52 protein-coding genes (1 of these 52 cut by a window edge) are annotated in these 56,497 nt (G+C 71.4%); 19 read left to right on the top strand and 33 right to left on the bottom strand.

The window, feature by feature from the left end; all coding sequences use genetic code 11:
- Positions 1 to 759 carry the 5' portion of a sporulation protein gene (locus VFZ92_RS09570; protein WP_330875473.1) on the bottom strand. It extends 42 nt beyond the left edge of the window, so the window shows 759 of its 801 coding nt (coding positions 1-759); it begins with the start codon at positions 757 to 759; the stop codon falls past the left edge of the window.
- 157 nt (positions 760 to 916) lie between these two features.
- Between VFZ92_RS09570 and VFZ92_RS09565 the strand changes: the two genes are divergently transcribed.
- Positions 917 to 3,925 carry a carboxyl transferase domain-containing protein gene (locus VFZ92_RS09565; RefSeq protein WP_330875472.1) on the top strand — a complete coding sequence of 1,003 codons (3,009 nt, stop codon included), beginning with the start codon at positions 917 to 919 and terminating at the stop codon, positions 3,923 to 3,925.
- Between the two features lie 186 nt (positions 3,926 to 4,111).
- Positions 4,112 to 6,433, top strand: coding sequence for an accessory Sec system translocase SecA2 (secA2, locus tag VFZ92_RS09560; protein WP_330875471.1), 2,322 nt, complete (start codon positions 4,112 to 4,114; stop codon positions 6,431 to 6,433).
- A 231-nt stretch (positions 6,434 to 6,664) separates the two neighbouring features.
- Here the strand turns inward: secA2 and VFZ92_RS09555 are convergent, their stop codons facing one another.
- The 5 genes from VFZ92_RS09555 to VFZ92_RS09535 all read right to left on the bottom strand — a co-directional run bounded on the left by VFZ92_RS09555 (position 6,665) and on the right by VFZ92_RS09535 (position 12,662).
- On the bottom strand, positions 6,665 to 6,865 hold the full coding sequence (locus VFZ92_RS09555) for a hypothetical protein (protein ID WP_330875470.1): 201 nt from the start codon (positions 6,863 to 6,865) through the stop codon (positions 6,665 to 6,667).
- A gap of 132 nt (positions 6,866 to 6,997) precedes the next feature.
- On the bottom strand, positions 6,998 to 8,116 hold the full coding sequence (locus VFZ92_RS09550; protein ID WP_330875469.1) for an aromatic ring-hydroxylating dioxygenase subunit alpha: 1,119 nt from the start codon (positions 8,114 to 8,116) through the stop codon (positions 6,998 to 7,000).
- Positions 8,113 to 9,276 (bottom strand): N-methyl-L-tryptophan oxidase, encoded by a 1,164-nt coding sequence (gene solA / locus VFZ92_RS09545; RefSeq protein ID WP_330875468.1) that lies wholly within the window; start codon positions 9,274 to 9,276, stop codon positions 8,113 to 8,115. Before solA ends, VFZ92_RS09550 begins: the two co-directional genes overlap by 4 nt.
- Positions 9,277 to 9,280: 4 nt before the next feature.
- Positions 9,281 to 11,674 (bottom strand): FAD-dependent oxidoreductase, encoded by a 2,394-nt coding sequence (locus VFZ92_RS09540; RefSeq protein WP_330875467.1) that lies wholly within the window; start codon positions 11,672 to 11,674, stop codon positions 9,281 to 9,283.
- A gap of 205 nt (positions 11,675 to 11,879) precedes the next feature.
- Positions 11,880 to 12,662, bottom strand: coding sequence for an IclR family transcriptional regulator (locus VFZ92_RS09535; RefSeq protein ID WP_330875466.1), 783 nt, complete (start codon positions 12,660 to 12,662; stop codon positions 11,880 to 11,882).
- Positions 12,663 to 12,792: 130 nt separating this feature from the next.
- Here VFZ92_RS09535 and VFZ92_RS09530 point away from each other — a divergent pair, with 130 nt between their 5' ends.
- From VFZ92_RS09530 to VFZ92_RS09515, 4 genes are all read left to right on the top strand, one after another.
- Positions 12,793 to 13,110, top strand: a complete 318-nt coding sequence (locus VFZ92_RS09530; protein WP_330875465.1) for a bifunctional 3-phenylpropionate/cinnamic acid dioxygenase ferredoxin subunit — start codon at positions 12,793 to 12,795, stop codon at positions 13,108 to 13,110.
- Positions 13,107 to 14,243: an NAD(P)/FAD-dependent oxidoreductase gene (locus VFZ92_RS09525; protein ID WP_330875464.1), complete on the top strand. Its 1,137-nt coding sequence runs from the start codon at positions 13,107 to 13,109 to the stop codon at positions 14,241 to 14,243. The genes VFZ92_RS09530 and VFZ92_RS09525 overlap by 4 nt, the downstream gene beginning before the upstream one ends.
- 73 nt (positions 14,244 to 14,316) lie before the next feature.
- On the top strand, positions 14,317 to 15,798 hold the full coding sequence (locus VFZ92_RS09520; RefSeq protein WP_330875463.1) for an aldehyde dehydrogenase family protein: 1,482 nt from the start codon (positions 14,317 to 14,319) through the stop codon (positions 15,796 to 15,798).
- Positions 15,791 to 17,257 carry a GMC family oxidoreductase gene (locus VFZ92_RS09515; protein WP_330875462.1) on the top strand — a complete coding sequence of 489 codons (1,467 nt, stop codon included), beginning with the start codon at positions 15,791 to 15,793 and terminating at the stop codon, positions 17,255 to 17,257. The genes VFZ92_RS09520 and VFZ92_RS09515 overlap by 8 nt, the downstream gene beginning before the upstream one ends.
- Before the next feature lie 264 nt (positions 17,258 to 17,521).
- Here the strand turns inward: VFZ92_RS09515 and VFZ92_RS09510 are convergent, their stop codons facing one another.
- Positions 17,522 to 18,448, bottom strand: coding sequence for a PHB depolymerase family esterase (locus tag VFZ92_RS09510; protein ID WP_330875461.1), 927 nt, complete (start codon positions 18,446 to 18,448; stop codon positions 17,522 to 17,524).
- 137 nt (positions 18,449 to 18,585) lie between these two features.
- Between VFZ92_RS09510 and VFZ92_RS09505 the strand changes: the two genes are divergently transcribed.
- Entirely contained in the window at positions 18,586 to 19,800 is a 1,215-nt protein-coding gene (locus VFZ92_RS09505; protein WP_414719849.1) for an alpha/beta hydrolase family protein, read from the top strand.
- On the opposite strand, the gene VFZ92_RS09500 is transcribed toward VFZ92_RS09505, so the two are convergent.
- From VFZ92_RS09500 to VFZ92_RS09490, 3 genes are read right to left on the bottom strand one after another with little or no spacing between them, the layout of a single operon-like run.
- A complete protein-coding gene (locus VFZ92_RS09500) occupies positions 19,797 to 21,665 on the bottom strand; it encodes a helix-turn-helix domain-containing protein (protein WP_330875460.1) in 1,869 nt (622 codons plus the stop codon). The two genes, VFZ92_RS09505 and VFZ92_RS09500, sit on opposite strands and share 4 nt — an antisense overlap.
- 4 nt (positions 21,666 to 21,669) lie before the next feature.
- A complete protein-coding gene (locus VFZ92_RS09495) occupies positions 21,670 to 23,004 on the bottom strand; it encodes an MFS transporter (RefSeq protein WP_330875459.1) in 1,335 nt (444 codons plus the stop codon).
- Between the two features lie 37 nt (positions 23,005 to 23,041).
- Positions 23,042 to 23,812, bottom strand: coding sequence for a 3-hydroxybutyrate dehydrogenase (locus tag VFZ92_RS09490; protein ID WP_330875458.1), 771 nt, complete (start codon positions 23,810 to 23,812; stop codon positions 23,042 to 23,044).
- A gap of 195 nt (positions 23,813 to 24,007) precedes the next feature.
- On the opposite strand from VFZ92_RS09490, the gene VFZ92_RS09485 reads away from it, so the two are divergent.
- Entirely contained in the window at positions 24,008 to 24,142 is a 135-nt protein-coding gene (locus tag VFZ92_RS09485; protein WP_330875457.1) for a hypothetical protein, read from the top strand.
- A 7-nt stretch (positions 24,143 to 24,149) separates the two neighbouring features.
- On the opposite strand, the gene VFZ92_RS09480 is transcribed toward VFZ92_RS09485, so the two are convergent.
- The 6 genes from VFZ92_RS09480 to VFZ92_RS09455 form a co-directional block, all read right to left on the bottom strand.
- Positions 24,150 to 25,163, bottom strand: a complete 1,014-nt coding sequence (locus VFZ92_RS09480; RefSeq protein ID WP_330875456.1) for an LCP family protein — start codon at positions 25,161 to 25,163, stop codon at positions 24,150 to 24,152.
- An 84-nt stretch (positions 25,164 to 25,247) separates the two neighbouring features.
- Positions 25,248 to 25,637, bottom strand: coding sequence for a DUF3037 domain-containing protein (locus VFZ92_RS09475; RefSeq protein WP_330875455.1), 390 nt, complete (start codon positions 25,635 to 25,637; stop codon positions 25,248 to 25,250).
- Positions 25,621 to 26,370 carry a HipA family kinase gene (locus tag VFZ92_RS09470; protein ID WP_330875454.1) on the bottom strand — a complete coding sequence of 250 codons (750 nt, stop codon included), beginning with the start codon at positions 26,368 to 26,370 and terminating at the stop codon, positions 25,621 to 25,623. Before VFZ92_RS09470 ends, VFZ92_RS09475 begins: the two co-directional genes overlap by 17 nt.
- A 171-nt stretch (positions 26,371 to 26,541) precedes the next feature.
- Complete coding sequence (locus VFZ92_RS09465) at positions 26,542 to 27,282, bottom strand: SGNH/GDSL hydrolase family protein (RefSeq protein WP_330875453.1); 741 nt, start codon at positions 27,280 to 27,282, stop codon at positions 26,542 to 26,544.
- Between the two features lie 41 nt (positions 27,283 to 27,323).
- The gene (locus tag VFZ92_RS09460) at positions 27,324 to 28,367 is read right to left on the bottom strand and encodes a lactonase family protein (protein ID WP_330875452.1); all 1,044 of its coding nucleotides are present in this window, start codon (positions 28,365 to 28,367) and stop codon (positions 27,324 to 27,326) included.
- Positions 28,368 to 28,553: 186 nt separating this feature from the next.
- Positions 28,554 to 29,423 carry a PPK2 family polyphosphate kinase gene (locus tag VFZ92_RS09455; protein ID WP_330875451.1) on the bottom strand — a complete coding sequence of 290 codons (870 nt, stop codon included), beginning with the start codon at positions 29,421 to 29,423 and terminating at the stop codon, positions 28,554 to 28,556.
- 141 nt (positions 29,424 to 29,564) lie between these two features.
- Between VFZ92_RS09455 and rocD the strand changes: the two genes are divergently transcribed.
- Positions 29,565 to 30,800 carry an ornithine--oxo-acid transaminase gene (rocD, locus tag VFZ92_RS09450; protein ID WP_330875450.1) on the top strand — a complete coding sequence of 412 codons (1,236 nt, stop codon included), beginning with the start codon at positions 29,565 to 29,567 and terminating at the stop codon, positions 30,798 to 30,800.
- A gap of 77 nt (positions 30,801 to 30,877) precedes the next feature.
- Positions 30,878 to 32,260: a DUF2252 domain-containing protein gene (locus VFZ92_RS09445; RefSeq protein ID WP_330875449.1), complete on the top strand. Its 1,383-nt coding sequence runs from the start codon at positions 30,878 to 30,880 to the stop codon at positions 32,258 to 32,260.
- Here VFZ92_RS09445 and VFZ92_RS09440 read toward each other — a convergent pair.
- Entirely contained in the window at positions 32,244 to 32,891 is a 648-nt protein-coding gene (locus tag VFZ92_RS09440) for a ceramidase domain-containing protein (RefSeq protein WP_330875448.1), read from the bottom strand. The two genes, VFZ92_RS09445 and VFZ92_RS09440, sit on opposite strands and share 17 nt — an antisense overlap.
- 357 nt (positions 32,892 to 33,248) lie before the next feature.
- On the bottom strand, positions 33,249 to 33,857 hold the full coding sequence (locus VFZ92_RS09435) for a TetR/AcrR family transcriptional regulator (RefSeq protein ID WP_330875447.1): 609 nt from the start codon (positions 33,855 to 33,857) through the stop codon (positions 33,249 to 33,251).
- A gap of 78 nt (positions 33,858 to 33,935) precedes the next feature.
- On the opposite strand from VFZ92_RS09435, the gene VFZ92_RS09430 reads away from it, so the two are divergent.
- Both VFZ92_RS09430 and VFZ92_RS09425 read left to right on the top strand, forming a co-directional pair.
- Positions 33,936 to 34,343 (top strand): RidA family protein, encoded by a 408-nt coding sequence (locus tag VFZ92_RS09430; RefSeq protein WP_330875446.1) that lies wholly within the window; start codon positions 33,936 to 33,938, stop codon positions 34,341 to 34,343.
- A 79-nt stretch (positions 34,344 to 34,422) separates the two neighbouring features.
- Positions 34,423 to 34,704, top strand: a complete 282-nt coding sequence (locus VFZ92_RS09425) for a TetR family transcriptional regulator (RefSeq protein ID WP_330875494.1) — start codon at positions 34,423 to 34,425, stop codon at positions 34,702 to 34,704.
- Here the strand turns inward: VFZ92_RS09425 and VFZ92_RS09420 are convergent, their stop codons facing one another.
- Positions 34,705 to 36,324 (bottom strand): ABC-F family ATP-binding cassette domain-containing protein, encoded by a 1,620-nt coding sequence (locus VFZ92_RS09420; protein WP_330875445.1) that lies wholly within the window; start codon positions 36,322 to 36,324, stop codon positions 34,705 to 34,707.
- Positions 36,325 to 36,431: 107 nt separating this feature from the next.
- Here VFZ92_RS09420 and VFZ92_RS09415 point away from each other — a divergent pair, with 107 nt between their 5' ends.
- The gene (locus VFZ92_RS09415) at positions 36,432 to 37,568 is read left to right on the top strand and encodes a C39 family peptidase (protein ID WP_330875444.1); all 1,137 of its coding nucleotides are present in this window, start codon (positions 36,432 to 36,434) and stop codon (positions 37,566 to 37,568) included.
- Between the two features lie 53 nt (positions 37,569 to 37,621).
- On the opposite strand, the gene VFZ92_RS09410 is transcribed toward VFZ92_RS09415, so the two are convergent.
- Together VFZ92_RS09410 and zapE are read right to left on the bottom strand one after the other, a co-directional pair.
- Positions 37,622 to 37,864, bottom strand: coding sequence for a DUF3040 domain-containing protein (locus tag VFZ92_RS09410; protein ID WP_330875443.1), 243 nt, complete (start codon positions 37,862 to 37,864; stop codon positions 37,622 to 37,624).
- A gap of 63 nt (positions 37,865 to 37,927) precedes the next feature.
- Positions 37,928 to 38,938, bottom strand: a complete 1,011-nt coding sequence (gene zapE, locus VFZ92_RS09405; RefSeq protein WP_330875442.1) for a cell division protein ZapE — start codon at positions 38,936 to 38,938, stop codon at positions 37,928 to 37,930.
- A 59-nt stretch (positions 38,939 to 38,997) separates the two neighbouring features.
- Between zapE and VFZ92_RS09400 the strand changes: the two genes are divergently transcribed.
- Complete coding sequence (locus VFZ92_RS09400; protein ID WP_414719850.1) at positions 38,998 to 39,741, top strand: pyrimidine reductase family protein; 744 nt, start codon at positions 38,998 to 39,000, stop codon at positions 39,739 to 39,741.
- A gap of 26 nt (positions 39,742 to 39,767) precedes the next feature.
- Positions 39,768 to 40,847: an ATP-dependent DNA ligase gene (locus VFZ92_RS09395; RefSeq protein ID WP_330875440.1), complete on the top strand. Its 1,080-nt coding sequence runs from the start codon at positions 39,768 to 39,770 to the stop codon at positions 40,845 to 40,847.
- Here VFZ92_RS09395 and VFZ92_RS09390 read toward each other — a convergent pair.
- The gene (locus VFZ92_RS09390; protein ID WP_414719848.1) at positions 40,834 to 41,742 is read right to left on the bottom strand and encodes an EamA family transporter; all 909 of its coding nucleotides are present in this window, start codon (positions 41,740 to 41,742) and stop codon (positions 40,834 to 40,836) included. The genes VFZ92_RS09395 and VFZ92_RS09390 overlap by 14 nt on opposite strands.
- Positions 41,743 to 41,933: 191 nt before the next feature.
- On the opposite strand from VFZ92_RS09390, the gene VFZ92_RS09385 reads away from it, so the two are divergent.
- A complete protein-coding gene (locus tag VFZ92_RS09385) occupies positions 41,934 to 43,436 on the top strand; it encodes an alpha/beta hydrolase (protein WP_330875438.1) in 1,503 nt (500 codons plus the stop codon).
- Between the two features lie 927 nt (positions 43,437 to 44,363).
- On the opposite strand, the gene VFZ92_RS09380 is transcribed toward VFZ92_RS09385, so the two are convergent.
- Together VFZ92_RS09380 and VFZ92_RS09375 are read right to left on the bottom strand one after the other, a co-directional pair.
- Positions 44,364 to 45,029, bottom strand: a complete 666-nt coding sequence (locus VFZ92_RS09380) for a DUF6319 family protein (RefSeq protein ID WP_330875437.1) — start codon at positions 45,027 to 45,029, stop codon at positions 44,364 to 44,366.
- Positions 45,030 to 45,078: 49 nt separating this feature from the next.
- The gene (locus tag VFZ92_RS09375; protein ID WP_330875436.1) at positions 45,079 to 45,702 is read right to left on the bottom strand and encodes a DUF2238 domain-containing protein; all 624 of its coding nucleotides are present in this window, start codon (positions 45,700 to 45,702) and stop codon (positions 45,079 to 45,081) included.
- A gap of 36 nt (positions 45,703 to 45,738) precedes the next feature.
- On the opposite strand from VFZ92_RS09375, the gene VFZ92_RS09370 reads away from it, so the two are divergent.
- Positions 45,739 to 46,527: an endonuclease/exonuclease/phosphatase family protein gene (locus VFZ92_RS09370; RefSeq protein WP_330875435.1), complete on the top strand. Its 789-nt coding sequence runs from the start codon at positions 45,739 to 45,741 to the stop codon at positions 46,525 to 46,527.
- Between the two features lie 60 nt (positions 46,528 to 46,587).
- Here the strand turns inward: VFZ92_RS09370 and VFZ92_RS09365 are convergent, their stop codons facing one another.
- From VFZ92_RS09365 to VFZ92_RS09345, 5 genes are all read right to left on the bottom strand, one after another.
- Positions 46,588 to 47,517, bottom strand: coding sequence for a DUF1996 domain-containing protein (locus tag VFZ92_RS09365; RefSeq protein WP_330875434.1), 930 nt, complete (start codon positions 47,515 to 47,517; stop codon positions 46,588 to 46,590).
- 38 nt (positions 47,518 to 47,555) lie between these two features.
- Positions 47,556 to 50,315, bottom strand: coding sequence for a glycosyl hydrolase (locus tag VFZ92_RS09360; protein ID WP_330875433.1), 2,760 nt, complete (start codon positions 50,313 to 50,315; stop codon positions 47,556 to 47,558).
- A 129-nt stretch (positions 50,316 to 50,444) separates the two neighbouring features.
- On the bottom strand, positions 50,445 to 50,657 hold the full coding sequence (locus tag VFZ92_RS09355) for a hypothetical protein (RefSeq protein ID WP_330875432.1): 213 nt from the start codon (positions 50,655 to 50,657) through the stop codon (positions 50,445 to 50,447).
- Between the two features lie 95 nt (positions 50,658 to 50,752).
- Positions 50,753 to 50,968, bottom strand: a complete 216-nt coding sequence (locus VFZ92_RS09350; RefSeq protein ID WP_330875431.1) for a hypothetical protein — start codon at positions 50,966 to 50,968, stop codon at positions 50,753 to 50,755.
- Complete coding sequence (locus tag VFZ92_RS09345) at positions 50,959 to 51,504, bottom strand: aminoglycoside 3'-phosphotransferase/choline kinase family protein (protein ID WP_330875430.1); 546 nt, start codon at positions 51,502 to 51,504, stop codon at positions 50,959 to 50,961. The genes VFZ92_RS09350 and VFZ92_RS09345 overlap by 10 nt, the downstream gene beginning before the upstream one ends.
- A 296-nt stretch (positions 51,505 to 51,800) precedes the next feature.
- Between VFZ92_RS09345 and VFZ92_RS09340 the strand changes: the two genes are divergently transcribed.
- Positions 51,801 to 52,667, top strand: coding sequence for a hypothetical protein (locus VFZ92_RS09340; RefSeq protein WP_330875429.1), 867 nt, complete (start codon positions 51,801 to 51,803; stop codon positions 52,665 to 52,667).
- Here the strand turns inward: VFZ92_RS09340 and VFZ92_RS09335 are convergent.
- Together VFZ92_RS09335 and metG are read right to left on the bottom strand one after the other, a co-directional pair.
- On the bottom strand, positions 52,664 to 53,146 hold the full coding sequence (locus tag VFZ92_RS09335) for a MarR family transcriptional regulator (RefSeq protein ID WP_330875428.1): 483 nt from the start codon (positions 53,144 to 53,146) through the stop codon (positions 52,664 to 52,666). The two genes, VFZ92_RS09340 and VFZ92_RS09335, sit on opposite strands and share 4 nt — an antisense overlap.
- Positions 53,146 to 54,615: a methionine--tRNA ligase gene (gene metG, locus VFZ92_RS09330; protein WP_330875427.1), complete on the bottom strand. Its 1,470-nt coding sequence runs from the start codon at positions 54,613 to 54,615 to the stop codon at positions 53,146 to 53,148. The genes VFZ92_RS09335 and metG overlap by 1 nt, the downstream gene beginning before the upstream one ends.
- A 206-nt stretch (positions 54,616 to 54,821) precedes the next feature.
- Here metG and VFZ92_RS09325 point away from each other — a divergent pair, with 206 nt between their 5' ends.
- Positions 54,822 to 55,280: a hypothetical protein gene (locus VFZ92_RS09325; RefSeq protein ID WP_330875426.1), complete on the top strand. Its 459-nt coding sequence runs from the start codon at positions 54,822 to 54,824 to the stop codon at positions 55,278 to 55,280.
- A gap of 234 nt (positions 55,281 to 55,514) precedes the next feature.
- On the opposite strand, the gene VFZ92_RS09320 is transcribed toward VFZ92_RS09325, so the two are convergent.
- Positions 55,515 to 56,006 carry a hypothetical protein gene (locus VFZ92_RS09320; protein WP_330875425.1) on the bottom strand — a complete coding sequence of 164 codons (492 nt, stop codon included), beginning with the start codon at positions 56,004 to 56,006 and terminating at the stop codon, positions 55,515 to 55,517.
- Between the two features lie 119 nt (positions 56,007 to 56,125).
- Entirely contained in the window at positions 56,126 to 56,326 is a 201-nt protein-coding gene (locus tag VFZ92_RS09315; RefSeq protein ID WP_330875424.1) for a DUF397 domain-containing protein, read from the bottom strand.
- Between the last annotated feature and the right edge of the window lie 171 nt (positions 56,327 to 56,497).

The raw sequence follows: 56,497 nt of genomic DNA, 5'->3' as shown, positions 1-56,497 counted from the left end.
CTGGTCCATCCAGTTGTGGATGATGCCCGCCCAGTCGGCGCCCACGGCCTCCTGGTGGCTGAGGTGGAAGTGGCCGAAGCTGTCGCCGCCCGAGCGGAACACGCCACCGCGGCGGTCGGCTTCGAGGATCACCCACAGGCTGTGGGGGTCGGCCACGAACGTCAGCTCGACCTGGCTGATCTTGGCCAGGAACTGCTGCGGCGGCACGAACTCGATCTCCTGGTAGAACTGGAGCTGCTGCGGCACGCCGTGCAGGCGCCCCGCCTCGTTGTCCGCGCGGGTGAAGCGGAAGCCGAGCTGCACGAAGGCGTTGAGCACGCGCTCCTGCGACTGGAGCGGGTGGACCGCGACCGGGTCGAGGTCGCCGGGGTCGACGGCGCCGCGGACGGCGAGTTCCGTGCGCAGGCCGAGGGTCATGCCGTGGAGCTGCTGGCCGCCCACGACGTTGATCGGCGACTCCAGCGGCACCTGGTACTGGAACGGGATGACCATGTTCTGGCCGGGTGCGACGGTGATGCGCTGGGCGACGAACACCTTGCCGTAGTCGACGTTGCGGACCGTCTCGCTGTCGCTGCCCTCGAACTCGACCCTGGTGACCAGGGAGAGCGCCACGTGGTCGATGTCGGCGGGGTGGTCGCCCCCGGCGATGCGCACCTCCCCCGTCAGCAGTTCGCCGGGACGCGTGTTGGGGTTGGTGAGCACGGTGTCGACCGTGGGACCGCCCACTCCGAACGCGCGCAACATCCTCTTGAACACCACGGGGGACCTCCTGGGGCGGCTGGCGGCTTCACAGTTGCGGTGAAGTGTGTCCCATGGACGCCCGGCGAGGGCGTCCGGTTCCACCTGGACGGGGACGTGTCGCGCTGCCACGATGAGAGCCCGACAACATACTAAGCGGTCGCTCAGGAGGTCCCCCGTGTCAGGACTGCTCGTCGCCAACCGGGGTGAGATCGCGGTCCGCGTCCTCCGCACCGCCGCTGACCTGGGGCGTCGCACCGTGGCGGTGCACTCCGCCGACGACGCGGACGCGCTGCACGTCCGGCTCGCCGACACGGCGGTCGCGCTGGACGGCGTCGGACCGGCGCCCTACCTCGACGTCGACCGGCTCGTGCGCGCGGCGCTGGAGCACGGCTGCGACACCGTCCACCCCGGCTACGGCTTCCTGTCGGAGAACGCCGGGTTCGCGCGGGCGTGCGCCGACGCCGGCCTGGTGTTCGTCGGGCCGAGCCCGGACGTCCTCGCGCTGCTGGGCGACAAGAGCCGGGCCCGCGCGCTGGCCGTCGACCTCGGCGTCCCGGTGCTCGCGGGCACGGGTCCGGTCGACGTCGAGGCCGCGCGCGAGTTCTTCGCCGAGCACGGCCCGGTGATGGTCAAGGCCGTCGCGGGCGGCGGCGGGAAGGGGATGCGGCAGGTCCACGACCTCGCGGACCTGCCCGCCGCGCTCGACCGCTGCCGCGCCGAGGCGCTGGCCGCGTTCGGCGACGGAGCCGTCTACCTCGAACGCCTCCTGCCGCGGGCCCGGCACGTCGAGGTGCAGCTCGTCGGCACGACCGTGCTCGGCGACCGCGACTGCAGCCTCCAGCGGGACCACCAGAAGGTCGTCGAGATCGCGCCCGCACCGCGCCTGGACCCGGCCCTGCGCAAGGCGCTGCACGACGCCGCGACCCGGATCGCGGAGGCCGTGGCGCACCGGGGGGTCGGCACGGTCGAGTTCCTGGTGGCGCCCGACGGCGGTTTCGTGTTCCTGGAGGCGAATCCGCGGCTCCAGGTCGAGCACACCGTGACCGAGGAGGTCACCGGCGTCGACCTCGTGCGCGCCCAGCTCCTGATCGCCGCGGGCGACGAGCCGGACCTCGCGCACCGGGAACGCGGCTGCGCCGTCCAGCTCCGGATCACGCTGGCCTCCGCGGGCACGGTCACCGCGTTCCAGCCCGCGACCGGGCCCGGCGTCCGCGTGGACACCCACGCCCACCCCGGCCACCGGGCGAGCGACCGGTTCGACGCCCTGCTCGCCAAGCTGGTCGTGCACGCCGACGACCTGGACACCGCGCTGCGCAAGGCCCGCCGCGCGCTGGCCGAGTTCCGGGTGGACGGTGTGCCGACGAACCTCGCGTTCCTGCGCGACCTGCTGGAGCGCGACCTGTCCGACGCGCACACCGGTTTCCTCGACGACCTCCCCGCGCCCGCGGCCCAGGACGGCCCCCGCTCCCCCGTGGCGGGCACGGTGGTCGCGGTCGAGCCCGGCACCGTCGTCGTGGAGGCGATGAAGATGCAGCACGTCATCCCCACCGGTTCCGGCCGCGTGCTGGTGGCGGTCGGCGACGCGGTCGCCGAGGGCGCGCCGGTGGCCGAGTCCGGCGACCTCGCCGAGGCCGAGGAAGCCGCGGCGGTCGACCTGGGCGCCATCCGCCCGGACCTCGCGGAAGTACTGGCACGACACGACTTCCGCCGTCCCGACGCCGAAGCGCGACGGCACCGGAGCGGCCACCGCACGGCCAGGGAGAACGTCGCGGACCTCTGCGACGACGGCAGCTTCGTGGAGTACGGCGGCCTGGCCATCGCCGCGCAGCGGCAGCGCCGGTCGCTGGACGACCTGGTCGACCGCACCCCGGCGGACGGCCTGGTGGCCGGGATCGGCACCGTCGGCGGCAGCCGGTCCGTCGTCCTGGCCTACGACTACACGGTCATGGCGGGCACGCAGGGCGTCCGCAACCACGCCAAGCTCGACCGGATGCTGGCGCTCGCCGACCAGCGCCGCCTGCCCGTCGTCCTGTTCGCCGAGGGCGGCGGCGGACGGCCGGGCGACACCGACCACGGTCTGGTCAGCGGTCTGGACACCGGCTCGTTCCACGCGATGGCGAAGCTCAGCGGCGCCGTGCCGCTGGTGGGCGTCGTCTCGGGCCGCTGCTTCGCGGGCAACGCCGTGCTGCTGGGCACGTGCGACGTGATCATCGCGACCGCCGACGCGACCATCGGCATGGGTGGTCCGGCCATGGTCGAGGGCGGCGGCCTCGGCGTGTTCCGCCCCGAGGAGATCGGCCCGGTGGACGTCCAGGTCCCCAACGGGGTCGTCGACGTCGCCGTGGCCGACGAGGCGGAAGCCGTGGCGGTGGCGAAGAGGTACCTCTCGTACTTCACCGGGCCGGTGGCGGACTGGACGGCCCCGGACCAGCGCGCGCTGCGGCACGCCGTCCCGGAGAACCGGCTGCGCGCCTACGACGTGCGCGCGGTCGTCGACACCCTCGCCGACACCGGCTCGGTGCTGGAGCTGCGCCGGGCGTTCGGCCGGGGGATCGTCACCGCGCTGGTCCGGGTCGAGGGCAGGCCGATCGGGCTGATCGCCAACGACCCCGCCCACCTCGGCGGCGCGATCGACTCCGACACGGCCGACAAGGCGGCCCGGTTCCTCCAGCTGTGCGACGCGTTCGACCTGCCGGTCCTGTCGCTGTGCGACACGCCGGGCTTCATGGTCGGCCCGGACGCGGAGCGCACGGCGACCGTGCGGCACCTGAGCCGGATGCTGGTCGTGGCGGCGAACCTCGACGTGCCCTTCGGGCTGGTGGTGCTGCGCAAGGCCTACGGGCTGGGCGCGCAGGCCATGGCGGGCGGCAGCCTCGCGGTGCCGGGGTTCACCGTGTCGTGGCCGAGCGGCGAGTTCGGCCCGATGGGCCTGGAGGGCGCCGTGCGGCTGGGCTTCCGCCGGGAACTGGAGGCCATCGCCGACCCGGTGGAGCGGCAGGCCGCGTTCGACGGGATGGTCGCCGCCTCCTACGAGCACGGCAAGGCCCTCAACCTGGCCGCCGCGTTCGAGGTCGACGACGTCATCGACCCGGCGGACACCCGCCGCTGGATCGCCACGGGCTTCGCGGGCTGGGACGGACGGCGCGCGGCGGGCAAGAAGCGCCCGTACGTCGACACCTGGTAGCGGCCGGAACCGGGCGTCCCCCGGTGGTGAGGACCTCCCGACGCCGCGGCCGGGGTCGGGCAGTTCCCGTCGGCCGCGGCCCGAACGGGTGACGGCTGCGCCGAACAGCCCAGCGACCTGCGTCAACCGTGGAGGACGCACCCACCACACCGGGAACGCAACCGCCGTGCCGTACGTTTCGGCACCGTGACCACACTCATGGCACGGCTGAAGCAGCGGATGCGTCGGTTCGCACAACGCCCCGGCTCGGCCGACCTCACGCCCTACCGGACCCTGCTGACCGCCGTGAACACCCACGAGGAGCGCGTCGGCGCGCTCTCCGACGAGGAGCTCACCGCAGCGGCCCAGGAGCTGCGCGAACGCGAGGAGTTCGGCAAGGACGAACTGGTGGAGGTGTGCGCGCTGGCCAGGGAGGCCGCCGACCGCGCACTCGGCCTGCGCCCGTTCGACGTGCAGATCCTCGGCGCCCTCGGGCTCCTGGAGGGTCACGTCGTCGAGATGGCCACCGGTGAGGGCAAGACGCTGTCGGGCGCCATCGCGGCGGCCGGGTTCGCCCTTCGCGGCGACCAGGTGCACGTGGCGTCGGTCAACGACTACCTCGCCCAGCGCGACGCCGAGTGGATGGGTCCGCTCTACCGGCTGCTCGGCGTGTCCGTCGGCTGGCTGAGCCAGAGCTCGAAGCCGGAGGAGCGCCGGGCCGCGTACGAGGCCGAGGTCACCTACGCCGCGGTCAGCGAGATCGGCTTCGACGTGCTGCGCGACCGGCTCGCCGTCGACGAGGCCGACCGGATCGTGCCGCAGCCGAGGGTCGTGCTGGTCGACGAGGCCGACTCCGTGCTCGTGGACGAGGCCCGCGTGCCGCTGGTGCTGGCCGGGTCGACCGCGAACGAGGCCGCCGACCCCGTCATCGCCGACCTGGTCCGCAGGCTCCGCAAGGACCTGCACTTCGAGGTCGACGACGAGGAGCGCAACGTCTACCTGACCGGTGCGGGCTCCGAGGCGGTCGAGCGGACGCTCGGCGGCATCGACCTGTACTCCGACGAGCACGTCCAGACGACGCTGAGCAAGGTCAACGTGGCCCTGCACGCGCACGTCCTGCTGCACCGCGACATCGACTACATCGTGCGCGACGGCAAGGTCCACCTGATCAACGACACCCGCGGTCGCATCGCGCGGCTCCAGCGCTGGCCGGACGGCCTCCAGGCCGCCGTCGAGGCCAAGGAGTCCGTCGCGGCGACCGACTCGGGCGAGGTGCTGGACTCGATCACCGTCCAGGCGCTGCTGAACCGCTACCCGACGGTGTGCGGCATGACCGGCACGGCCGTGGCCGTCGCCGAGCAGCTCCGCACGTTCTACGACCTCGAGGTCCTGGTCATCCCGTCGAACCAGGAGTGCGTCCGCGAGGACGAGGCCCCCCGCCTCTACACGACGCTGGAGCTGAAGGAAGCGGCGCTGGTCAAGGAGATCGCGTCGGTCCACGAGACCGGCCGCCCGATCCTGGTCGGCACGCTCGACGTGGCCGAGTCCGAGCGCCTGTCGACCAAGCTGCGCGCGGCGGGCCTGGAGCCGGTGGTGCTGAACGCGAAGAACGACGCCGAGGAGGCGACGATCATCGCGGACGCGGGCTCGTTCGACCGCATCACGGTGTCCACCCAGATGGCCGGCCGGGGCACGGACATCCGGTTGGGCGGCCACGACGGCGAGGACCACGAGCGCATCGTGGGCCTCGGCGGGCTGTACGTGGTGGGTTCCGGCCGCCACACCTCCAGCAGGCTGGACGACCAGCTGCGCGGTCGCGCGGGCCGCCAGGGCGACCCCGGCGGCTCGGTCTTCTTCAGCTCGTTGCAGGACGAGCTGATCACCCAGTTCACCCCGGACCACGACGAACCGTCCGAGGTCGACGACGACGGCCGGATCACCGACTCGGGGACGCTGCACACGGTCGAGCACGCCCAGCGCGTGGCCGAGGGCGTGCACCTGGAGATCCACCGCAACACCTGGCGCTACAACAAGCTCGTGGAGCACCAGCGCGAACTCCTGATGGCCCACCGGAACAAGGTCCTCACGACCGACGCGGCCTGGGAGGAACTCGCGAAGCGCGCACCGGAGCGCGCGGCGGAGCTGAAGGACACCGTCGAGGAGGACGTCCTCGTCTCGGCGGCGAGGCTCATCACGCTGTACCACCTGGACCAGCGCTGGAGCGAGCACCTGACGTTCCTGACCGACCTGCGCGAAGGCATCCACCTCCGAGCACTGGCCCGCCAGAACCCGCTGGACGAGTTCCACCGCGAGGCCATCCCGACGTTCAACCGCATCGTCCCGGACTCCTGGGAAGCGGCCGCGGAAACGTTCACGGAAGCCAAGATCGGCCCAGAAGGAGCCGAACTAGCCGCAGCGGGGGTCAAGCGCCCGAACACGACCTGGACCTACCTGGTCCACGACAACCCGTTCTCCTCAGGCCTGGAAGAAACCTTCAAGGGCCTGGTCAAGATGGTCAAACGCCGCTGAGAAGCCCGACGAGAAGCCTGCCTCCCACCACCGGGGACGGCAGGCTTCTCGTTTCCACGACACCGGCAGGCACCGCCCTGACACCGTCCACACCACGCTGGGACCGGCACCCGAACGACACCGACCCCGAGCGGCACCCGAACACGACCCCCACAACCCCCCTCACCCGAACGCCACCCCACGTCACCCGTTCCGATCCCCCGGCGGTATCACCGCCGGGGCGACCGGATCTCAGGGGAACCGAACCACCGACGAGCCGATCCGCTTCTCCCCGGCAGGCTCGGCCTGCACGGGCATCATCGACCTCGACGTCACCGACAGGTGGGACTCGGTGAGCGCGCGGATCTCCGCCAGCAGGTCCAGGTGTTCCTGGGAGGGTGGGGGCCCGACGAAGTTCGAGTGGTCGTGGGCTGTTCGCTCAGCACGTCGCACGAGGTGCTGAATCCGTCGAATGAGTACCAGGTCTTCGTCCGAGACCTGCGAGCGCCGTTGCTCCATCACCAGAGCAGCGTTCACCCCCACCAGGGGGACGGTCCATCCCCTAGCCGAGCGAACCTCGGACCGTCACCCGAGTACCCGTTCGACCCAATCGTGAAACTGCCCGATGTGGTGTTCCGAGGGCACAAGTACACCGCCGTTGGCATAGGCGCGTGACGACATGGCGGGCTGGCATCGCTCACAGGCGTCGAAGTCCTGTTCGTTCACCCGGTGGAACAACTCGACCGAGCGGGAGACGTCGCGGCCTTCCGCCACCACCTGTGTGGCATACAGCCAATCGCACTCCACGATCGTGAGATCCGGCGCCATCGGGTACATCCGGTGGATGATCACGTGATCGGGCACGAGGTTGATGAAGACCTGCGGGCGGATGGTGATGGCGTAGTAGCGCCGGTCCTGGTCGTCGCTGACGCCCGCCAGCTTGTCGAACCCCTCACTGCCGTCCACGGTGAAGCCGCTGATCTCCGACCCGAACTCGGCGCCATGTCCCACGTAGTACTGAGCGGCGTACCCATCCGCGAATTCGGGCAGCACCTCGGTCAGTTCGGGATGGATCGTGGCGCAGTGGTAGCACTCCATGAAGTTCTCGATGATGAGCTTCCAATTCGCCTTCACCTCGTATCTGATGCGGCGGCCGACCTCTAGTTCGTCGATCTCGTAGCCGTCGATGGCGCTGAGCTCGCCAAGGCGCTCGGTGACGGCGTGCTGCACGGTGTCGGCGAAGGAGGGCGGGTCCTCCGCGAGGGTGATCCAGGCGTAGCCGAGCCATTCTCGCAGGTGCACCGCGGTGAGACCGTACTCGACGCGGTCGACGTCCGGCATGGACGTGAGGTTGGGCGCGGCGATCAGCTTGCCGTCCAGCCCGTAGGTCCAGGCGTGGTACGAGCACTGGAAGGCGCGCTTCACGGAGCCGGACTCGGTGGTGCACAGCCGGGCGCCGCGGTGGCGGCAGACGTTGAGGAACGCCTTGAGCGAGCCGTCGCGCGCGCGGGACACGATGACGCTCTCGCGGCCGACCACGACCGTGCGGAAGTCGCCGGGGTTCGGCACGTCCGAGCCGCGGACGGCGCAGAACCACATCCGCTCGAAGATGCGGGCCTGCTCGGCGGCGAAGACGGCCGGGTCGGTGTAGTAGTGGCCGGCCAGGGTGGAGATCAGGCTGCTCGGCTGCTCGGTCGCGGTCATCTCGTGGCCACCTTCTCGGCCGGGCCGGTCAGCCGGGCGGGGTCGAACAGGGCGATGGGGTGGTCGGTCGTGCCGTCCACGACGAGGTCGGCGACGATCTCGCCGACGACGGGCACGAACTTGAAGCCGTGGCCCGAGAAGCCGCACGCGACGACGACCGCCTCGTGGGCCGGGTGGCGGGCGATGACGAAGTGCTCGTCGGCGGTGTTGGTGTACATGCAGGTCGCGGCGCGCAGGAAGGTGCCGGGCAGGGTGGGCATCGCCCGGCCCACGAAGTCGGCCATCGCGGCGACCTCGTGGTCGTGCACGACGCGGTCGACGGTGTCCGGGCCGCACGGGTCGCCGCCGCGGAAGAACGCGACCTTCACGCCGCCGTCGACCCCGTTGTGCGCGGGGAAGCCGTAGAACTGGCGGCCCCCGTGGTTCTCCCAGATGTAGACGGGGTGCCGGTCGGGCAGGAACGGCTCGGCACCGCCCGCCGGTTCGAACCAGTACTGGACCTGGCGCTCGATCACGAACGGGACGCCGAGGTCGGCGAGCAGGACGGGTGCCCACGCGCCGGGGCAGATCACCAGCTGCCCGGCGCGGTGGGTGCCCTTCGACGTCACCACCTCGACCCCGCCGTCAGCGGTCCAGGACAGCACCTCCTCCTCGAAGCGCAGGTCGGCACCCGCCCTGGTCGCGAGGTCGAGGTGCGCGCCGACGCTGGTCTCCGGGACCACGAGCCCGGCGCCCGCCTCGTAGAGGGCGACGTCCTCGTCGGTGGGTCGCATGGTCGGGAAGCGGCGGCGGATCTCGGCCGCGTCGAGCAGCTCGTGCGGCAGGTCCCACTCGCGCGCGGACCGCAGGCTGCCGGAGACCGTGCGCGACTCCGGCCGTCCGACCATGATCCCGCCGACCCGGTGGAAGACCTCCCGCCCGGAGTCGGCCTCGACCTGGTCCCACATCTCGTGCGCGCGCAGCAGCAGCGGCACGTACGCGGGGTCCTCGAAGTAGGCCTGGCGGGTGATGCGCGACCCGCCGTGGCTGGAGCCCCGCGTGTGCACGGGCGCGAACCTCTCCAGGCCGAGCACGCGCAGGCCGCGTTCGGCGAGGCGGTACGCCGCGGCGCTGCCCATCCCGCCGAGGCCGATCACGATGACGTCATGGGTGTCCGGCACGGCGTCAGCTCCTCAACCGGGTCATCTTCGGGTCGAACAGGGGTTCCTCGGCGACGACGGCGGGCACGCGCTCGCCGAAGTACTCGACCTCCACCGCCCGGCCGGGCTCCGCGTGCTCGGCGGGCAGCCACGCGTAGGCGATGTTCACGCCGGTCGTGTAGCCGTAGGCTGCGCTGGTCACGTACCCGGCGGGAGCGCCGTCGACGTGCACCGGCTCGTTGCCGAGCACCACGGCGTGCGGGTCGGCGATGGTCAGGCAGGTCAGCTTGCGGGTCTGGGTCCTGGCGGCGAGGGCGTCGCGGCCGACGAAGTAGCCCTTGTCCATCCGCACCGCGAACCCGACGCCCGCCTCGTAGGGGTCGTGCTCTGTGGTCATGTCCGTGCCCCAGGCCCGGTAGCCCTTCTCCAGCCGCAGGCTGGCGAACGCGCCGCGCCCCGCCGCGATCACGCCGTGGGCCCGCCCCGCCTCCCACAGCGTGTCCCACAGCTCCCGGCCCAGGTCGGCCGTCGTGTACAGCTCCCAGCCCAGCTCGCCCACGTAGGACAGCCGCAGCGCGGTCACCGGCACGTTGCCGACGAACGCCCGCTGCGCCTTGAAGTAGCCGAGCCGGGTGTCCAGTGTGGAGACCGGCTCGACCAGGTCGCGGGCCAGCGGGCCCCAGAGGCCGACGCAGCAGGTGCCCGCGGTGGTGTCGCGGACCTGGACGCTGCCGCTGCCCGGCAGGTGCCGGGTCAGCCAGTCCAGGTCGAGGTTGCCGTTCGCGCCGACCTGGAACCGGTTCTCCCCCAACCGCGCCACGGTGAGGTCGCTGCGGACACCGCCGTCCTCGCCGAGCAGCAGCGTGTAGGTGACCGCACCGGGTTTGCGGGCGAGGTTGTTGGTGGTCATGGTCTGGAGGAAGTCGAGCGCACCCGGTCCCGTGACCTCCAGGCGCTTCAACGGGGTCATGTCGAACATCGCCACGCGGCTGCGGGTGACCAGCGCCTCGGCGCCCGCGATCGGCGACCAGAAGCGGGACGCCCACTCGTTGCGCGCGGGGACGTCCGCGACCTCGGGCAGGTCTGCGTTGGCCTCGTACCAGTGCGCCCGCTCCCAGCCCGCGCCCTCGAGGAACACCGCGCCGAGCGCCTGCTGCCGTTCGTGGAACGGGGTGGTGCGCAGCGGACGCGGGTCCTCCAGGGGCTGCAACGGGTGCAGGACGTCGTAGACCTCCACGAAGTTCTGGCAGCTGCGCTTGCGCACGTAGTCGGGCGCGAGCTGCACGTCCTCGAACCGGTTGAGGTCGGCGGAGTGCAGGTCCTGCTTCGGCTGGCCGTCGACCAGCCACTCCGCGACGGCCCGCGCGACGCCCGCGGAGTGCGTGATCCACACGGCTTCGGCGACCCAGAACCCGTCCAGGTCGGGGTGTTCGCCGAGCAGCGGCATCCCGTCGGTGGTGAACGAGAACAGGCCGTTGATGCCGTCGTCCACCTTGGACTCCGCCAGCACGGGCAGCAGGTCGACCGCGGCGGCCCACGAGTCCTCGAAGTCCTCCGGCGTGAACAGCCGCTCGGACGCCATCGACCTGGTGAACCGCGGGTCGCCGATCTCGCGCGGGTCGATCGGCATCGGCCGGTGCCCGTAGGCGCCGATGCCGAGCCGGTCGCCGTGGCCGCGGAAGTACAGGTCGGCGTCCTGGTGGCGCAGGATCGGGCCGCCGACCTCGCCGGTCGGCAGCGCCGTGGTCCTCGCGTACTGGTGCGCCATCGGCACGAGCGGGACGACCAGGTCGACCATGTCCCCGAGCAGCGGCCCCCACATCCCGGCGCACGACACCACGACGTCGGCCTTGACCGTGCCGGTCTCGGTGGTCACGCCGGTGACCCGCCCCGCGGCGCGCTCGACGGCGGTGACCCTCTGGTGCGGCACGAACCGCGCTCCGCGCGCGATGGCCCGTTCCGCCTGGGCCCGGGCCGCCGCAACGGGTTTCGCGAGCCCGTCGGTGGGGATGTGGAACCCGCCGAGCACCTTGGTCGCGTCGAGCAGCGGGTGCAGCGCGACGCACTCCTCCGGCGAGACCAGCGACGTCCGAACGCCCCACGAGGTGGCCCAGCCGTGCCGCCGCTTCAGCTCGGTCAGCCGCTCCGGCGTGGTCGCGACCTCCAGACCGCCCACGGCGTCGAAGCAGCCGAGTTCGCCGTACTTGCGCGCGGTGTAGCTCGCGAACTCGGTCATGGTCTTGTTGCCCGTGGTCTGGAAGACCAGCCCCGGCGCGTGCGAGCTGGACCCGCCCGTGGCGAACAGCGGCCCCTGCTCCAGGACCGTGACGTCGGTCCAGCCCCGCTCGGTCAGCTCGTCGGCCAGCGCGCACCCCACGATGCCCGCGCCGACGATGACCACCCGTGGACGACCCGCCATCTGTGCCCTCCCACCGGAGTTGCGTAAGGCGCTGGGTGTTCCGCCTTCTGCAACAAGCTGCGCCCAGCGCTCCCCGATGTCAATCCCTCCATCCGAGTAGTTCCAGGCCCGGACCGTGGCGTTCGGCCGCTACTCGCAAGTAATGGGACAAAACGACAAGAACCCCGTCTCACCACGTGAAACGGGGTTCAAGATCGTCGCGGGACTAGTCGGCGAAGTACCCGAGCTGCGCGGACAGCTCCGAGGCGCAGTCCGCCATGGGGGCCACGATCTGCCTCACCCGCTGCCGCGACAGCCGGTAGGACGGGCCGGAGGCGCTCATCGCGGCGATCACCTCGCCACGCTGCCCCCTGATCGGCACGGCCACCGCGTGCAGGCCGAGTTCCAGCTCCTCGTAGCAGGCCGCGAAGCCGTCGACCGCGATCCGGTCCAGCTCCCCGGCCAGCTCCTCCGGCTCCACGACCGTGCGCGGCGTGTACCGGTCCAGCGGCAGGCCGAGGAGGCGGTTGCGCTCCTCGGGCGGCATGAACGCGAGCAGCACCTTGCCGCTGGACGTGGCGTGCAGCGGCGTGCGCTGGCCGATCCAGTTCTGCGCGCTGATCGCGGCCGACCCCCGCGCCTGGGTGATGTTGATGGCGACGCCCTGGTCCGCCACGGCGATGTTCACCGTCTCGCCGAACTCGTCCGCGAGCGTTTGGCACGTCGGCTGCCCCAACTTGGTGAGGTCCATGCGTCCGGTCGCCGCGCCCGCGAGCCGGACGATCCCGAAGCCGATCGCGTACTTGCCCCGTTCGCCGAGCTGCTCGACGAGACCGCGGGACTCCAGCACGCTCACGAGTCTGGACGCCGTGGACTTGTGCACACCCAGCTCACCAGCGATTTCGGTGATGCCCGCTTCGCCGTGCGCCAGCATCTCCAGCACGCTGATGGCGCGGTCCACGGACTGGACCTGAGCCACCGTTCCCCGATCTGCGTCCGAGTTGCTCATGGCGCAACAGTAACCACTGGGTAAACCGGGCCTGGGCCAACCAGGCGAACCTCTTGACGGCGGACCCCGCCAGCCTCACATTTGTTGCGTTATCCAGGTCGTGTTCTGCATCGCGCAACGGAGGCGCCCCATGATCCGCGTCTGCACCGTCATCGACCTCCCTCCCGGCGAGGCGGTCCGCGTCGTGGCGCACGTGCCCATCGCGGTGTTCAACGCCGAGGGCGAGCTGTACGCCGTCGACGACACCTGCACCCACCAGGACGCCTCCCTCGCGGACGGCTGGCTGGAGGACTGCCGGGTGGAGTGCCCGCTGCACGCCTCCTCGTTCGACCTGCGCACCGGTCTGCCCAGCGGGCCGCCCGCGAAGAGGCCGGTCCGCACCTACCCGGTCGTCGTGCTCGACGGCGTCGTGTACGTCAACACCGAGGCCCAGCAGGACGTGGCGTGAGGACCATCGCGGTCATCGGTGCCTCGCTCGCCGGACTCCGGTCCGCGGAAGCGTTGCGCGCACAGGGTTTCGACGGCCGACTGGTCGTCATCGGCGACGAGCCGCACGAGCCGTACGACCGGCCTCCGCTGTCGAAGGACTTCCTGCTCGGCACGGCTGACCGCGCGTCGCTGGCGCTCGCCGCCCCCGACGCGCTGGCCGCCCTCGACGCCGACTGGCGGCTGGGCGTGCGCGCGGACCGGCTCGACGCCGCCACCCGCGAGGTCCACCTGTCCGACGGCTCGACCCTCACCGCCGACGGCGTGGTGGTCGCGACCGGCGGCGAGCCCAGGACGCTGCCCGGCACCCTCGCGCTGCGGACGCTCGACGACGCCGAGCGGCTGCGGGCCGCGCTGACCGGCGGCGCGCGCCGGCTCGTGGTGATCGGCGCGGGCTTCATCGGCGCCGAGGTGGCGTCCACGGCCCGCAGGCTCGGCCTCGACGTGACCGTGGTGGAGGTGCTGCCGATCCCGCTGGGGCGGGTGCTCGGGCCGGAGATCGGCGCGGTGTGCGGCGAACTGCACCTCGACCACGGCGTGCGGCTGCGCTGCGGCGTCGGCGTGGACCACGTGTCCCCGTCCGGTGTCGTGCTGACCGACGGGGAGGTGCTGCCCGCCGACCTGGTCGTCGCGGGCGTCGGCGCGCACCCCGCGACCGGGTGGCTCGCGGGCTCGGGCGTGGCGATCGGCAACGGCGTCCTGTGCGACCAGGGCGGTGTCACGAGCGTGCCCGGCGTGGTCGCGGTCGGCGACGTGGCCCGGTGGAGCGGCCAGCGGCACGAGCACTGGACCAGCGCCGCCGAGCAGGCGTCGGTGGCCGTGCGGAACCTGCTCGCGGGCACGACCGTGGAACTGCACGACCGGCCGGGCTACTTCTGGTCCGACCAGTACGGCGTGCGCATCCAGTTCATCGGCGAGACGCACCTCTACGACGAGGTCCGCTACGTCGACGGCACTCCGGCTGACCGCAAGTTCGCCGCCGTGTACGTGCGCGACGACGTGGTCGTCGGGGTGGTGGCGATGAACGACGCCCGGCACTTCACGCGGCTGCGCAGGCGGCTCGGGACGGCCCCACTGTCCACACCGGCCCCCTGAGGCCGGCTTGACAGGACCCTCCGCCTGCGGGAACGGTGAAACGATCAGTCCATCTCCCGAGGAGGCGACGCTCGTGTCGAAGCTGTACATCGACGGCCGGTGGGTCGGGTCGAGCAGCGGCGCCGAACGCGAGGTGATCAACCCCTTCGACCGGAGCGTGGTCGCCACCGTGGCGGAGGGCACGGCGGCGGACGCCAGGGCCGCCGTCGCCGCGGCCCGGCGCGCGTTCGACGACGGCGGCTGGTCGTCGACCAGTCCCGAGCACCGCGCCGCCGTGCTGAACCACGTGGCGGACCTGCTCGACCGGGCTAAGGAGGACATCGCCCGCACCGAGACCCTCGACACCGGCAAGACGCTGGTGGAGAGCAGGATCGACGTCGACGACGTGGCGGCGGTGTTCCGCTACTACGGCAACCTGGCGGGCGCGATCCACCCGCGCGTCGTGACCGGCGCGGGCCCGGACGTGATCAGCCGCGTCGACCACGACCCCGTCGGCGTGTGCGCGATGATCGCGCCGTGGAACTACCCGCTGCTCCAGGTGTCGTGGAAGATCGCGCCCGCGTTGTTGGCGGGCAACACGTTCGTCGCCAAGCCGAGTGAGATCACGCCGCTGTCGACCATCAAGCTGTTCGAGCTCCTGGCCGAGGCCGGGGTGCCCGCGGGCGTCGCGAACCTCGTGCTGGGCACCGGTCCCGAGGTCGGCTCGGTGCTCGTGGAGAGCGACGACGTCGACCTGGTCTCGTTCACCGGCAGCCTCGCCGTCGGGCAGTACATCGCGCGGGCGGCGGCGACGTCGTTGAAGAAGGTCGCGCTGGAGCTGGGCGGCAAGAACCCGAACATCGTGTTCGCCGACGCCGACCTGGACACCGCCGTCGACCACGCCCTCACGGCCGCGTTCTTCCACGCGGGCCAGGTGTGCTCGTCGGGCACGAGGCTCATCGTGCAGGACCCGGTGTACGACGACTTCGTCGCCGAGGTCGCGCGCCGCGCCGACCTGGTCCGGCTGGGCAACGGGTTCGACGAGGCCTCGGAGAGCGGCCCGCTGGTGTCGGCCGAGCACCGGGCCAAGGTCGAGGGGTACGTGGCGGTCGGCCTCGCCGAGGGCGCGCGGCTCCTCGCGGGTGGCGAGCGGCCCTCCGAACCGGAGTTGCGGGACGGCTTCTTCTTCCGCCCCACCGTGTTCGCGGACTGCACCCGTGAGATGAGGGTGGTGCGGGAGGAGACCTTCGGCCCCATCATCACCGCCGAGCGCTTCAGCACGCGGGAGGAGGCGGTGTTCCTGGGCAACGACACCGAGTACGGCCTCGCTGGCGGTGTCTGGACGCAGGACCTGGAGAAGGCCCAGTGGGTCGCGCGCAAGCTGCGCCACGGCACCGTGTGGATCAACGACTTCGGCCCGTACCTGCCGCAGGCGGAGTGGGGCGGCTTCAAGCGGTCCGGCATCGGCCGCGAACTCGGGCCCAGCGGCCTGCACGAGTACTGCGAACCGAAGCACGTCTACCAGAACCTCAAGCCCACGGCCCAGAACTGGTTCGCGAGGAGCTCCGATGCCTGAGTACGACTACGTCATCGTCGGCGGTGGCACGGCGGGCTCGGTCCTCGCGGCCAGGCTGTCGGAGGACCCGTCGGTGACGGTGTGCGTCGTCGAGGGCGGCCCGAGCGACGTGGACGACCCGCGGGTGCTCGAACTGCGCAACTGGATCAACCTGCTCGGCTCGGAACTGGACTACGACTACCCCACCGTCGAGCAGCCGCGCGGCAACTCCCACATCCGCCACTCGCGCGCCCGCGTGCTCGGCGGCTGCTCCTCGCACAACACGCTGATCAGCTTCGTGCCGTTCCCGCAGGACGTGGCCTCCTGGGGGCCCGGCTGGGACTGGGACACGTTCGGCCCGTACTACGACAGGCTGCTCAACAACATCATCCCGGTGGCCGAGGCCGACCGGAACCCGATCGCGCTGGACTTCATCGCGGCGGCCAAGGCGGCGCTGGGCGTTCCGGAGGTCGAGGACTTCAACGCCAAGCCGTTCGCCGACGGCACCGGGTTCTTCTCGGTCGCCTACCACCCGGATACCGGCCACCGCTCCTCCGCGTCCACGGCGTACCTGCACCCGATCCTCACCCGGCCCAACCTGACCCTGATGCTGGAGACGTGGGTCTCGCGGGTGTCCTTCGTGGACGGACGGGCCGTCGGCGTCGACACGTCGGCGGGTGCCGTCTCCGCCCGCCGCGAGGTGCTGCTGTGCGCGGGCGCGATCGACACGCCCCGGCTGCTGATGCTGTCCGGCGTCGGCCCCGCCGCGGACCTGTCCGCCCTGGGCATCGACGTCGTGCACGACCTGCCGGGTGTCGGCGAGAACCTGCTGGACCACCCGGAGTCGGTGATCGTCTGGGAGACCGACGGCCCGATCCCGCTCAACTCGGTGATGGACTCCGACGCGGGCCTGTTCGTCCGCCGCGACGAGTCCGACCCCCGCCCGGACCTCATGTTCCACTTCTACCAAATCCCGTTCACCGCCAACACCGAACGCCTCGGCTACCCGGTCGTCGAGCACGGCGTGTGCATGACCCCGAACATCCCCCGACCGCACAGCGCAGGCCGGATGTGGCTCACCAGCGCGGACCCCACCGTGAAGCCGGCGCTGGACTTCGGCTACTTCACCCACCCGGACGGGTACGACGAGCAGACGCTGGTCGACGGGTTCCGCATCGCCCGCGAGATCGCCGCCCAGGAGCCGTTGAGGTCGTGGCTCAAGCGCGAGGTCGCACCCGGTCCGTCGGTGACGTCCGACGAGGACCTGTCGGAGTACGGCCGTCGTGCCGCGCACACCGTGTACCACCCGGCGGGGACGTGCGCGATCGGTTCCGTGGTGGACCCGTCGTTGAAGGTGATCGGGTTGGAGGGGTTGAGGGTGGTGGACGCTTCGGTGTTCCCGACGATGCCGACCGTGAACCCGATGGTGACGGTGCTGATGATCGGCGAACGAGCGGCGGACCTGATCCGCGGCGACTGATCCACCGGTGGAGCCTCCCCGCGCCGGGGGAGCTCCACGCGGCCGTCAGTCGAGGACGCGGTCGTGCCGGCGCGGTCCGCCTTCACCGCGCTCTGGTCGGCCGCCAAACCGGTCTGAGCCGTCCTCGCACCACCCGACGCCACGCACAACCTCGTGCAGCGTGATCTCTGCCGCCGCCGAACGCGGCTCGGCAGTCCGCGGACGCGGTGAGCACCCGCCCTCAGCGGTGCGGAGCCCCGGCACAGGGGCCCCGCACCGACCGGGCTAGCCGGCCAGACCCCACCCGTGCGCCAGGTGCCAGGCGGCGCAGGCGTTGACGTCCAGCACGTAGGCGCCCGCGGTTCCGCACTGCTGGGTGCCGGTGCCGGGGTCGACCGGCTGGCCGTGGCCCATCCCGGTGACGGTGTGCGTCTCCACGACGGCGGCCCCGGAGGCGTCGCGGTACACGGCGTGGGGGTGGCCTGCGACGGTGTCGGTCGTGTCGGCGACGGCGTCGGTGCCGAGGGCGTTGGTCCACTGCTCGACGAGTTCCCGCTGGTTGGCGACGGCGACGGTGTAGTCGGCCGTGCCGTGCCAGATGGTCACGGGCGGGCGGGTGCCGGAGAACGGGGTCGCGGCGCGGACCCTGTCGCCCCACTGCGCCGGGGTGAGGTTCTTGCCGGGGTTCATGCAGGTGTAGGCGTCGAGGACGGACGTGGCGCAGCCGAACGGGACACCGGCGACGACACCGCCGCCGCGGAAGGTCTCCGGGTAGGCGGCGAGCAGGACCGACGTCATGGCGCCGCCCGCCGACAGGCCGCTGACGTAGGCGGGACCGGCGGCCATCTTCGTGACCATCTGGGCGATGGACGCCACCTCACCCTGACCGCGGGTGGTGTCCGCCGCCTGGAACCAGGTGAAGCACCTGTTGAGGTTGTTGGCGGTCTGCTGCTGCGGCAGCAGCACGGAGAACCGGTAGCGGTCGGCCAGCGACACCCAGCCGGACGCGGTGCCGTAGCCCGCGGCGTCCTGGGTGCAGCCGTGCAGGGCGACCACCAGCGGACGGCCCGCGGGCAGGCCGTCGGGGACGTAGCGGAACATCCTGAGGTTGCCGGGGTTGGTGCCGAACCCGGTCACCTCGGTGACGGTCGCGGCGTGTGCGGACGGCGTCGTGGTCGTGAGCAGGATCAGGACCAGAGCGATGATGCGCATGCGGACCTCCTTGTCCGCACCTCACGGTAGGGAAGCGCCGTCGACGGGCGCGATGGAACTGGCCGCCACATCCCGCGCCGTCGATGTGGTGGCCGGAACCATTACCCGCCAACGGTCCCGGCTCTACGGTCGGCGACGTGAACATCGTCGTTCCGCTCGCCGCAGCCCTGCTCCTCACCACCGCCGCTCCCGCCACCGCCGACCAGGCGAGCCGGTGCGGACCGCTCCGCGTGCCCGGCGCGGAGCACCAGCAAACCCGGAAGACCGACGACCTGACCACGGCCGGTGGGCTGACGGACCCGGCCGACTGGGCCGGGTTGACGCCCGCCGGGCTGCCCGCGCCCGCACCGGTGCCGGGGACGCAGGTCGACGGGTACTTCCCCGACGGCTCCACGTCCAACACCAACAACGGCTGGAACCACGACTCGCAGTTCGTGATCCGGCTGCCGAAGCGGTGGAACGGCGGACTGGTGGTCTCCGGGTCGCCGGGGGTGCGGGAGCAGTACGCGAACGACCGGGCGATCAGCGACTGGGTGCTGGAGCGCGGGTACGCGTTCGCGGCGACCGACAAGGGCAACACCGGCGTGGAGTTCTACCGCGGCGGGGACGCGATCGTGGAGTGGAACCACCGGGTCGCGCAGCTGACGCGCGCGACGAAGGCGCTGGTGCGGCAGCACTACTGCCGCGCGGCGAACCGCACGATCGCGACCGGGCTGTCCAACGGCGGGTACCTGGTGCGGTGGCAGCTGGAGAACCACCCCGAGCTGTACGACGGCGGTGTCGACTGGGAGGGCGTGCTGTGGCGGGAGGAGGGGCCGAACCTGCTGACGTTCCTGCCGCCCGCGCTGCGCGGTGAACCGGTGTTCCCGGCCGCGTCGGAGTTCCTGTGGCCGTTCTACCGCCAGCACTACTGGGAGCTGACGCAGCGGATCTACCGCGAGGCGCTCGACCCCGACTACGGGGGCGCGGAGGCGGACTACGCCTACGCGGACCGGCCGCGGGCGCAGCGCGCCGTGCGGAAGATCGCGCTGACCGGCCGGATCGGCAAGCCCCTGCTGACGCTGCACGGCACGCTGGACGGGCTGCTGCCGATCGACCAGGACTCCGACGTGTACGCCGGGATGGTCGAGGACGCGGGACGCGGCAGGCTGTTCCGCTACTACCGGATCGAGGGCGGCACGCACGTCGACTCGCTCTACGACGCCTTCCCCGACCGGCTCCGCCCCCTGACCCCGTGCCACCGCACGGCTTTCACCGCGCTGGAGCGCTGGCTCGGCGGTGGCCGCCCACCCGCGTCGGCCACGATCGCCCGCCCGGCGACCGTCTCCCCCGTCGACTGCGCGTTGGGCTAGTGCCGCGACCGGGTGAGCAGCAGCAGGCGCAGCGCGAGCTGGATCTCCAGCACGCGTTCGGGTGACTGCCAGTCGTCGCCGAGCAGCGTCGCGACGCGGTCGAGCCGCTGCACCACCGTGTTGACGTGCACGTGCAGCTCCTCCTTGGCGCGGCTGAGGTTCGCGCCGCAGGAGAAGTAGGCGGCGAGGGTCCGCACGAGTTCGGTGCCGCGCACGGCGTCGTAGTCCAGCAGCGGACCCAGTGTCGTGCGCACGTACCCGGCCACGTCCGCGCGTTCGCCCAGCAGCACGCCGACGAACCCGAGGTCGGCGGGTGTGCCGCCCTGGCCGCGCCGGTCGAGCACCAGCAGCGCGGACAGGCAGCGGGCGGCTTCCGCGTGCGCGGCGACGACCTGCTCGGGGCCTGCGGCAGGGCCGCCCGCGCCGACCGTCACGGGGACGCCCGTCGCCTTGCCGAGCACCCGTGCGGTCTCGGTGGCGGCGGCGCCCGCGGTCGTTCCGGGCAGCAGCAGCACGACGTGGTCGCCGTGCACGCCCGCGAGCCCGCGGCCGGTCGACGCGAGGTGCGCGGCGGCGGCGAGGAGCCGGTCGCGGGGAGCACCGTCGGCGACCAGGACCACGTGCGGCACGCCCAGCTCGACGCCGACCCGCCGAGCCCGCGCGACGAGCCCCGCCGGGTCGCGGGCAGGCACGGTCAGCAGGTCGGTGATCAGCTCGCCGCGGACCTTGTTCTCCGCCTCGGCCACGCTGCGGCGCAACAGCAGCAGCAGCGCCGTCACGACGCTGGCGCGTTCGAACAGCCTCCGGTCGGCGTCTTCCAGGTCGGGTCTGCCGGTCAGCGTGATGCTCCCCAGCAGCTCGCGCCCGGCCAGCACCGCGCACACCCACGTGCCGTCCTGGGCGACCGCCCGTCCGGTCGCTCGGGAGGCGTTCACCGCCGACCGGGGCGGGGTCCTCTTCGTGACGCCGATCCTGGCCAGCTCGCCCATCTCGCCGTCGTGCACCGCGATCGAGCCGCCGAGCACCTTCGCCACGGCCGCCGCCACCTCGGGCAGGTCGGCGCCGCGCAGCACCAGGTCCGCGAGCCGGTCGTGGGCCTCCTCGGCGCGGCGCATGTCCTCGCTCTGCGCGCGGATCACCTCGTTGGCCTCGTTGCGCTCCCGCAGCGCGACCCGCGTCTCCTCCAGCAGGTGGGCGGTGTCGAGCGCGATGGCCGCGTGGTCGGCGAGCGACGACAGCAGCGCCACCTCGTCGGGCGGGAACCGCCGCGGCGTGCGGTTGGCCGCGTACAGGACGCCGATCACCCGGCTGCCCAGCGTCAGCGGCACGCCGAGGATCGCGACCAGCCCCTCGTCCCGCACGGCGGTGTCGATCGGCGAGGTGTGGTTGAAGCGCAGGTCGGCGAAGTAGTCGGCGGTGGCGTAGGGCCGGGCGGTCTGCGCGACGAGCCCGCCGAGCCCCTCGCCCATGCCCAGCCGGACCTCCTGGAACAGCGCGGACACCGACCCGTCGGTGACCCGCATGTACGTGCCGTGCGCGGCGGGTTCGTTCATGCTCAGGTACGCGACGTCCGTGCCGAGCAGCAGCCGGGCCCGGCGGACGATCGACCGCAGCACCGCGTCCGGGTCGCGCGCGCCCGCGAGGTCGCTGGCGGTGTCGAACAGCGCCTCCAGCTCGGCCTCGCGGCGCCGGTGCTCGGTGAGCGTGCGGCGGATCTCCAACGCCCACTCCGCGGCGCGCTCGACCCGGTCCAGTTCCTCGTCGCTCGCCCCCGCGGCCCGCGCCGCGGGGAGCACCTGCGCGAGCCGCTCGCTGCCCGCGTCCTGGGCGAGCAGTTCGAGCAGGTGCTCCACCGGGTCGGTCATGGCGTCATGCTGACACTTCGGCGGCCTCGTCGGCGGACTTCTCCAGCGACACGCCCCTGGTCTCCTTCGCGACCACGACGGCGATGACGCTGAGCAGGCACGCGAACCCGACGTACAGCGCGACCGGCACGGTGCTGCCGTACGACTTGAGCAGCGCCGTGGCGATGAGCGGCGCGAGCGCGCCCGCCACGATGGACGCGAGCTGGTAGCCGACCGACGCGCCGGAGTAGCGGACCCTCGTGCCGAACAGCTCGGAGAAGAACGCGGCCTGCGGGCCGTACATCGCGCCGTGCAGCAGCAGGCCGACGGACGTGGCCAGCACGATCGCGCCGAACGACCTCGTGTCCAGCAGCGCGAAGAACAGGAAGATCCACACGCCGACGCCGACCGCGCCGAACAGGTACACCGAGCGGCGGCCGACGCGGTCGGACAGCGCTCCCCACAGCGGGATCGAGACGAAGTGGACAACCGAGGCGATCAGCACCGCGTTGAGGCCGTAGGACTTCGACAGGCCGAGCGGACCGGTGAGGTAGACGAGGATGAACGCCGTGATCACGTAGTACGACACGTTCTCGCCCATCCGGGCGCCCATCGCGATCAGCACCTCGCGCCAGTGCAGCCGCAGCAGCGTGACGATCGGCGCCTTCTCCACGACCGGGGACTTCCGCAGCTCCGCCTTGCGCTGCGCCTCCAGGAAGATCGGCGACTCGCTGACGGTCAGCCGGATCCACAGCCCGATCACGACCAGCAGACCGGACAGCAGGAACGGCACGCGCCAGCCCCACGCCAGGAACGTCTCATCGCTCTGCACGGCGGCCAGCACGGCGAGCACCGCCGTGGCGAGCAGGTTGCCCAGCGGCACCCCGGCCTGCGGCCAGGACGCCCAGAAGCCGCGCCGCCCGGCGTCGCCGTGCTCGGACACGATCAGCACCGCGCCGCCCCACTCGCCACCGAGCGCGAAGCCCTGCACCAGGCGGAGCAGCGTCAGCAGCAGCGGTGCGGCGACGCCGATGGTGGCGTAGGTCGGCAGCAGGCCCATCGCGAACGTGGCCCCGCCCATGAGGACCAGGGCCACCACGAGCAGCTTCTTGCGACCGACCTTGTCGCCGAAGTGCCCGAACACCACCCCGCCCAGCGGCCTCGCGAGGAAGCCGATGGCGTAGGTGGTGAACGCCAGCAGGGTGCCGGTCAGCGGGTCCACGCTGGGGAAGAACAGCTTGTTGAACACCAGCGCGGCGGCGGAGCCGTAGAGGAAGAAGTCGTACCACTCGATCGTGGTTCCGATCAGGCTGGCCGCCACCACCTTGATGATGGGTTTTCTGGGAGCTGCGGTAGTCATGGGGTCACCACTTCGTCGGGGCGGACTTGCGGGGCGTCTACTGGGCGGTCCAGCCGCCGTCGATCGTGAACGTGGAGCCGGTGACGTGCCCGGAGTGCCTGCCGCACAACCACAGCACGGTCGCGGCGACGTCCTCGGGTTCGATGAGCCGCTTGACGGCCGTGCGCTGGAGCATGACCTCGGCGAGCACCCGGTCCTCCCCGATGCCGTGCGCGCGGGCCTGGTCGGCGACCTGCCCCTCCACCAGCGGGGTGCGCACGTAGCCGGGGCTCACGCAGTTGCTGGTCACGCCGTGCTCGGCGCCCTCCAGCGCGGCGACCTTGCTCAGGCCCTCCAGGCCGTGCTTCGCGGCCACGTAGGCGGCTTTGAACGGGCTGGCGCGCAGGCCGTGGACGCTGGTGAGGTTGACGATCCGGCCCCAGCCCCGTGCCCGCATGTGCGGCAGGCAGTGCCGCATCAGCAGGAACGGGGCGGTGAGCATGACCCGCTGGATCAGCTCGAACCGCTCGGGCGGGAACTCGTGGATCGGCGCGACGTGCTGGAGCCCGGCGTTGTTGACCAGGATGTCGACCTCGCGGGGCAGGTCACGGGCCGGGTCGGCGTCGGACAGGTCGACCACGTGCTCCGTGCCGCCCGTCTCGACGGCCACCGCGCGCACCGCGTCGGCGTCCCGGTCGACGAGGTGGACCTTCGCGCCCGCCTCGCTCAGCACGAGGGCGCAGGCGCGGCCGATGCCGCCGCCCGCGCCCGTGACGAGTGCCGTGCGGCCCGCGAGGTCGTCGCTGGTGTGACGGAGCCCACTGTTCATGCGAATGACGCTAGTGAGGGGCCGCCGGGTCAGCACATGTGTGACCAGCACATAACGGCGTATTGCTTCATGTGTTTAGCCAACAGTTAGCGGTGTGACGATCGGCTTAGTCAATACGTGGTGATGTCAGCCCGCTTCCATGAGTACAGTTCATTGATCCGTTCGGGGGACGACCACGTACTTGGGGGTAACTCAATGTCATTGACACCGATCTACGACGACCTCATGCGCGAACTGGACGGCATCATGGCGGCCAGCAAGGCGAAGAGGGCGGCCGAGGAAGACGACAAGGCCGCCGAGCAGGAGCTCGACGGCCCGATCGCCAGCTGATCAGCGACTAGCCGGGCTGCTGGAGCAGGTCCGCGGGGACCGGCTCGTCCTTCTCCAACGCGCCGAACAGGCGCAGTGCGTTCTCCCGGTCCCACTGCACGACCGACCCGACGCCGTCGAGCGTCGGCGTGCCGCCGATGGGCACGGTCGCCGTGTCGACGCCGCCGCCCATGCCGAACGCGAGCCCGCCCAGGTTGAACAGGCTGTCGTCGTCGTCCACCGAGATGGAGTCGGTGCTCGCGAACAGCAGCGGGAACGCGCGGAACGGGTTCAGCAGCGTGCCGGGGCTCGTCGCCCGGTCCGACAGCGCGGACAGGAACTCGCGCTGGTTCTGCACCCGCTGGAGGTCGGCGGTGGCGAACGCCCGCGTGCGCACGAACCCGAGCGCCTGCGTGCCGTTCAGCTCCTGGCAGCCGGGCTGGAGGTCCAGACCCGCCAGCGGGTCCTGCATCGGCTCGTCGATGCACATGTCGACGCCGCCGACGGCGTCCACGATGCCCGCGAACCCGCCGAAGCCGATCTCCATGTAGTGGTCGAGGTGGATCCCGGTCACGCCCTCGACGGTCTGCGCCAGCAGCGGCGCGCCACCGAGCGAGAACGCGGCGTTGATCTTGTTCTTCCCGTTGCCCGGAATGTCCACATAGGAGTCGCGCGGCAGGCTCACCAGCGTCGACTTCCCGGAACCGGAAGGGATGTGCAGGAGCATGATGGTGTCGGTCCGCTTGCCGCCCGCGTCACCGGTCGACAGCTCGTCCTTCTGCTCCTGGGTCAGGTCGTCGCGCGCGTCCGACCCCACCAGCAACCAGTTGGTGCCGGGTGTGTCGGCGGGGCGCCCCTCGTAGTCCGGCAGCGCGTTCGACCGCCGCAGCGACGAGTCGACGTAGAAGTACAGACCGACCAGTACCAGCAACAACACGAAGACCACGGCCAGGAACACCCGGCCCTTCTTCACCTTGCGCCGCTGCGGCATCGGCCTGCGCGCGGGCGGTTGCTGGTACCCCTGCTGGTATCCAGCGCTCATGTTCGCCAACCCCGATCTGGATGGATGCTCCGGTCAACCGCTCTTGCCCCTAAGAGACGCGGGGCGGGCGGAGAGGTTGCCACCTTAGCCACTCAGGGGCAGTACGAGCGCCGTGAGCAACCGGTTCACCTCGCCCAGGGGATCGGTGGTGAACCCGGTGTGCGTCGGCGACGTCTGGATCACCGTGCTCCGCGGGGCCGTCAACCACCGGAACCGCTGCCCGCGGGAAGTCCCGGACACCGGTCCGGCCACCTCGGCCCCGTCGCACGACTCCCCGAGGTGCCGCAGGGCCGCCTCCAGCACCTCGACGTCAGCGGTCGGGTCGAGCGCCCGCACCCGGTCGACGTCCACAAAGGTCTCCGCGCGCAGGAAGTCCAAGTCGGGGCAGTAGAGCAGCACCCCGACGTTCACGAACTCACCGCGCTCGACACGGGGCACGGCCCGCAGCACGGCGTACTCAAACACGTGCGGCACGCGCCACCTCCAACGCCTCGACCCACGCACGGGGCCCGGCGAGACGAGCGGCGAAGTACGCCAGGTAGGCCTCGCGAACGGCGGCGGCACCGGAGAACACCTGGTCCCGCGCCAACCACTCGTCGGGAACCAGCGCCAGGACCTCCCGCAGCAGCCCCGGCGTCACCAGGGCGGCCAACTCACCGTCGACGCCGGCCAACGGCCCGGCGAACGGCAGCATCAGGTGGTCGCCGGCGTCGAACCGGTACGCCTCGGCGGGGAACCGATCCGCACGCCACCCGTGGTGGAAGTACAACGCGGCACCGTGGTCGATCAACCACAACTGCCGGTGCCACAACAACGTGTTCGGATTCCGCCAACTGCGGTCGACGTTCAACACCAGCGCGTCGAGCCACAGCAGCCGCGTGGCCAGCTCGACGTCGGGCTCCCGCACAACGGGGTTGTAGTCGAAGGAACCGGGCAGGTAGTCCAGCCCGAGGTTCACCCCACCACTGGCCCGGAGGAGGTCCTGGACCTCCTCATCGGGCTCGGACCGCGCCAACTCGGGGTCGAGGTCGACCAGGACGATCTCAGGAACCCGAAACCCGAGCCGCCGAGCCAACTCGCCGACGACGACCTCGGCAACGAGCGCCTTGATCCCCTGGCCCGCCCCGCGAAACTTGAGCACGTACATCCCGAGGTCATCAGCCTCGACCAGCCCTGGCAGCGACCCACCTTCACGGAAGGGCGTCACGTACCGAGTGGCCGACACCTTCCGCAACCCACCCGCAGATTCCACATCGCCATCATCACAACAAAGCACCGCACAGGCCAAACGCTCAAGGCGGGCCACGGGCTTCCGCGGACCAAGACCGGTCGACCACCTGGTCCGACGGGACCGAGAACACCAGGGGGACCAGCGCCCCTAGACCGCCCCCTCCAAGGCCCGGAAGTACCCACCCTGCCCCAACCGGTTCGGGTGGTAGGAATCCCCGACGGGCAACGTGACCGCGTGCACCCAGGGCTCCACCCCGCACACCCCGTGCCCGGCGAACACCCCCCGCACGTCCACGAACTCCACCCCTGCCGCGGCGGCGGCCTCGGCGGTCACCTCGGCCAGCAGATCCGCCCCGGAGTTCACCGCGGCCCGCTTCGCCTCGGACAACCCGCCCACGCACACCCCGGTCTCGAACAACCGCGGGTACCCCAGCACCACGACATCGGCAGCGGGAGCCCGGTCCACGACCGCCCCCAGCAACCGCCCCAACCGCCCCGGCATCTCGCCGCGGATCACCTCGCCCGCCCGTCCGGCGGCCTGCTCGCACGCCCGGTCCGAACTCAGCGTGCACGTGGTCATCACGTCCACGAACCCGACGTCGTTCCCCCCGACGGTCACCGTCACCAGCGTCGTCTCCGACGACAGGGACGCCATCTGACCGTCCAGCACGTCCTGCACGACGGCCCCGGAGCACGCGGCGAACACGAAGTCAGCGGGCGCGTGCGCCTTCTCCCACAGCCTGGGGTACGCGGCGTCGCTGCGCCCGCACTCCCCCGTTCCCCCGGTCCCGACACCGGCGGCGTAGGAGTCGCCCAGCGCGACGTACTCCTGCGCCACCGGAGCGGGGACCATGACCAAGCTCAACACCAACGCCGCGGCGATACCCATGCCCTAGCGGTACCACTGTGGACAGTCGCTCCGGAAGCCCGTTAACCCAGCCGGGTGGGCACCACGCACACCGGGATCGGCGACGACAGCGGTGTGCCCGCCGCCGTCAACCGGCCGGTGGCCTGGTCGACGGCGAACGAGGTCACGGTGCTGGAGTTCTGGTTGGCGGCGAACAGGAATCGCCCGGTCGGGTCGAACGTGATGTGCCGCGGGTACTCGCCGCCGGTGGGCACGGTCTCGACGAGCCGCAGCCGCGCGCCGCCGTCCTCGACGGCGAACAGCGCCACGCTGTCGTGGCCGCGGTTGGACAGGTACGCGAACCGACCGTCCTGCGACACGACGACCTCGGCCGGGTAGTTGCGCGGCGTCGCGGGCGTCCCCTCGGGCACGGTCCGCACCGCCTCGCCGGGCGTCAGCACGCCGCTCTCCGGGTCGTAGGCCGCGGCCACGACGGTCGAGTCCAGCTCGTTCGCGATGTAGGCGAACGTCCCGGTCGGGTGGAACGCGAGGTGCCGGGGCCCGGCGCCCGGCCGCACCGTCGCGGTGCTGACCAGCTGGAGCTTCCCGGTGCCGGTGTCGAGGCGGTAGCTGTAGACGGAGTCGGTGCCGAGGTCCACGGCGAGCAGGTGCTCGCCCGCGGGGTCGGGCAGCACCTGGTGGGCGTGCGGGCCTTCCTGGCGCTCGCGGTCCGGTCCGGACCCCTGGTGGGTCACCAGGTCCGTGCGCGCGCCCAGCCCGCCGTCGGCCTTCACCGGGTGCACCGAGACGCTGCCGGACGAGTAGTTCGCGGAGAGCAGGTACCTGCCGGAGGGGTCGAGCGCCAGGTGGCACGGGTCGGCTCCGCCGGTGCTCTGCGCGTTGATGATCCGCAGCCCGCCGCCCGCGCCGACGGCGACGGCCGTGACGGACCCGTTGCCCTGCTCGTTCACCGCGTAGAGGGTGCGGCCGGACTCGATGACGAACGAGGGGTTGGCCACGCCGGGGAAGACGCCGGTCGAGCGGAGCTGCCCGGTGGTCTGGTCGTAGGCGGCCAGCCCGATCCCGGTGCCCCCGCCCGGCCACGTCGTGTAGGTCCCGAGGTACACGCGGGACTCCGCACGTGGTTGCGCCGCAGCGGCTTCGCCGGTCACCAGCATCCCTGCCCCCACACCCATGGCTCCGAGGAACCGTCGCCTGTCGATCACCACTGGCACACCTCCGTTGATCCTGGCGGCAGGACCACAGTGGCCTAGACCACTGCGCCCCGACAAGGGATGCAACGAAGATTGCGCCTACCGCAACGGATCCGCCTCGGTCAGACGGGCCAGCTCGACCGCCGGGTCGTACGCCGGCTCAGGATACGTGGGCGCCAGGTCGCGCATCGTCCGCAGGAGCAGTTGGGCCACGGCCCAGTTGCGGTACCACTTGCGGTCGGACGGCACGGCGAACCAGGGGGCGACGTCGGTGGAGCACGTGACCAGGAGGTCCGCGTACGCCTGCTGGTAGAGCGACCACTTGGCCCGCACCGCGAGGTCGGACGGGTTGTACTTCCAGAGCTTCTCCGGCGTCCGGAGCCGGGCGACGAGCCGCTCCTTCTGCCGCTCCGGCGAGATGTGCAGGAAGCACTTCAGGATCGTCACGCCCGACTCGGCCAGCTCGGCCTCGAAGTCGTTGATCTGCCTGTACCTGGCCCGCCACGTCGACGGCGGCACGAGCTTGTCGACCCTGGGCACCAGCACGTCCTCGTAGTGCGACCGGTCGAAGAAGCCGATCAGCCCAGGACCGGGGACCTGGCGGCGGATCCGCCACAGGAAGTCGTGCGACAGCTCGGCGCGGGTCGGCTTCTTGAACGACACGACGCGCAGGCCCTGCGGGTTCATCAGCCCCGCGACGTGGCTGATCGTGCCGCCCTTGCCGGAGGTGTCCATGCCCTGGAGCACGACCAGCACCCGCCGACGCCCGCCGCCGACGCCCTCGGCGTAGAGGTTCTCCTGGAGCCGGTCCAGCTCGACCCCGATCGCCTCCAGGTCCTTCGCGGCCTCGGCCTTGGTGGTGGGGCCGACCGGTGCGGCGGCCGGGTCGACCTTCGCGAGGTCGACCCCTTCCGGGTGAATCCTGAGCACGTCGCGAATCGAGCGGACGTGCGCCGACTTCTTCGCCATCGTCGCAGGGTAGCCAGGACGTGATCACTTCGCTCGGTACGCAACGGATCTCCGCCGATCATTCCATTTGCGCAAGAAACCTGACATCTGCGCAACGCCTGACGGATGAAATCGCCGCCATCGCACCCTTAGCCTTGTCCTATGACCGCCATCGCCGCTCCCACCACAGAGGCCCCGACCAGCGGGGCCGACCTCATCGCGCTGGACGAGCACTGGAGCACGCACAACTACCACCCGCTGCCGGTCGTGATCTCCCACGGCGAGGGCGCGTGGGTGACGGACGTGGACGGTCGTCGCTACCTGGACTTCCTCTCCGGCTACTCGTCCCTCAACTTCGGCCACCGCCACCCCGCGCTGATCGCCGCGGCCGTGGAGCAGCTCGGCCGCGTCACGCTCACCAGCCGCGCGTTCCACCACGACCAGTTCGGCCTGTTCTGCCGCGAGCTGGCCGAGCTGACGGGCACCGAGATGGTGCTGGCGATGAACTCCGGCGCCGAGGCCGTCGAGTCCGCGATCAAGGTGGCCCGCAAGTGGGCCTACCAGGTCAAGGGCGTCCCGGCGGGCACGGCGGAGATCGTCGTCGCGGGGGCGAACTTCCACGGCCGCACGACGACCATCGTCTCGTTCTCGACCGACGAGGTGGCGCGCGCCGACTTCGGCCCGTTCACCCCCGGCTTCTCGGTCGTCCCCTACGGCGACGAGCGGGCGCTGCGCGACGCCGTCACCGAGCGGACCGCCGCCGTGCTGATCGAACCCGTCCAGGGCGAGGCGGGGATCGTCGTGCCGCCCGAGGGCTACCTGGCGGCCGTGCGGCGGATCTGCGACGAGAACTCCGTGCTGATGATCGCCGACGAGATCCAGTCCGGTCTCGGCCGGACCGGCGAGCTGCTGGCGCTGGACCACGCGGGCGTGCGCGCCGACCTGTACACGCTGGGCAAGGCGCTCGGCGGCGGGATCGTGCCGGTGTCGGCCGTGGTCGGCGACCGGTCGGTGCTGGGCGTGCTCAAGCCGGGCGAGCACGGCTCGACCTTCGGCGGCAACCCGCTGGCCTGCGCCGTCGGGCGCGCGGTCGTGAAGCTGCTGGCCACCGGCGAGTACCAGGAGCGCTCCCGCGAGCTGGGCGGCTACCTGCACTCCCGGCTGGGCGACCTCGTCGGCCGCGGCGTGGCCGAGGTCCGCGGTCGCGGCCTGTGGGCGGGCGTGGAGATCGCGCCGGGCGGTCCGAAGGGCCGGGAGGCGTCCGAGGCGCTGGCCGCGCGGGGCGTGCTGTGCAAGGAGACGCACGACTCGACGCTGCGCGTCGCCCCTCCCCTGGTGATCACCGCGGAGGAGATCGACCGGGGCGTGGACGCCATCGCCGAGGTCGTCGGGCGGTAGTCACGATCGGCACGCGGGCACCTCACGATGCGTCATACACCTCGTGAGGTGCCCGTTCGCGTTGCATGATGCCGTTCATGGGTGAACGGGTTCGTGCGGAGGCGGCGGCGGCGCTGGGCCGGTGGACCGAACCGGAGGAGGTCTACGCGGCCGGTCGCGCGCTGCGGGCGGCCGTCGGGCACCGGGCGCACCGCGAGGTGCTGCTCGCGGTCGACCGGCCGTCCATCCCGGACTACGTGCGCGCGAGCAACGAGGGCAGGCTGGAGACGCTGGTCCCGCTGCGCATCGGGCGGATGATCGCGTCGCCGTTCTCGTTCTTCCGCGGCAGCGCGGGCCTGATGGCGGGCGACCTGGCGGTGAGCCCGCGCAGCGGGGTGGACGTCCAGCTGTGCGGCGACGCGCACGCGGCGAACTTCGGCCTGTACGGGACGCCCGAGGGCCAGATCGTCATGGACGTCAACGACTTCGACGAGACCCTGCCGGGGCCGTGGGAGTGGGACCTGAAGAGGCTCACGACCAGCCTCGTGCTGGCGGGCCGCGAGGGCGGGGTGTCGGAGAAGGGCTGCCGCGACGCCGTCGAGGACGCCGTGCGGGCCTACCGGGGCGCGATGAGGCACATGGCGGAGCTGCCGTTCCTGGACTCGTGGAGCGCGCTCGGCGACGAGTCGGTGCTGACCAAGGCCAAGGCGAAGGACCTGGTCGACGAGTTCAGCAGGGCCGCGTCCAAGGCGCGCAAGAACACCAGCGCGAGGGTCGCCGCGAAGTGGACCCGCAAGGAGGGCGAGCACTGGCGGTTCATCGCCGACCCGCCGGTGCTGACCAGGGTCACCGAGAAGACCGCGGACGAGGTGGTCGCCGCGCTGCCGTCCTACGTGGACACGCTGCGCGAGTCCCGCCGCAACCTGATCATGCGCTACGGCGTGTCGGACGTGGCCTTCCGCGTCGTCGGCACGGGCAGCGTCGGCCTGCGCAACTACCTGGTCCTGCTGCACGGCAACGGCGACGAGGCGCTCGTCCTCCAGGTGAAGGAGGCGAGGCCGTCGGCGCTGGAGCCGTTCCTGGACGTGCCGCCGAGCAAGCACCAGGGCAAGCGGATCGTCCACGGCGCCAGGATGGTGCAGGCGGAGACGGACATCCTGCTCGGCTGGACCACCATCGACGGCCGCGACTACATCGTCCGCCAGTTCCGCAACCGCAAGGGCGAGATCGACGCGACCACGCTCAAGCGCGACGACCTGGACGACTACGGGCGCTTCGCGGGCGCGCTGCTGGCCCGCGCGCACACCCGGTCCGTCGACCCGCGGCTGCTCGCGGGCTACTGCGAGCGCGACGGCGAGGAACTGGACGAGGCGTTCGCGAAGTACGCGTTCGGCTACGCCGACCAGACCGAGGCCGACCACGCCGAACTGGTGGCCGAGGTGAGGGCGGGCCGCCTGCCCGCCCTCATCGAGGAGGACTGACCCGCACCAGCGCCTCGCGCGCGACCAGGTAGAGGACGACGGCGTTCAGCAGGTGCCACAGGTAGTGCGTTCCCGAGGGCAGACCGGGGCACGCGCTGAGGTCGACGGTCCGCAGCGTCAGCGACACCGCGAACACCACGGCGGCGAGCGCGAACGCCCGCCAGTGGTGCCGCGCGCCCTCCGGTCCGGAGAAGCGCAGCGCCACGGCCAACCCGGCCAGCGCGACCCCGGCGGCCAGGTAGGAGCCGGACCCGGCGGGCACGAGCAGCGACACCGGGAGCAGCACCGCGCCCAGCAGGGCGAGGCCGGGCGCGAACAGCCACGCCTTCGGCCACGACAGGCCCCAGAACCAGCGGCCGAAGCAGACGACGTAGAAGAACACGAACAGCGCGATGAACAGCACGTCGAACACGCGCGTCAGCTCGGTGGCCGCCGTGTGGAACGACAGGCTGCCCACCCCGATCAGCGCGAGCAGCACCACCAGCGCCCGCATGCTCCGCTCCACGGGCCGGTAGCGGAACCACAGGACCGCCGCGGCGAGCAGGAACGCGAGGTTGCTGAACGCGTTGAGCGGCTCGCCCCACAGTCCGGGGGCCAGCCGTTCGCAGTAGGTGTCGACGTAGTCGTTCATGGTGTGGGTTCTAGCGCACCGGATCCGGGTGGGTACTGCCGTGTGACGGATCCGGGCCGGATCGCGTGGTCAGGCCCGGTGAGAGCACCGGGCCTGACCACGCGAGGGCCCGCGCCGAGGCCACCGGGCTCGACGTCGTCGACGTCCCCGAGCGGGACGCGGACGTGCGGCTGCCGCCGCGCGGCGAGGAGCAGGCCCGCGCCGTCGGTCGGTGGCTCGCCGCGGTGCCCGTCGCCCAGCGGCCGGACGTGGTCGTGTGCTCGCCCCCCGGCGCTGGGCACGGCGTGGTTCGCCACCCGGGAGCTGGACCACCAGCCGGTGCGGGTCGGCACGATGCGCTCCTGGGCCTGACGCGCCCTACCCGACCCGCCAGCCCCGCTCCACCGAGGCGCGGCACCGGTCCGGCCGGTCGCCCGCGCCGGTGAACAGCGCGGTCAGCAGGACGGGACCGTGGTCGAGCGCCTCCCTGGGCAGCGGACCGGTCGCGACCAGCGACACCAGCCCGTGGCCGACGACCCAGCTCTGGGTGGCCAGGTCGAGCGGGACGACGTCGGCGCGGAAGCGCTCGGCCGCCCTGCCCCGGACGACGGCCTGGACCATGTGCTCCAGGGTCGCGTCCGCCGCGCCGAGGTCTTCGAGGTCGAAGTCCGCGTCGAACATGACCCGGTACAGGTCGGGGTGGTCCAGCGCGTTCGCGAGGTAGGCGGCCACCAGCGCGGTCAGGTCCAGCACGGCGTCCGAGGACGGCTCCACCAGCGCGAACCTGGCCGCCAGCCGGGTGAAGCCCTCCTGCCGCAGCGCCCTCCACATGCCGTCCATGCCGTCGAAGTGGGTGTAGACGGCCATCGTCGACACGCCCGTCCCGGCGACCAGCGACCGCAGGGTGATCGGTTCGCGGGTGCGGAGCATGTGCGCGGCCCGTTCGAGCAGTCGGGTGCGGACCGCCGGATCCTTGGGCCTGACCATGTGCTGAGATTACATAGCATTGCACTGCTATGTTTACGGGGTCCCGGATCCACGGGACTCCCACGATGAGGAGACAGCATGGCCATCACCCTGGTGAACCCCGAAGGACTGCCGAAGGTCGACCTGTACCGGCAGGTGTCGGTCGCCACCGGGTCGAAGCTGGTGTTCATCGCGGGCCAGGTCGCCCGCGACGCCGACGGCGGCAGGGTCGGCGAGGGCGACCTCGCGGCCCAGGTCGAGCAGTGCTACCTCAACGTGGGCACGGCGCTGGCCGCGGCGGGCGCCACCTTCGACGACGTGGCGAAGCTGACCGTCTACCTCGTCGACTGGACCCCGGACAAGATGGCGCTGGCCGTGGAGGGCATCTCCAGGGCCGCCGCGAAGCTGGGCACCACGCCGGGCGCGCCGCTCACCGGCATCGGCGTCGCCGCGCTGGCCGAGCCCGACATGCTGGTGGAGGTCGAGGCCATCGCGGTCGTCGACTGAACCGGCGGCCACCCCGACCAGGGCGAACGGGCGGACGCCCTGGTCGGCCCACCCAGCAGCGAGCCCGTGGCGTGCACGACTGGCCGCCGCGCGGGAGCTGTTCGTGGCCCGCGGCTACCCGAGTGCGGCGGTGGGCGACATCGCCGCGCTCGCCGGGGTCTCGGTCGACACGGTCCACAGCTCGGTGGGCCGCAAGCCGGTGCTGCCGCGGGAGCTGGTGGAGACGTCGCTGTCCGGCCGGGACCACGCGGTCCCGGCCGGACAGCGCGACCACGTGCTCCTGGTCCACGAGCGCGGCTGGACCCCCGAGCAGTTCCGGGAGTGGATCACCGACTCGTGGACCAGGGCCCTGCCTGCCTGATCAGCGGGCCCGCCGCACCCGCGCCTCGTCCCAGACGGGCTCGGACACCTCGGACACCACGCCGTCGGACCGGAACAGCAGGAACCGGTCGAACGAGCGCGCGAACCAGCGGTCGTGCGTCACCGCGACGACGGTCCCGGTGAACTCCTCCAACGCCCGTTGCAGGGCCTCGGCCGAGTTCAGGTCGAGGTTGTCCGTCGGCTCGTCGAGCAGCAGCAGCGTCGAGCCCGCCAGTTCCAGCAGCAGCACCTGGAACCGGGCCTGCTGGCCACCGGACAGCGACTCGAACCGCTGGTCGCCGCTCTGCCCGAGCCCGTAGCGGGTCAGGATCGCCATGGCCGCGCCGCGGTCCTTGCCGGTCCGCGAGCCCTCGCCGTGCCAGAGGATGTCGACCAGCGTCCTGCCGACCCACTCGGGGTGCTGGTGGGTCTGCGCGAACAGCCCCGGCAGCACCCGCGACCCGGTCTTGCAGACGCCGGTGTGCGCCACGTCGCCGCCGCCGAGCAGCCGCAGGAAGTGGCTCTTGCCCGACCCGTTCGACCCCAGCACCGCCACCCGGTCGCCGAAGAAGATCTCCGCGTCGAACGGCTTCATCAACCCGGTGAGTTCGAGGTTCTCGCACGTCACCGCACGCACGGCCGTCCGACCGCCCCGCAGTCGCGGGGTCACCTTCTCGTCGGTCGGCAGCTCCGGCGGGGGCCCGGCCTCCTCGTACTTCTTCAGCTTCGCCGACATCACCCGGTACTTGGCCGCCATGACCTCGGAGATCGTCGCCTGGATCTGGAGGGTCCGCACCAGCTCCTTGAGCCGGTCGTGCTCCTCGTTCCAGCGCTTGTGCAGCTCCTTGAGCCGGTCGATCCGCGTGGTCCTGGCCTCGTGCCAGGTGCCGAACGAGCCCGCGTGCGTCCACGCGCTGTGCGCCTCGACCGTCACGACCTGCGTGGCGGCGATCGACAGCAGCTCCCGGTCGTGGCTGACCAGCAGCACGCCCTTGTCCGTCTCGGACAGCCGCTGCTCCAGCCACCGCTTGCCGGGCACGTCGAGGTAGTTGTCCGGCTCGTCGAGCAGCAGCACCTGCTCCTGGCCGCGCAGCAGCGCCTCCAGCACGAGCCGCTTCTGCTCGCCGCCGGACAGGGTCTTCACGTCGCGGAACCGGGCCCGGTCGTACGGGACGCCGAGCGCGGCGACCGTCACCGTGTCCCACAGGACCTCGACGTCGTAGCCGCCCTCCTCGCCCCAGGCGGTGATGGCGTTCGCGTACTTCATCTGGGTCGGCTCGTCGTCGGTCTCCATCAGCGCCAGCTCGGCGCGGTCCAGCTCGACGGCCGCCTTGCGCAGACCCGGTGGGGCGACGGCGAGCAGCAGGTCGCGGACGCTGCTGTCGTCGCGCACCGAACCGACGAACTGGGGCATCACCCCGAGCCCGCCCTGCACCCGCACGCTGCCCGCCGCCGGGGTCAGCTCACCCGACAGGATCCGCAGCAACGTGGTCTTGCCGACGCCGTTGGCGCCGACCAGCGCCACCACCGACCCGGCACCGACCTTGAACGACACATCGCGAAACAGCTCGCGTCCGTCGGCGAGACGGAAGGCAAGTCCATTCGCATCGAGGAAACCCACAGTGGGTCATCGTCGTCTGATGGGTGCCACAAGACCAAATCATTTGGTGTATCACGGTGGCTCGTCGCGCCTCCGAACACAGAGGTGCATCTCAGGGAAGGAGCTCGATGACCAGCATCGAGTCGGCTCGGCTGGTGGCGGCGCAGCTCGGTGTGCTGGTGACGCTGGGCGCGTTGCCCGCCCTGCCGGACGGCTCGCGGCTCGACCGCTCGCCGACGCCGGTGCACGACGTGAACGGCGAGCTGCTCCTGTGGCGGATCGGGTCGACCACCGGGCGCGGGTACGTCGACGTCGCCGCCCACCCGAGGCTCGGAGCGCCGCTGGTGGCGGTCGCCCCGGAGGCCGCGTGGGAGCCGGAGATGCTCCTCGGCGAGGCCAGGAGCCTCGACGTCGAGCACGACGAGCTGCAGTTCGTGGCCTACAGCTTCCCCAAGCTGGCCGTCCGGTTCCTGCTCGACGGCGTCGAGGTCGCGCTGCGCGAGCTGCACACGTGGGAGGAGGTGCCCGAGGTGCGCGAGGACCTGGGCGAGCCGCCCGGCGAGTTCGAGCGCTGGTCGTTCCTGGACGAGCAGGACGCCGAGACGAGACTCGTGCGCGAGGAGCGCTACCAGCAGCGGATCGAGGCCCTGACCCACCTGGCGAACGTGCTGCACGTGGACGAGCCGGTCGTGCGCCGGTTCGACCGCAAGATCGTCGAGCAGGTGCTGCGCCCCCGCGTGGACGCGCTGGAGCTGCACTACTCGCACAGCTTCGCCGACCAGTCGAGCTGCCTCGGCCTGGTCGGGCAGGAGACGAACCGGTGGAGCGCGGCGGCGAGCACCCAGATGATCCTGGACTTCTACCGCTACCGCTACGACCAGGAGCGGCTCGCCGACGAGCTGGGCCTGGGCACGGAGGAGCACCCGGTGGGGCTGCCGCCGAGCAGGGACTTCGACGTCGTGGTGGCGCTGGAGAACCTGACCGGCAAGTCGCTGTCGGCGGCGCTGTCGACCACGCCGACGTTCGCGGAGTGCCGTTCGGAGATCCGCGCGAACCGGCCGGTGATCAGCTTCATCCCCGGCCACTCGCGGGTCGTGGCCGGGTACACGCGGACGAGTTCGCTGCTGCTGATCGGCGCGAGCTTCGCCGCGTTGCAGGTCAACGACCCGTGGCCGCCGAGGGCGGGTGTGGTGACGCGGTGGGAGAACGTCGACACCATCGTGTGCCGGAGCACCGTGACGGCGCGGGTGACGCTGGTCCCCTAGCGGTGGAGGAGGAACGCGGTGCCGGGCGTCACGGCACGGTGCTCATCCGCCGCTCAGCGCCACGTGGTCCCGCGCAGGAGCAGCACGACCGACACCATGCCGAAGCAGCCGATCGCGGCACCGAGCACCCCCATCGCCAGGAGGAACGTGCCGATGGCCGCGAAGAGGACCGCCAGCACGGTGGTCGGCTTGGGACCGGCCCGTCCCGTCGCCAGCCGTCCGTCCAACAGGGGGTCGTCGAGGCGGAACTGGTGCTCGATCTCGGCCAGCGACCGGCGCTCGGATTCACTCAGCATCGGGACTCCTCCACATGCTCCAGGCAGGGTCGGAGTACCCCGATTCCGGGGTTTCAACCCGAACTACCTCCGGGAAAGCGCGACGAGCCTGGACACGGCCCTCAGGTACTTCTTCCGGTAGCCGCCGCGCAGCATCTCGTCGGTGAACAGCTCCGACAGCGGACGCCCCGAGACGGCCACCGGGACGTCCCGGTCGTAGAGCCGGTCACCCAGCGCCACCAGGCGCAACGCGACGGACTGGTCGGCCGCCGGGCGCACGCCGCGCAGGTGCACCGCCGCCACCCCGTCGACCAGCCTGCCGTAGCGCGACGGGTGGATCCGGGCCAGCCGGGCGCACAGGGCGTCGAAGTCGTCCAGCGTCGCGCCGGGGGTGGCCTCCGCGCTGGCGGCCAGCTCGTCGTCGGTCATCGGGTCGGGCGCGTCCGGCAGGCCGCGGTGCCGGTAGTCGGGGCCGTCGACGCGCACGACGTCGAACCGCGCCGACATGGCCCGGATCTCGCGCAGGAAGTCCTGGGCGGCGAACCGGCCCTCGCCGAGCTTGTCCGGCAGCGTGTTGGAGGTGGCCGCGACGAACACGCCCGCCCCCGTCAGCTCCTTGATCATCCTGCTGACCAGCGTCGTGTCGCCGGGGTCGTCCAGCTCGAACTCGTCGATCGCCAGCAGCCGGTGCTCGGACAGCCGCCGCACGGCCTCGCCGAACCCGAGCACGCCGACCAGGTTGGTCAGCTCGACGAACGTGCCGTACGCCTTCGGCCCCGGAACGGCGTGCCAGAGCGAGGCCAGCAGGTGGGTCTTGCCGACGCCGAACCCGCCGTCGAGGTACAGCCCGAGCTTCCCCTCCGGCGCCGCCCTGCGACCGAACAGCGACCCGAGCCAGCCGCCGCCGGAGTCGCCGCCGACGCGCTTCGCGAACGCCGCGCACGCCGTCACGGCCGCCGCCTGGCTGGGCTCGTCCGGGTTGGGCACGTAGGTGTCGAACCGCACGTCGTCGAACCGGGGCGGCGGGACCAGGGAGTTCACCAGCTCGTCCGCTTCGATCCGGGGATCTCGGTCGGCCAGGCGCGGAGCGGACATGCGGCACAGGGTATCCGCGGAGGACGGCCGCGACCCCAGGGTGTGTTGGGATGAACTCCATGCGCACCCTCCTGCCCCCGCACGACGGCGAGATCACCGACGCCGACCTGGAGCGGGCCTACGACTACCCCTCCGACCTGGACCGCCCGTGGGTGCAGGTGAACTTCGTGTCCAGTGTGGACGGCGCGGTCGCGGTGGACGGACGGTCCGCCGCGCTCGGCAACCCGGCGGACAAGAAGGTGTTCATGCTCGGCCGCGACCTGGCCGACGTGGTGCTGGTCGGCGCGGGCACCGCCAAGGCCGAGGGCTACCGGGGCGTCCGGGCGGGAGAGGTGCGCGCCGAGCGCCGGGCCAGGCTCGGCCGGGCCCCGGTCCCGCCGATCGCCGTGGTGAGCGCCCGCGCCTCGATCGACCCCGACTCCCCGCTGGTGACCGACACCTCGGTGCCGCTGATCGTCCTGACCACGTCGTCCGCCTCGGCCGAACGCCGGGAAGCGCTGGTCGCGGCGGGCGCGGACGTCGTCGTGGCGGGCGGGACCGAGGTGGACCTGGTGGCGGCGCTGCGCGCGCTGGACGAGCGCGGGCTGCGCCGGGTGGACTGCGAGGGCGGTCCTGCGCTGTTCGGGTCGCTGATCGCCGCGGACCTGGTGGACGAGCTGTGCGTCACGATCGCGCCGAAGCTCGTGGGCGGCGGGGCTGGTCGGATCGCGCACGGACCGGCGGTGCCGCCGCGGGACATGACCCTCGTCTCGGCCCTCCACCACGGGTCCGCGCTGCTGCTGCGGTACCGGCGCGTGCGCTGACCAGCCCGAAGAGGCAGGATGGCCCGGTGCCGCTACCGCTGACCCCGCCGTTGCAGCCCATGCTCGCGACCGCCGTGGACGAGATCCCGACCGGCAAGGACCTGCTGTTCGAGCCGAAGTGGGACGGCTTCCGCTGCCTGGTCTTCCGCGACGGCGACGAGGTGACCCTCCAGTCGCGCAGCGGGAAGCCCCTGAACAGGTACTTCCCCGAGGTCGTCGAGGCGCTGGGGCGAACGCTGCCCGAGCGGGTCGTGCTCGACGGCGAACTGGTGGTCGCGAAGGGCGACCGGCTCGACTTCGACGCGCTCGCCGAGCGCATCCACCCGGCGGCCAGCCGGGTCGCGCTGCTGTCCGAGTCGACACCCGCGGCCTACGTGGCGTTCGACCTGCTCGCGCTCGGTGACGACGTGCTGCTGGAACGGCCGTGCGTCGACCGCCGGGAGGCGCTGCTGGGGCTGCTCACACCGGGTGACGGGCTCTACCTGACCCCGGCGACCACGGACGTGGAGCTGGCGGCGCAGTGGTTCGAGCTGTTCGAGGGCGCCGGACTGGACGGCGTGATCGGCAAGCCCGCGACCTCGGAGTACACGCCGGGCAAGCGTTCGATGATCAAGGTCAAGCACGCCCGTTCGGCCGACTGCGTGGTCGCCGGGCTGCGCTGGCACAAGGACACCGACCCCGGCACGGCCGTCGGGTCGCTGCTGCTCGGCCTGCACGACGACGCGGGTGTGCTGCACCACGTCGGCGTGGTCGGGTCGTTCAGGGCCGAGCGCCGCCGGGAGCTGGCCGAGGAGCTGCGCGACCTGATCACCGAGGCCGACCACCCGTGGCTCGGGCCGGACGCCGAGGACGGCCGCAGGCTGCCCGGCGCGATCAACCGGTGGCGCGGCCAGCACGCGTCGTGGGTCGCGCTGCGGCCCGAGCGCGTGCTGGAGATCTCCTACACGCAGACCGAGGGCGCCCACCCGGCGCGGCTGCGGCACAACGGCCAGTTCACCCGGTGGCGGCCGGACCGCGAGGCCGACTCGTGCCGCTACGACCAGCTCGAACAGCCCGCGCGCTACGACGTGGAGTCGGTGCTGCGCGGCGAGGTCAAACCCGCCTAGCGGTGCGGGTGGCGCCGACGGAGGCGAGCACCACCAGGCACACGGCCACCCACTGGACCGGGTGGAGCGCCTCGCCGAGCACCACCAGACCGGTGAGGGCGGCCATCGCGGGTTCCAGGCTCATCAGGATGCCGAACACGCTCGGCGGGATCGTGCGCAGCGCCTCCAGCTCCAGCGAGTACGGCACCACCGACGACAGCAGCGCCACGCCGAGACCGGAGATCAGCACGATCGGGTGGAACAGCGACGTGCCCGCGTCGGCGATGCCGAACGGCAGCACGACCAGCCCGCCGCACACCATCGCCAGCGCGAGCCCCTGCCCGTCGGAGGACTGGCTGCCCAGCGCGGCCGTCAGCAGGATGTACCCCGCCCAGCACAGGCCCGCGAGCAGCGCGAACAGCACACCGGTCAGTTCGAGGCCGCCGTCGGCGCGGGTCAGCAGCAGCACGCCGCCCGCGGCCAGCAGCGCCCACAGCCCGTCGACCCACCGCCGCGACCCGACCACCGCGACCCCCAGCGGGCCGAGGAACTCGATCGTCACGGCCGCGCCGAGCGGGATCCGTTCGATCGCGAGGTAGAAGGCCACGTTCATCGCCCCGAGCACCACGCCGTAGGAGACGACGGTGGCCAGCATCCGGCGGGTGATCCGCGGCGACGGCCGCCAGACCAGCACGAGCACGGCGGCGGCGAACACCAGCCGCAGCGTCACCGTGCCCGACGGGCCCGCGATCGTGAAGAGCTGCTTCGCGATGGCGGCGCCGACCTGGATGCTGATGATCGACAGCATCACCAGCGCGGGCGGTGGGACCGCTCCCAGCACCCGCACCGCCGCCGAGAACGGTCCCGACCCTCCCAGCGGCTGCCCCGACGTCGGTCCTGCCTGCGCCCTCACCACCCGACCATCCTGCCTGTCCGAAGTGGATTCGCGAATTCCCCCGCCCGGTGGTCGGGAACGCTGCGCTCACCGAAGTCTCACCTGGCCCGTGCGACCCTCTGCCCTGTCCGGCCTTCGTCACCGCCTGTCGAGAGCGAGGAACCACAGTGCCGCGTCGGCGCCACGCCGCCCTTTTGCTTCCGCTCGTGGTGATGACCGCACTGAGCGCGTGCAGCGCGGGCCCCTCCATCCGACCGGTGATCGCCGTGCTCGGCGACAGCGGCCCGACGAGCGCGTCCGCGCCGTCCGGCCCGCAGCCCGTCCCGGAGCTGGAGGAGGGCAAGGACGGCACCCTCAACTGGCAGGAGTGCACCGACTCCACGGTCCTCCGGCTCGGCAGCACGGCACCCCGGTCCTCGAACACCTACCAGTGCGCGCGGATGCCGTCCGTGCTCGACGCCCCGAGCAGGCCGGGGCGCGGCAGCATCAGCGTCGCCGTCCTCAAGGTCGGCACCGGCAAGACCCCGCTCGTCGTCGTCAGCGACGCCGACGGCGAACCCGGCACGCTCAAGGCCGCCAGGCTCGGCGCGTCCCTGCCGCCCGAGGTGCTGAGCACGTTCACGCTCATCGGCGTCGACCGGCGCGGCACCGGCAAGTCCGACGGCGTCCAGTGCGTCCCCTCCTCCGCCCGGCTCGACATCGTCGAGTTCGACCCGGCCAAGACCGACCACACCGAACTGCGGACCGCCATCACCACCGCCAGCCAGGAGTGCGTGCTCGACCTGGAGAACCGGCTGACCGCGATGGACTCGTGGCGCGCCGCCGCCGACCTGGAGAAGCTGCGCGACCTGCTCGGCACCAGCACGCTGAACGCGATCGGCGTTGGCGACGGCTCCAAGGTGCTCACCCTCTACGCGAGCCGCTTCCCGACCCGCATCGGCCGCATGGTCTTCGACGGCGCGCCCGACCCCACCCTCGACACCATCGGCGCCTCGGAGGCCGAGTCCGTGGCCGCCGAGGCCACGTTCGACGCGTTCGCGAAGGACTGCGCGATCCGCGGCTGCCCGCTGGGCGCGAACGCCAAGGCCGAGCTCACCGCGCTGCTGGAGCAGCTCCGCACCAGCCCCGGCCGGTCGCTCGGCATCTCGCTCACCCCCGGCACCGCGCTCCAGGCCGTCCTGGTCGGGCTCGCCGACCGCGGGCGCTGGCCCGCGCTCGCCGACGCCCTCGCCGCCGCCAAGGCGGGCGACAGCGCGGGCCTGACCGCGCTCGTCGAACCGCTGGTCGCCGACGTCGACGAGAACCCGCCGAGGCTCGACGCCGCCCTCGTGACGGGCTGCAACGACAGCGCGACCCGCATCCCCCCGGACCGGGTGACCGTGCTGACGCAGGACTGGCGCGAGAAGCACCCGCTGTTCGGGGCGATGTACGCGCACCGTCTGCTGCTGTGCGCCTCCTTCCCGGTCCCGCCGCCGGTCAAGGTGCCCGCGCTGGTCGGCTCACCACCGATCCTCGTGCTGAGCACCGCCAACGACCCGGTGACGCCTCAGCAGGGCACCGAGCGCGCCGTCGGCGCACTGCCCGCGGGCGTGCTCATCGGCTGGCAGGGCGGCGGCCACGGAGCGCTCGGCCAGTCGGAGTGCGCGACGGCGGCGGCGGTCGCCTTCCTGGTCAACGCGAAGGTGCCCGCGAACGGGACCGTCTGCCCGCCGTGACGCACGGCCGAGCCGGTCTGGTCCAGGCCAGGCCGGGCCAGGCCAGGCCGGGCCGGTCTGGTCCGTTCCGGGCCGGGCCGGTCTGGTCTGGTCTGGTCTAGTCCGGTCCGGCAGACGGGTGGCGTGAGGATGGCCGCTCACCGGTAGTCACCGTTCGAGGATTCCACCGGGGCCGCACTATTCTCCTTGCGGCGGAAGGAAAAACGGCCGCCGTGGCCGCGGGGTGCCGGTCGGACGGCCGTTTCACCGGCCCACCGCCCGCACTCCCACCACAGGTCTCGCTCACGGTCGCCGCACACAGCGGCCCACCGCAGCGCGTCACGCGGCGGGCCGCCCCTCGCCGCCTCGCACACCCGACCGCACCCCACCGCCCGCGGGCACCCGCCCCACAGAACCCACCGCAGGCAACCGCCAAAGAACCACCTGCCCGCAGGCAACCGCCCCACGAAATCACCCACACGCAGGCGACCGCCCGCCCGCAGGGCAGCCGCCCCGCAGACCCGCGACAGCCCTCGCACCACCGCCATCACGGGCCGAAGAGCGAGCGCACGCGAGGGTCGCCCGGTCGTGAGCGCCCCCCGAACCTCAACCTACCCAAGGGGTCCGACAGTTTTCTGGGCCCGACGCGGCAGCGGCCCCGGTCGTGGAGACCGGGGCCGCTGTCCTGTCAGGTCAACAGCTCGAACAACATCCGCAACCTGGACCGGTGCATCCGCCGCAGCAGTTGCAGCCACCGAGCTGGACCTGTTCCACCGTCGTGCTCTCTACCGCCATCATGGCCTCCCCGTGATCGAGCGGACCTCCAGCACCGAAGGTATTTCGCCCTCACCGTCCGCCCTACCGCCGGGGAGGGGAAGTCCCCTCACCCGATCGCGGCTGGTTAATCACTGGTACGTCGCAGTACGTGTTCACCGATCAGCCGTCCGCTCACCCCGACAGCTCGTCGAGCGCCTTCTGGGCGGCTTCCAGTTCGGCGCGCAGCTGTTCCACGCGGGCCAGGTGGGTTTCGCGGGCCGCGTTCAGCACCGCGTCGACCGCTGACGCGACCTCCGGGTGCAGCAGCTTCGCGGCCTGCGCCACCGCGCTCGGTGCCAGAGCCGCCTGCCTGAGCGTGCGCTTGACACCGACCAGCACCTCGGCCGCCCACTCACCGTCGACGGTCGACGTGAGCGTGATGGTGACCTCGGCGGGCTTCGCCTGCTTGCGGGCGGACGACGCGGCGCGAGCCGGTGCCGCCGCCGGTTTCGGCTTCTCCACCGGAGCGGGCGGGGCGGGGGTGTAGACGTGGCCGATCTCCACGGGCTTCGGCGGTTCCGGCTCCTTCACCGGAGGCTTCGCCGCCGGTGCCTTCTTGCGCGGGGGCTTCTCGGTGGTGAGCTCCGCCGGGGAGAAGGAGATCTCGTCGCGCTCCCCCGTCGGACGCACCTGGATGAAGTCGCCCTCCTCGGGCTCGGTGAACGCGATCACCTTCGCCGATCGCCCGGCCTCCACCCCGACCGCGGCCGAGGTGAACCAGACAGCGGGCTGGCGCCCCTCGGCGAGCTCCGCGCGCAGGTGGTCGACGTCCTGCGGTGACAACGAGCTCTCTGCCATCTGCCCCTCCAAAAACGATCTTGAAATTCTCGTCCGGGTGCAGACTGCCTTACGGCACCGACAGTTTTGACATCGGCATCCGCGACAGCTGCCGGTCGTGCACGCGCCCGAGCGCCAACTGTGCGCCCAGCGCCCCCAGGAGGGCAAGGAGCATGTCCCACTGGCTGTCCCACACATCCCCTTGCGTGCCAAGGAAGTCCTCGGCCGATTCGCCCCCGATGACGGCTCCCGCCCACTCGACCAGCTCGTACGCCGCGCTCACGCCGAGGCAGGTCGCGGTCACGAGCGCGAACAGCCAGCGGCCGGGGCGCAGCGGCGTCCGGCGCAGCAGGAGTTCGCGGACGACGACGGCGGGCACGAAGCCCTGGACCACGTGGGCGAACCGGTCGTAGGGGTTGCGCTGGAGCTCGAACAGGTCGCGGACGCGGAACCCGACCGGCACCTCGGCGTAGGTGTGGTGGGCGCCGAGCGCCAGCACGAGCGCGTGGCCGACGATCAGCCAGCGGGTGAGCCGCGTCAGGGGGAACCCGCGGTGGGTGAGCACCAGGACCGGCAGCGCGATGAGGACGGGCGCGACCTCCAGCGCCCACGTGCCGTGGCTCTTGGGCCCGATGGCCGACACGGCCACGGCCGCCACGACGAGCCCCACCTGGACTATCGGTTCGCGTTCCATGCCCGGAATCCTGCCCGCAGTGGCAGCATCGTGGCCATGGGCATAGTCGCGCTGGTGCTGACCGCCGTCCTGACCGCAGCCTCCGCCACGTCGGCCGCGGCTCCCCGGACCGAGCTGTCCGTGATGACGTTCAACGTCCACGCGGGCATCGGGTCCGACGGGGTGTTCGACCTGCCGAGGGTCGCCGAGGCGATCCGGGCGCAGCGGCCCGACGTGGTCGGCCTCCAGGAGGTCGACGTGCACTGGTCGGAGCGCAGCGGGTTCGTCGACGAGGCCGCCGAACTGGCCCGGTCGCTCGGCATGGCGGTCTTCTTCGCGCCGGTCTACGACCTGCCCGGCGAGCCGCGGCGGCAGTTCGGCGTGGCGGTGCTGAGCCGGTACCCGATCCTGCGGACGCACAACCACCCCATCACCAGGCTGTCCACACAGGACCCCGAGGCGGTGCCCGCTCCCGCGCCGGGGTTCGCGGAAGCCGTCGTCGACGCGCCGGGCGGGCCGGTCGGCGTGTACGTGACGCACCTGGACTTCCGGCCGGACCCGTCGATCAGGGCGACGCAGGTGCGGGAGATGCTGGCGATCATGCGCGGACCGCGGCAGGTCCTGCTGGGCGACCTGAACGCCGGGCCGGACGCGCCGGAACTGCGACCGCTGTGGGAGCGCCTGGTGGACGCGGGCGGCACCGCGACCTACCCCGCGGGAGCACCGACCGAGCGGCTCGACCACGTGGCCGTGAGCCGCGGCTACCGGGTGCTGGACGTGCGGGTGCCCGACACCACCGCCTCCGACCACCTGCCCGTCGTCGCCCGCGTCGCGGGACGGCCGTGACGGCGGACCCGACGCGGGCCGGTGGGTGAGCGCGCACCCACCGGCCGCCACCGGTTCCCGCTAGGCGGGGTTGCCGTCGTTGCCGCACTTGCGGCCGGGGTTGATGCAGTTGGTCATCCGGCGCTGGAGCTCGTTCGGGTCCCAGGCGTTCATGAAGTCGCCGTGGAACGTGTAGCCGGGGGCGTTCGTCGTGTTGACCCCGTTGACCGTCCCGCCGAGCGAGAGGCCACCGCCGTTCACCGGGTAGGTGATCAGCAGTTCGAGCCGGGGCAGCACGACCGGGTGGGTGCTCGGGCAGCTTCCGGCCCAGAACACGACGTGGTCGCGGTGGTTGGCGGAGTCCAGGTTCCGGCCGTCCCAGCAGGTCGGGAAGTCCAGGTAGGTCTCCAGTTTGGTGCCCGCCGGGCAGTTCATGAAGTTGCCGCTCGACGGGCTCTGCGTGGTGCACGACCAGCGCGCGGACGGGTTCTCCGCGGGACTGGCCGCCTTGCTGTTGCCCACCACGTACCGCAGGCCCTGCGGCGGCGCCTTGGCCTGCGCCATGTCGTGGATGCCCTGGTAGTACACGGTCACGCTCTCGGGCGCGACCGGTTGGCCGTTCTTGTACAGCGTGGGCACCCAGTACGCCGACAGGTCGGCGGCGGGGTTGCAGTTCGTCGTCGCCGCCTTGAGCGACGTGGTGGTGGAGTTCGCGTTCGTCGACCGGTTGCCGAAGAACTCGTGGACGTGCGAGACGCCTGACTGGCCGGGGAAGACGATCGGGTCGTCGCCCGCTCGGTGGCTGCTGCCGCAGGTCACCCGGAACTCCGAGGCACCCGCGATCCCGATCTGGCCCTCGATGGCCCGCGCCTGCTGCTGGTCGACGGCACCGGGGTGGCTGCCGTGGTTCGGTCCCGCTCCCGCGGGCTGGTAGGTCACGACCACTCCGATCGCCGCGATGGCGATCGTCGTGGCCGTGACCCCGATCAGTCCTCGTAACCTCCTGCGCATGTCGTGCTTACCTCCTCAACCGGTGAGGCGGCGGCGGATCACTGCCCGAACGAGAACCAGTTGACGTTGACGAAGTCAGCGGGCTGCCCGCTCGTGAAGGTCAGGTACACGTCCTGCTTGCCGGTCAGCGGCGACATGTTCGCGGGCACGGTGCGCCAGCTCTGCCAGCCGCCGGTGTTGGCGACGGCGAACGAGCCGAGCACGGTGCCGGTGGGACTGCCGACGCGGACCTCCACCAGGCCGCTCACGCCGCCCGCGGCGCCGCTCGCGACCCGTGCGCTGAACTGCCGCCCGGTGGCGGAGCCGAAGTCGACCCCCCGGAACAGCGCCCAGTTGCCGTTGCCGAGCCCGGCCAGGTTCTGCCCCGCCCCGCTGTCGGTCGTGGTCTCGGTGAGCACGCCGCTCTGCCCGTCGAACGACTCCGCCTGGATGGTCGCGAACGCGTTGCGGCTGCCGGGCGGGTTGGTCGTGGTCGTCGTCGTGGTGGTCGTGGTGGTCGTCGTCGTGGTGGTCGTCGGGACGACACCACCGCCACCGGAGTCGGTGCCGCTGCCCGCCGGACCGCGCCACGCGGTCGAGGACGCGGGCACCGACAGGGACTGCCCGTCGGAGAAGCTCACCGTGGCCGCGGTCGTGCCGGGGTTGTAGGCCACGTAGGTCTTCGCGCCGTTCTTGTTCAGCACCGCGTACGTCGGGACGCTGGCGGTGACCGAGTGGTCGGGCGTGCCGTGGGTGTTCAGCGACGTGATCCAGTGGTAGGCGTGCGCCCTGGAGTCACCGGCCTCCGGTTCGAGACCGCCGCCGTAGTTGGCCAGCGCCTGCGCCGGGTCCGCGATGGCGAGGAACTCGGTGATGACGTCCTTCCACTCCACCTCGGTCCCGCCGTTGGCCGCCCGCATCTCGGCGATGTTCTGGAGGATGTCGGCCTTCCACGCGCCGTGGTAGAGCGAGCCGCCGGTGATCGGCAGCATGTTGATGCCGTGGATCTCCTCCGGGTTCGCCGTCCACCACGTGCCGTACGTGGCGCCCGCACCCCAGACGATGCCGACCGTGCCGTGGTTGAAGCCGCTCGGGAAGACCGCGTTGTCCTTGTTGAACCAGTACTGGCCGATCGCGGCCTGCTGGGTCGTGTAGAGGTAGATGCCCGCGTCGCGCAGGGTGTTGTCACCGGTCGCCTGGCCGAACAGGACGGCGGCGGTGGCGAACATCATCGACTCCGAGGAGGACTCCTCGTTGTTGCCGTGCGCGAAGCCAGCGTGGCCCGACGCCCAGTTCTGCCCCGCGTACGCGTCGAACGTGCGCAGGAACGGGAAGCGGCTCTCGGAGCGGTCGTAGTTGTTGGCGTCCTTGACCAGCATCTTGATCATGCCGCCGTAGCGGGCGTCCGACGCCCACGCCGGGTCGTGCTGCGCCACGATCGCCGCGGCCAGGATGTAGTAGCCGTAGTGGAAGTGGTGGTCGTTCAGCTCCTGGTCGGACCCGAACGACGCCGGGTAGCCGATCAGCGTGTCCCACGTCGAGTCGTAGGCGAAGTGCCTGCCCGACTCACCGGGGGTCGCGGTCAGCCAGTCGGTCAGCCGGTCGCGGACCATGCCGATGAGCCGGTCGCGGCCCGCCGTGTAGCCGATCTGGTTCGCGATGCGGGCCAGGTTCGACAGCCGGTTGAGCGCCTTGCCCGTCCAGTAGGTGTCCGTCGCGCCCTTCCACGGGTCGGCGGCGTTCAGCTCGGCGTCGATCTCGTTGCGCAGCCTGGTGGTGTCGGCCTGCGACGACAGGGGCAGAGCGGGCAGGACGCCGCTGAACGCCTGGCGCGTGGTGAACGAGCCGCCCTCGCGCAGCCGCATCTCACCGCGCGGCGAGGTGTAGCGGTGGGCGGTGACCGCGTCGGTGGAGTTCAGCCACTGGTGGCGGTAGAGCGCCTGGAGCGTGCCGGTCTGCGTGCCCTGCTTGGCGACCGTGGTCGCCGCGTAGGTCGCCGACGACTGCGCGGTGCCCGCGTTGTAGGACCAGGACACCTTGGTGTCCGTGACGAACGAGAAGGCGTACTTCTGGAACAGGGCCAGCGCGTCGCGGGACGGCAGCAGCGCCACGGAGAAGTAGGCGGCGGCCGACGTGGCCTCGGAGCCGGAGACGGTCCAGTTCGACGGCGAGAACAGGGCGTACTCGTGGCCGTTGACGGTCACCCCGAGGACGCCGGGGTTGTTGCTCCACACCGTGGCGGTGGCGTTGAAGCCGACGCGGGCGTTGCCGCCGGTCGCCTCGGCGTAGACGAACGGCAGGCCGTGGCCGATGGTGGTGCGCAGGGTGCGGCCACCGGCGGTCCACAGCGGACTGACCGTCCAGTCGGACCAGCCGTCGACCGAGACGCCGGGCGCGTTGAGCCCGGAGACGCCGACGAACAGGTCGTCGCGGTGCAGCATCTCGTAGGCGGTGCCGTTGGACACGACCGCCGCGGTGTTCGGGTAGCCGACGCCGAGGCCCTGGGCCGCGGCGTGGAACGACATCGGGTGGGCGTACAGGTTCTCGCCGTACGGGTTGCCCGCGTAGCGCTGCCACACCAGCGAGGACCACCACTCGTTGGTGGGCACGGCCTGGCCCGCCATGCGCGAGGTGACCTTCGGGGTCACCGGCGCGCCGTCGGAGTTGGACGGTCCGGCGGCACCGGCGGGCCGCTCGGTGGCGTAGCTGCCTGCTCCGACCGCGACCGCGTTGGCGGCCGGGGGGAGTATCAGGGTGATCGCGGTGGCCGCGGCCAATGCGGCGGCGAACGCCGCCAGGCGTGGTCGGGTCGAACGCACAGGGGACCTCCAGCGGAGCAACAGGGACTCACACTGTGAGAGCGCTCTCACATTGTCGATACGGTAAACCCGATGTGTCCGGCTGTCTACGATTTGTTTCGTTTGTGCGTCTTGGCGGAAAGCCGAGGGCTACTCGCCCTCGGCCTCCTCCGCGCCCCGCAACCGGTACTCGCACCCGTACTCGACCGCGTACTGGAGGTCGTAGTGGTGCACGATCTTCGGTCCACCGTGCAGGTGTACGTGCGTCAGCGTCGGCTTCGGCTCGGCCTGCGGCTCGGCGTGCGAATCCACCCGGCCGTCCAGAGGCCCGCCGACGAAACGCACCACATAGGCATGAGTCATCGCGACCTCCCGTTCCACCACTCCACCCGTCCGCACCATCGTACGAGGACGAACCTGCGTTGGCGGCCATTCGCCACCGTTTCCAGCCGGTTGGCTCACACCTCGGACGTGCCGAACCACAGGTCAGCAAGGCTGTCGAGCGTTTTCACCCCGCCGGGTGGAATCTCGCGGAGGTACCACGGCAGGTTGCTGTAGACGTGCAGCAGCGCGTACGCGAGCAACCTGCGCGGCAGTTCCCGGTCGACCTCCCGGTACCCGTAAGCGCGCAGCAGGGCGCCGTGCGCCTCGCGGTCGCCGCGCGTCAGGAACACCCCGTGGCGACGAACTCGTACTCCGCGGCGCCCCTCATGGCCGGTTCGAAGTCGAACAGCCCCGACAACTCCAGATCGGGGGTGACGAGCAAATGATCACCCATCACCTCGGTGTGGAGGAAGACCGGATCAGGGCTGCCAAGATCCACCGAATCCACAAAACCGGGAATTTGGTTCAACCAATTTTCCCCGAGCCCCCTCGCCGCCTGCCGCTCCACACAGCCGGCCTTTTGCCGGGTGATGAAGGCCTGCCAGTCACCCGGCCCCAGTTCCGGCGACGGCAGCCCGTGCAACACCGCCAACGCCTCCCCGACCCGCGTTGCCACCCGGCCGCGCTGTTCCCGGTTGAGCCGCGGCCACACTTCACTGAGGCTCTCGCCGTGGAGCCGTCGCATGAGGACGTACCCCCAGCCGCCGAACTCGCCGCTCGCCAGGACGGCGGGGGTGGGGATCGGCAGGCGACCGTCGACGGCCTTGAGCACGTCTCGTTCGACCGACATCTCGGGTAGGTAGACCTGGGGGAAGAGCTTGAGCACGTGGTCGTGACCTGCGGCGTAGACCGGGAGGGAGCCGTCGGGGAAGCGTTCGACGGTGGTGTTCAGGCCCAGGTGGTCGCAGAGGGCCAGGACGGCGGGCCGGAGCAGGACCTCGTCCTTGGCGATGGCGTCGAGCAGGGCTCGGTGTCGGCGAGGGGGAAGACCACGCGTGGAACCTAAGGGCGTCGGGCTGGCGGGTCGATCGGATTACCCGGTCGCGATGTCATCCACATGATCTTTCCGTTGAGCGTCACGATGAACTCGGTTCCATGACTGCTCACGCCGCGGAGGTACCGATGCTGCAAGGATTCATCGACTTCCTGGACGACTACCTGGAAAGAACCGGCATCAGCGGACTCATCAGGGGAGTACTGGGAGTCCTCGCCTTCGCGAGTCTCCTGAGCGCGATTTTCGGCACGATCGCCATCAAGGCCGGCGCGCTGGTCATCGCCACCATGTGCCTGCTCGGCGTCCTGCTGATGTTGACCACGCACCACAGGACTCTCCGCGCCCAGGCGAACGAACACCGCCTCCTGCTTTCGCGGTACTGCGACGTGGTCACCAGTCGGATGAATCCGACGTGGCACATCCACCGCTGGTCGGAGGCTGTCGACATCGCGCCGAACGGTGACGTCCTCGGCAGCGTCACGATCCACGCCAGTGTGGAGGCGGAGGCGCTGCACTTCCTCCGCGTGTGCCTGGGGCCCAACTGGGCGCAGCCTGAACGCACACGGCGAAAGGTCCGCGTGAGCATGACGGGCTTGGAGATCATGGGAACAGGGAGCGGTCGGTGGAGCGAGACCTCCCGCTGGCAACCGGACGGCAGGCTGGAGATCCTCGCCCACTGCGTTTCGAAGCCGCCAGGGCTGGGTGACCAGATCAGGCTGCGCCTGGAGTACGAATGGCCTGGCAAGTGCGTTCCGCTGATGCGACACGACAGGCTGGACGAGTTCGTCTGCCTGTTCAGCCGCGACCTCGACCAGTTGGACTACCGGATCACCTTGCCGGTCGGCACCCGAGCGAAGTACGACCCGGTCGGCTTGGACAAGGACAACTTCGACCTGTCCCTGTACACCGCGAAGCACAAACGCCCGGTCGTCGAACTGGTCGCCCGAGACGTCGACGCCGACCACCGCGTGGGCATGCGCCTCGACCTCCGCTAACCGCCCACCCGTTCCGCGTCGTGCGCATCCAGCACGCGCAGCAGTAGCGATTCGAGCACTGCCCGTTCCTCCTCCGACAGCACCGCAAGCGCTTCCCCCTGCGACTTCTCGGCGATCGGCCGGATGCGCTCGACCAGTGCCTTCCCCTGCTCCGTGAGCACGATCCGGTGCCGCCGCCGGTCCACCGGGTCCGCCTCACGGGCCAGCAGGCCGCGCTCCGCGAGCTTGTCGAGCTTGTCGATCTTGCCGACGAGGTGGCTCTTGTCCATGTCGAGCGGATCGGCGAGGCACTGCTGGGAGGTCGGGCCGAAGTCGTCGAGGGTCACGAGCAGGCCGTACTGGGGCAGGAGGAGGTCGTCAGCGGCCAGGACCTCCTTCAGGCGCCTGACCGTGCCGGTGGGCGGCACGGCGCCGTTCGCCGAGTCCGCCCAGGCGGCGAAGGACTTCTTCACCTCGCACAAGCGCGGCAAGGTCGTCATCACGTTCTGACGTCCTCGGCCTCGATCAGTCTCGGGAACACCGGCCTGATCGGGGCCCCGTCGCACTGCGCCGCGATCCGGGCCGCGGCCGACGGCAGGAACGGCGTGAGGTGCTCGGCGACGTCCCGGCAGGTCGCGAGCAGCTCGCCCAGGACCCGCGGCAGCTCCGGGCTCCCCTGCTTCGCCAGCACCCACGGCTTCGTGGCCTGGACGTACCGGTTGGCCTCGTCGCCGATCCGCGTCACGGCCTCCACCGCACGGCGGAAGTCGAACCCCGCCAGTGCCCGGTCGATCGTGTCCGCCGCGTCGGCACGGGCTTCCCGCAACGCCGTGGCACCGGGGTCGTCGCCCTCCGCGGGACCGAACTTCGCGATCATGGACACCGTGCGGTTGACCAGGTTGCCGAGGTTGTTCGCCAGGTCCTCGTTCGCGCGGGCGACGAGGCGTTCCGCGGTGAAGTCCGTGTCTCCGGCCCGCGCCACCTCGCTGAGCAGCCACCACCGCACCGCGTCCGAACCGTGCCCATCCACGACCTCCGCCGGGTCGTCGGCGTTCCCCTCGGACTTGCTGATCTTGCGCCCGCCCGCTGTCAGGTACTCGTGGACGAAGATCGTCGTCGGCAGAGCGATTCCCGCCGACAGCAGCATCGCGAGCCAGTACACCGCGTGGAACCGGATGATGCCCTTGCCGATCACGTGCACCCGCTCGGGGCAGTCGGCCCACCAGTGCCGGAACCCGGCGTCGTCGGTGCCGTAGCCGGGGCCGGTGAGGTAGTTCGCGAGCGCGTCGAACCAGACGTACACGACCTGGCCGGGGTCGCCGGGCACCGGGACGCCCCAGCCGCGGGCCCGGTCCGTGCTGCGGCTGACGCTGAAGTCCTCCAGCCCGGACCGGAGGAAGGACAGCACCTCCCGCTTGCGCGACAACGGTTCCACGCGCACCACGTCGTCCTCGACGAGCCGCTCCAGCCGGTCCTGGTACCGGCTCAGCCGGAAGAACCAGTTGTCCTCGGTCACCTCCTCCGGCACGGTCCCGTGCTCGGGGCACCTGCCGTCGACCAGTTCGTCCGGCCGGTAGAACACCTCGCAGCCCACGCAGTACAGCCCGGTGTAGCTGCGCCGGTAGAAGTCCTCGGCGCACGCCTCCCACAGCTTCACCACACCGGGCGCGTGCCGCGGGTCGGAACTCGTGCGGACGAAGTCGTCGAACTCCAGCTCCAGGGCCTTGCCGAGCCCCGCGAACCGCTCGGCCACCCTCGCGACGTACTCGGCGGGCCCGATCCCCTCCGCCTCGGCGCTGTGGACGTTCTTCAGCGCGTTGTCGTCGGTCCCGGTCTGCGCCCGCACCTCGTCACCGCGCTGCCGCCGGTGCCGGGCCAGCACGTCGACCTGGACGAGCTCCAGCGCGTGCCCGATGTGGGGTTTCCCGTTGACGTACGGGATGGACGTCGTCACGTAGTAGCGGCTCATCGCTACCTTCCCAGCCCCTGCTGCACGAGGACGGCCCCAGGGGCCTCCTCGTCGGCGGGTCAGGACGTGCGGAGGAGGCCGGACGACATCATCATCCGGCCGGACGTGCGGAAGCTCCTCGACATGGTGATGAGGATACGCGAACCGGGTAGACCGGTCGTTGCACATAATCTGCGAGCGCTCAGGGGCTCGAAGTACCGTCCCTCATGGCGTCCTACCGAGTTGAACTACCCGCCGGGTGCACCGAGGTCACGCTCGTCCGGGCCGAGGACGGGTCGGAGACGGTGGTGCGGTTCGACCCGAACACGTCGAACGGGCCGATGCTGCGGGACGACGTGGCCCGGCGGCTGCGGGAGTACCTGGCTCGCGAGCCGGGGTCGGAGGCGCCCGCGCTGGTCGACCTCATGGTGCGGCAGCTCGGGTTCCAGGTGGGACCGCTGGCGGCGCGGGCACCGATCCGGCTGACGGTGATGGACCGGCGGGCCGTGACGCTGTGGGTCGGGGCGTCGACGGTGGTGAGCGCGAGCAAGCGGCAGACCGCGTTCGCTTTGACGCTGCCCGGCGCGGTGCAGAAGGACGACGCGCGCGTGCTGTTCCGGCTCGGCAGCCCCGGCACGGACGGGCCCGCGATCGTGCGGGCGTTCCGGAACTGGGCGGGGGCCTAGTCGGGCTTGCGGGCCTTCGACGGCTGCACGCGCATCGGTTCGCCGGGCATCTTCGGGGTGCCTGGTACTGGAGCGTTGTACTGACCTGGGGATATACGGTCCAGGGCCGAGCATTGTACGCCCGGTAGCCGGGCGAATTGAACCCTGTTGTGGATCTTCATCGCGGTCGTTCGAGCCGACCATACAGCCCGAAAACTACCCGACGCTCTCGGCGTGTCGCGGGCGTGGCTCCGTCTACGAACCCTTCCGCCTGCCCGCGACGAGCCGCCTCCGGATCCGTGACCGCCTGGGCCTCCCTACTCCGTCGGTCTCAAGATCCAAGCGAGCAATGTCGCGGAACTTCGCCATTTCGGCCTCCAGGTTTGGACGCGTCCTAGCCAGGTATGCCTGAGCCGCCCGACGGGCGCTCTGCGCCCGGCTCAGCAGGAAGTCGATCTCCTTGGAGATGATCAAGAAGCTGTCGCCAGCCTCATCGCTGCCGAACAGGCGAATCCGAATCAGCGCCTTGGTGACTTGCAGGTTCACACGGCGTAGGTCGTCCACGTGGCTGATCGCCGCTACCGCGATGAGGGCCTCCAGGGCTTCTGCATAAACCTCTTGCTTCAATTCCAGTTGTTTGGCCTTGCGCGAGTGCCGCGCGGTGAACCAAGGGGAGGCGGCGGCCGAGCCGAGGGCGACCACACCGGTGATCGAAGAGGCGATGATGGCAGCGATGGCGGCGTCCACGGGAGGCTCCTGAAGGTTGGCATCAAGATCGAACGGAGCGTGGTGCCCCTTCGCGCGGCCGGTACCGAGAGCGTGGAGCGGCCCTAAGCGCTGATGCTCCGAGGGCCGCTCCATCACCATCAAACGTCGAACCGGTCGTGCCTCAGGTTGCGCAGGAACAGGTCCATCTCGGTGCGTCCGAACGCCAAGGCGACCTTCGGGTTCTTGCTGTCACGCACGCCGATCACGTGCTCGGCGAAGGCCAGCTCGACGCACTCACCGCCGTTGCCACCGGAGTAGCTCGACTTGCGCCAGACCGCGCCATCCAGGTCCGGGTGCATGGCCCGCACCTCCTCGTTCTCGTCACAGTTGCCCTGCGACTGTAGCCAGCAAGTCGGCCGACTCCTGCGAGGACAAGGCGCTGGTCACCAGCGACGTCCAGATCAGCTCGTAGGACTCCAACCGCCCGACCTCGGAGATGAAGATGCCGTCGGTCGGGTTCTCGACGTAGG

This window comes from Umezawaea sp. (assembly GCF_036375055.1).
In the GTDB taxonomy this organism is placed as follows: Bacteria; Actinomycetota; Actinomycetes; order Mycobacteriales; family Pseudonocardiaceae; genus Umezawaea.
This window is presented reverse-complemented; position numbering and strand designations above follow the sequence as displayed.

Bases quoted from the DNA above. Each gene is read 5' to 3' on its own strand.
- VFZ92_RS09550 (WP_330875469.1), bottom strand. From the start codon at position 8,116: ATGACCGCGACCGAGCAGCCGAGCAGCCTGATCTCCACCCTGGCCGGC.
- VFZ92_RS09540 (WP_330875467.1), bottom strand. From the start codon at position 11,674: ATGGCGGGTCGTCCACGGGTGGTCATCGTCGGCGCGGGCATCGTGGGG.
- VFZ92_RS09535 (WP_330875466.1), bottom strand. From the start codon at position 12,662: ATGAGCAACTCGGACGCAGATCGGGGAACGGTGGCTCAGGTCCAGTCC.
- VFZ92_RS09530 (WP_330875465.1), top strand. From the start codon at position 12,793: ATGATCCGCGTCTGCACCGTCATCGACCTCCCTCCCGGCGAGGCGGTC.
- VFZ92_RS09515 (WP_330875462.1), top strand. From the start codon at position 15,791: ATGCCTGAGTACGACTACGTCATCGTCGGCGGTGGCACGGCGGGCTCG.
- VFZ92_RS09510 (WP_330875461.1), bottom strand. From the start codon at position 18,448: ATGCGCATCATCGCTCTGGTCCTGATCCTGCTCACGACCACGACGCCG.
- VFZ92_RS09500 (WP_330875460.1), bottom strand. From the start codon at position 21,665: ATGACCGACCCGGTGGAGCACCTGCTCGAACTGCTCGCCCAGGACGCG.
- VFZ92_RS09495 (WP_330875459.1), bottom strand. From the start codon at position 23,004: ATGACTACCGCAGCTCCCAGAAAACCCATCATCAAGGTGGTGGCGGCC.
- VFZ92_RS09490 (WP_330875458.1), bottom strand. From the start codon at position 23,812: ATGAACAGTGGGCTCCGTCACACCAGCGACGACCTCGCGGGCCGCACG.
- VFZ92_RS09485 (WP_330875457.1), top strand. From the start codon at position 24,008: ATGTCATTGACACCGATCTACGACGACCTCATGCGCGAACTGGACGGC.
- VFZ92_RS09480 (WP_330875456.1), bottom strand. From the start codon at position 25,163: ATGAGCGCTGGATACCAGCAGGGGTACCAGCAACCGCCCGCGCGCAGG.
- VFZ92_RS09465 (WP_330875453.1), bottom strand. From the start codon at position 27,282: ATGGGTATCGCCGCGGCGTTGGTGTTGAGCTTGGTCATGGTCCCCGCT.
- VFZ92_RS09455 (WP_330875451.1), bottom strand. From the start codon at position 29,423: ATGGCGAAGAAGTCGGCGCACGTCCGCTCGATTCGCGACGTGCTCAGG.
- rocD (WP_330875450.1), top strand. From the start codon at position 29,565: ATGACCGCCATCGCCGCTCCCACCACAGAGGCCCCGACCAGCGGGGCC.
- VFZ92_RS09445 (WP_330875449.1), top strand. From the start codon at position 30,878: ATGGGTGAACGGGTTCGTGCGGAGGCGGCGGCGGCGCTGGGCCGGTGG.
- VFZ92_RS09440 (WP_330875448.1), bottom strand. From the start codon at position 32,891: ATGAACGACTACGTCGACACCTACTGCGAACGGCTGGCCCCCGGACTG.
- VFZ92_RS09435 (WP_330875447.1), bottom strand. From the start codon at position 33,857: ATGGTCAGGCCCAAGGATCCGGCGGTCCGCACCCGACTGCTCGAACGG.
- VFZ92_RS09430 (WP_330875446.1), top strand. From the start codon at position 33,936: ATGGCCATCACCCTGGTGAACCCCGAAGGACTGCCGAAGGTCGACCTG.
- VFZ92_RS09415 (WP_330875444.1), top strand. From the start codon at position 36,432: ATGACCAGCATCGAGTCGGCTCGGCTGGTGGCGGCGCAGCTCGGTGTG.
- VFZ92_RS09410 (WP_330875443.1), bottom strand. From the start codon at position 37,864: ATGCTGAGTGAATCCGAGCGCCGGTCGCTGGCCGAGATCGAGCACCAG.
- zapE (WP_330875442.1), bottom strand. From the start codon at position 38,938: ATGTCCGCTCCGCGCCTGGCCGACCGAGATCCCCGGATCGAAGCGGAC.
- VFZ92_RS09400 (WP_414719850.1), top strand. From the start codon at position 38,998: ATGCGCACCCTCCTGCCCCCGCACGACGGCGAGATCACCGACGCCGAC.
- VFZ92_RS09385 (WP_330875438.1), top strand. From the start codon at position 41,934: ATGACCGCACTGAGCGCGTGCAGCGCGGGCCCCTCCATCCGACCGGTG.
- VFZ92_RS09380 (WP_330875437.1), bottom strand. From the start codon at position 45,029: ATGGCAGAGAGCTCGTTGTCACCGCAGGACGTCGACCACCTGCGCGCG.
- VFZ92_RS09375 (WP_330875436.1), bottom strand. From the start codon at position 45,702: ATGGAACGCGAACCGATAGTCCAGGTGGGGCTCGTCGTGGCGGCCGTG.
- VFZ92_RS09370 (WP_330875435.1), top strand. From the start codon at position 45,739: ATGGGCATAGTCGCGCTGGTGCTGACCGCCGTCCTGACCGCAGCCTCC.
- VFZ92_RS09365 (WP_330875434.1), bottom strand. From the start codon at position 47,517: ATGCGCAGGAGGTTACGAGGACTGATCGGGGTCACGGCCACGACGATC.
- VFZ92_RS09355 (WP_330875432.1), bottom strand. From the start codon at position 50,657: ATGACTCATGCCTATGTGGTGCGTTTCGTCGGCGGGCCTCTGGACGGC.
- VFZ92_RS09340 (WP_330875429.1), top strand. From the start codon at position 51,801: ATGCTGCAAGGATTCATCGACTTCCTGGACGACTACCTGGAAAGAACC.
- VFZ92_RS09335 (WP_330875428.1), bottom strand. From the start codon at position 53,146: ATGACGACCTTGCCGCGCTTGTGCGAGGTGAAGAAGTCCTTCGCCGCC.
- metG (WP_330875427.1), bottom strand. From the start codon at position 54,615: ATGAGCCGCTACTACGTGACGACGTCCATCCCGTACGTCAACGGGAAA.
- VFZ92_RS09325 (WP_330875426.1), top strand. From the start codon at position 54,822: ATGGCGTCCTACCGAGTTGAACTACCCGCCGGGTGCACCGAGGTCACG.
- VFZ92_RS09315 (WP_330875424.1), bottom strand. From the start codon at position 56,326: ATGCACCCGGACCTGGATGGCGCGGTCTGGCGCAAGTCGAGCTACTCC.